Source organism: Micromonospora sp. DT229 (assembly GCF_049844505.1).
Lineage (GTDB): Bacteria > Actinomycetota > Actinomycetes > Mycobacteriales > Micromonosporaceae > Micromonospora.
This window is the reverse complement of the sequence record NZ_JBNCLD010000001.1, coordinates 449,827-506,194: the sequence shown is the minus strand read 5'-3', so window position 1 is coordinate 506,194 and position 56,368 is coordinate 449,827. Positions and strand designations below refer to the sequence as shown.

Sequence of the window (56,368 nt, the reverse complement as noted above, 5' to 3'; positions counted from 1 at the left end):
GTGGCACTCCGTCCGGGTCACCCTGCGCTTCGCGCTGATCGCCGTACCGCTGAAACTCGCCGCGGCGCTCGGGGTGGCCCTGCTGCTCAACCGGGCCTGGCGCGGGGTCGGGTTGTTCCGTGGTCTGTTCTACCTGCCCTCGCTGCTCGGCGGCAGCGTGGCGCTGGCCATCGTCTGGGTGAACATGTTCAACCGCGATGGCGCGTTCAACTCCTTCCTCGCCCTGTTCGGCATCGAGGGCAAGCCCTGGGTCAACGACCCGGACTGGGCCCTGGAAACCCTGATGGTGCTGGCCATCTGGCAGTTCGGCGCTCCGATGGTGATCTTCCTGGCCGGGCTCAAGCAGGTGCCGACCGAGCTGTACGAGGCCGCCGCGGTGGACGGGGCCGGCAAGTTCCGGCAGTTCGTCAGCGTCACCCTGCCGATGCTCTCCCCGGTGATCTTCTTCAACCTGGTGCTGGAGACCATCAACGGCTTCCAGGGCTTCACCGCCGCCTTCGTGCTCAGCAACGGCACCGGCGGGCCGATCGACTCGACCCTGATGTACACGCTGAACCTGTACATCGCCGGGTTCACCGATCTGGAGATGGGCTACGCCTCCGCGATGGCCTGGGTCTTCCTGATCGCCATCGCGCTCATCACGGCCGTCCTCTTCAGCACCGGCCGGTTCTGGGTGCACTACTCCGACGGGGAGGACCGCTGATGGTGGCGAACACCGTGGCCCCGCCCGTGGCGGCCCGCCCGCAGCGCTCGCGCAGCCGATCCTGGCTGCGGCTGATCATCCTGCTGGCCATCGTGGCGGTCGTGCTGTACCCGCTGATCTGGATGATCGGCACCTCGGTCAAGTCGCAGCAGGAGATCGTCAGCAACATCGGTCTGCTGCCCGAGCGCTTCACCCCGGGCAACTACACCGACGGGTGGGGCAACTTCGACGTCAGCTTCGGCCGGTTCTTCCTCAACAGCGCGATGGTCAGCCTGCTGACCGTCGTCGGCAACGCGGTGAGCTGCCTGCTGGCCGCGTACGCCTTCGCCCGGTTGAAGTTCCGGCTGCGGCGGCTGTGGTTCGCCATCATGATCGGCACCCTGCTGCTGCCGGCGCACGTGCTGATCGTGCCGCAGTACATCCTGTTCCGCACCCTCGGCCTGGTCGGCGGGGACTGGCCCTACCTTCCGCTGCTGATCCCGCAGTTCCTCGCCACGGAGGCCTTCTTCGTCTTCCTGATGGTGCAGTTCATGCGGGGCATCCCGCGCGAGTTGGACGAGGCCGCCCGGATCGACGGTGCCGGGGCCTTCGGCATCTTCCGGCACGTCATCCTGCCGCTGAGCCGACCCGCCCTGGTCACCACGGCGATCTTCTCGTTCATCTGGACCTGGAACGAGTTCTTCCGGCAACTGGTCTTCCTGTCCGAGTTGAGCGACTACACCGTGCCGGTGGCGTTGACCCTGTTCATCGACTCGACCAGCCAGAGCGCGATCGGCCCGATGTTCGCCATGGCGGTGCTGTCCCTGCTGCCGGTCTTCGTGTTCTTCGTAGCCTTCCAACGGATGCTCGTCGAGGGGATCAACACCAGTGGAATCAAGGGTTGACCAGCCGCCCGGCCGCGACTGGCGGGACACCGTACGCGACGGGGCCGATCTGGCCCTGGTGGGCATCCTGACCGTGCTCGCCTCGGCCCCGGTGCTGACCGCCGGTGCCGCGGTCGGCACGGCCAGCGCGGCCGTGCACGACTGGCTGGCCACCGGCAGTTGGCCCACCGCCCGGCGGACCCTGTCCCGGTTCGGTCGGGGACTGCTGCCCGGTCTGCCGGCCACCCTGCTCGGGCTCGGCGGTCTGGGGCTGCTCGCCACCAACCTGGTGGTACTGGCCACCGGCCGGGTGCCGGGCGGACCGGTGGGGATGGCCCTCACCACTCTGGTGGCGGCGGTCCTGCTCGGGTATCTCGCCGCGATCGTGGTCGAGGTGGGCCGTACCGGGGGCACCGGGTGGACCTCGGCGGCCTCCCGGGCCGCCCGGGTCTGCCTGGACCACCCGGCCACCTGCGCCGGGTTGGCCGGCACCAGCCTGGTCGCCGTGCTGCTAGGGGTGTTGGTCACCCCGGTGGCGGTGCCGATCCTCGCCGGGTACGCACTGGCCGCCGTGCACGCGGTGGCCCGCCGTCGGCCGGTCACCCGCCCGGAGCTGTCGTGAGCGCCGAGGTCGCCGATCAGGAGCTGCTGGTCGAGGGGGTCCCGGTGGCCCGGTACGTGCCGGCCCCCGACCTGGCGGCCAAGCACGGCCCCCGGCCCTACCTGCATCCGGTGCGGACCCTGGCCGGCACCCCGGTCACGGACGCCCTGCCCGCCGACCATGTCTGGCACCTCGGGGCCTCCCTGGCCGTGCAGGACGTCAACGGCACCAACCTGTGGGGCGGGCGCACCTATGTCCGAGACCAGGGCTACACCTGGCGTGCCGACCACGGCCGGATCGTGCACACCGGTTGGCAACACCGCTCGGCCGACCGGCTGGACCACCGGCTGCACTGGTGCGATCCGGCCGGCGAGGTCCTGCTGACCGAGCGGCGTACCCTCACCGCCGCAGCCGACGGGGCAGGCCGGTGGCGGCTGGAGATCGACAGCACCCTCACCGCCCCCGCCGACCGGGAGGTCGTGCTGGGCAGCCCGGCCACCAACGGTCGCCCCGGTGGCGCCGGCTACGGCGGGTTCTTCTGGCGGGGGGTGGCCGCCGAGACACCCCGGGTGTTCACCGCCTCGCGTACCGGCGAGGAGGCCGTCAACGGGTGTGCCGAGCCCTGGGTGGCGATGACCGGCCGGGCGCCGCAGGGCGGGGCGTACACCCTGGTCTTCAGTGGTCTGGCTGCGGGGGACCGGTGGTTCGTCCGTGCGGGCATGTATCCCGGGGTCTGTGTGGCCTTCGCCTTCGCGCAGACCGCCACCATCCCGGCCGGCCAGGCCCGCCGCAACCACTACCAGGTCGTCATCGCCGACGGCACCCACACTGCCTCGGAGATCCAGCGGTGGCAGGCTGACCGGTCGACCCGGGGTGCAGGCGGCAGCTGAGCTGCGCCACTCGATGAGGTCAGCCGGCGCCCAGGCAGACGAAGGCGGCGGCGGTGGCCGGGGCGGTGGAGTCGCCACCGGCGACGAAGGCCCGCTGGGCGTCGGCGAGGGCCTGCGCCGGGCCGACCCCGGCGTGCATCCGACGGTGCAGATCCAGCATGAGTGCGGTGGTGGGTGCCGCCGGCACCGGCAGCACGGTGGCGATCAGGCACCGGGTGCCCAAGGCCAGCAGCACGGCCGCGAAACCCATGATCTCGTCGCCGGGGCGTACCCCGGTCAGCCCTGATTCGCAGGCGGAGAGCACCACACAGCCGGGCGGTCGGGCGACGCCTTCCCACTCGTAGGCGAACAGCGGCCCGTCGGCCAACTCCAGGGTGGAGAACTGGGGGTTGTCCGCGCGGAAGGCGCCGTGCGCGGCGATGTGCACCATCGCGGCCCCGTCCAGGGCGGCGGTCAGGGCGGCGGCGGTGGCCTGCCCACCGGTGAGCAGCCGGGCGGCCGGCAGCACCTGGGCCAGCCGGTGGACCTCCACCGCACCGGCGGGCAGCCGGGGACCGGCGGCCAGCACCGGGCTGCCCCGGGGCGCGCCCTGCTGTTCGGCGGCCAGCCAGGCGGCGGCCGAGGGGGCCACCGTGACCGCCCGCCCGGTGCCGGTGGGCAGTCCGGCCCAACCGACCGAGTGCAGGGCCCCGACCGGCACGATCACCAGCGGCCGGTCGGCCAGGCGTCGGCGCAGCGGGTCGAACAGTTGGCGGTCCAGGGCCGCCGCGGCGTGCTCGACGGCGGCCCGGGCGGCGGCGGAGTCCCCGGTGACGATCAGCCGGCGCAGCCCGAACCGGTGCCATCGGGTCAACCGGGTCGCCTCGGCCAGACAGCCGAGGTCGTGCAGGCTGGCCCGACCGTCGCGGACCAGCACCGCCCCCAGCCGGTCCCCGTGCGCGAACAGTTCGACGAGCACCCGGGAACCGAGCCGGGCGGCCAGGCTGTTCACCCGGGGCGGGGTCAGGGTGTCCGGGCCGCCGGTCGCGTGCCGGGACAGGTCGCGGATGCGCTGCTCCAACCGGGCCTGCCTGCCCCGCAGGGCGCGTACCGGCCGACCGGTCAGGACCGCGTCCTCCAGCAGGCCGCTGACCAGCCGGAGTTCGGCCAGGGCCGCGACCAGGTCGGCGTCCTCCGGTGGCAGGGCCGGTCGGGTCCGTACCGCGTGGGCGCGCCACCGTTCCGCCCAGGCCAACACCCGCGTCGGTGCCCCGGCCCGGACGGCGATGTCCAGCCCCTCGGCCGCCAGTTCCTGACCGTACGCCCCGCTGTTGGCCCGCAGTTCGGTGGCGCCGAGGGAGGTGCGGTGCCGGTCGAGGACGGCCAGTCCCCGGCGCAGGGCCCGGGCGGCGGCAGGTTCCTCGCCGCGCAGCCGATGCCACAGGGCCTGGGCGTACCAACCCTGGGCCCGTCGTGGGGCGGTGCCCCGGCCCCGGGTACCCGCGGCGACGGCGAACAGCTGCGCGGCCCGGTCGGTGCGGCCCAGCGCCGCCGCCAGTTGGCCGGCGTCGATGCGGGTGAGCAGCGCGGGATCCGCCCAACCGGTGGCCTCCAGCCGGTCGGCGGTGCGCACCATCGCGGTGAACAAGGAGGCCGTACGGGTCCCCCGGCGGAACTCGGCCCGCAACTCGACATGCCGGGCGAAGGCGGCCCAGGTGCGGCGGCCCTGCCGCCGGAACCGGCTCCCGGCCGCGGCGGCGGCCTCGGTGGCGGTGTCCAGGTCACCGGCGAGCAGGGCGGCCCGAGCCTGGGCCAGCAGGGCCTCGGCCAGGTCGGAGGCCATGCCACGGCGGCGCAGTTCCCGGATGGCCGCCGCGGCCACCTCGGTGGCCTCCTCCACCAGGGGCACCGAGAGCAGCAACTCGAAGCGGTCCAGTAACAACGCCGGTCGAGGTACGGCCAGCCGCTGGTACTCCTGCCCGACGGCGGCGAACCGGCGCAGCGCCCCGGCGATGTCCCCGCGTCGACCGGCCGCGATTCCGCTGTTCCAACTGGCGTCGGCGGCGGCCAGGTCCAGCCCGAGATCGCGGAAGACCGCTGCCGCCCGGGCCAGGTCGTCGACATCGCCCGGGGCGCCCCGGTGGGCGTTGAGCAGCCCTCGGTTGTTGCGGGCGCGGGCCTCCAGCAGCAGGTCACCCTCGCGTTGGGCGATGTCGATGGCGAGGGTGTAGTCCCGGACCGCCTCGTCGTACCGGCCCCGGTAGTGCAGTACCACCCCCCGTTGCATCCGGGCCCGCCCGGCGTCGGCTCCGGTGAGTTCGGGCAGGGCGGCGGTCACCGCCCGCAGGGCCGCCGAGGTGCGGCCGACGTTGGCCAGGACGTACCCCAGACTCATCCGGGCCAGGGCCCGGGTCCGGGCCGTCTCGGCGGTCCGGACCGCCCGACGCAGGTGGCGCAGGGCACCGGGGAGGTCGTTGAGTTCCCGCAGCGCCAGGCCGATGGCGCGCTCCGCCGTGGAGCGTTCGTCGTCGTCGCCGTACCTGGTGGTGAGTACCCGCTGGGCGATCATGATCGCCTCACGGGGACGGCGCTGGACGGTGTCGAGCGCCCTCTGCGCGGTGCCGCCGGCACCGGCAGCGGTGCTGTCGGGCATGGATCAAGCGTTCCCCAACTATCGCGGAGCGTCAATGTCGGCAAATGGCCTGACGGATGGGTTCAGGGTGGGGCCAGCCGGCAAGCCCATTGACATCCGACGATTGATTGGAAGAATCGGTAAGGCCTGCGGAATTCGCCTCGCCGGCCATCCGTGGCCTGCCGATTCCCGGGCCATCTGGGAGGGCCCCGTGCTTCCTGACCACCCCCGACCAGGCGGCCGGTTGTCCCGACGGCGGCTGCTGGTCGCGTCCGTACTGGCTGCGGCGGCCACCCCACTGGGCGCCGGATGGCGTCCGGTCCCGGCCCTGGCCGACCAGGACGCCGACGACGCGGCCTATCAACAGGCCTTCGACCGGGTGGTGAATGCCGATCGCAATGTGCGCCGGCACACAGTCGCGGGTAGGGAAATTCTCTACCGCCCCCGGCAACTGCTCACCGCCGCCGACGACACCGGGCGAGTAGCCGCCTGGTTGCGAAAAAACGGACACCAGGTGCTCGTCGGCGACGGTTTCGCCGGGGTCACCCGGCTGCTGTTCTCCGCCGAGACCGACATCCCCGCGATCGTGACGCTGCTGCGCGACCCCCGGCAGTGGCCCGGTCAGCGGATTCCGCTGGTCCAACCGCACCATGTGCTGCTCGGCCTGGGCAACATCATGGGCAACCCGGGCGGACCACCCCGGGCGATCACCGCGCTGGCGCCACCGGATCCGGCCCGGGCGGCCGAGGGGGCCGGGGTGACCGTGGGGATCTGCGACACCGGCATCTGGCGGTACGCCGGCGGGCAGCACCCGGACTGGCTGGGTGGGGCCTACCTGCCGGAGCCGGACGACGAGGACCCCCTCTACCTGCACACCGACGTGCTCGCCCCGCAGGGCGGTCACGGCACCTTCGTCGCCGGGGTGGTGCGCCAGGCCGCCCCGGGGGTACGTGTCGATCCCGAGACGGCCCTGGAGCCCACCGGCATCGGCGACGAGTCGATGGTGGTGGCCGCCCTGAGCCGACTGGCCCCCCAGGTCAGCGTGGTCAACCTCTCCCTGGGCGGCTTCACCCTGGACGACCAGCCCTCGTTGCCCCTGGCCAACGCCGTGGCGGCGATGCCACCGACGACCGCGGTGGTGGCCGCGGCGGGCAACGCCGGCACCGGCCGACCGTTGTGGCCGGCCGCGCTGGACCGGGTCGTGGCCGTGGCGGCGGTCCGGACGGGTCCGGCCGGCCTGGTGCCGGCCGACTACAGCGGATTCGGGCCCTGGGTGGACGCCTGTGCCCTGGGTCAGCACGACAGCACCTTCGTCCAGGGCATTCTGCCGCTGCCCGGACGACCCAGCCGGGTCTTCCACCGCTACGCCCGCTGGTCCGGTACCTCCTTCGCCACCGCCCATGTCAGCGGTCGGCTGGCCGCCCTGATGACCGCCGGTGGCCTGAGCGCCGACGCCGCCCGGCTGGCCCTGCTGGCCATGCCACGCTGGCACCCCGACTACGGGGTGCTGGTCGGGTGAGCGTCGACGGCGGCGGTGCCGTGGTGGCCGGCCGCAGCACGAGTGATCTGGTAGCCGCCGCGGCCAACGGGGACGAGTCGGGATGGGTGGAACTGGTCCGCCGCTACACCCCGCTGGTGTACTCGGTGATCCGGGCCCACGACCTGACCGCCGCCGACGCCGCCGATGTCAACCAGACCGTGTGGCTGCGTCTGGTGGAGCGCCTGGACCAGGTACGCGAACCGGAGGCGTTGGCGACCTGGCTGGCGGTCACCACCCGACGCGAGTGTTACCGGATCTCGCGTCTGGGCCGGCGTACCCAACCCCTCGATCCCTCCGACGGGGCCCTTCAGGGGTGCCACGGGAGCTGGGCGGAGGCGGCCACCCCGGACGAGGACCTGCTCCGCGCCGAGCGACACCAGGCCCTGCGGGAGGGCTTCGCCGAGCTGCCGCCGCGCTGCCGGGAACTGCTGTCCCTGCTGACCGCCGATCCACCGCTGAGCTACCGGCAGATCGCCGAGCGGATGGGGAGGCCGGTCGGCAGCATCGGCCCCACCCAGGCCCGCTGCCTGCGTCGGCTGCGGGAGTCCGGGGCGCTGGCCGCGTACCTTGGAGGGCACCGATCCGCCGCCTCGACGGGAGGGGAGCGCGATGGAGCCGTGGCCGCCGGCCGATGACGACCGGCTGACCGCCGAGCTGGGTGCGGCGCTGCGAGACACCGGGGGAGTGCCCGAGGAACACCTGGTCGCGGCGCGGGCGGCGTTCGCCTGGCGGACGGTGGACGCCGAACTGACCCTAGCCGAATTGACCTTCGACTCGGCGTGCCAGGCGGAACCCGCGGGACTCACCCGCTCGACCGGTTCCGTGCGGACCCTGTCCTTCCGGGGCGGCCCGGTCCTGCTGGAGATCGAGGTCAGCCCGGCGGGAATCGTCGGGCAGCTCTGCCCCGCCGACGGTGGCCGGATCAGTGCCCGGACCGCCACCGGCACCTACGACGAGACAGCGGTCGACCCCGTGGGACTCTTCTCCCTCGGCGTACCGCCGCCCGGCCCGGTCCGACTGCGGGCCGAGGCCGGCGGGTTCACCGTGATCACCGACTGGGTCTGTCTGCGCTGACGGCACGGGGGCCGCGGGCCGGTCCGGCCCACGACCCCCGCTACACCCCCCGGAGTCAGCGCTTTGCGGCGCTGATCAGGTACTGCACCCCACCCAGGTCGGTCGACTTGGCTCCGCTGGTGTCCGGGCCGAACTGGGTCACGTTGAACGCGATCTCCCGGTCACTGGCCACCTCGGCCGAGAAGAGCAGCGAGAACTGCACCCGCTCACCGGGATTGAGCAGCAGGTTGCCCAGGCTGGCCCGGGTCGGCTCGACGATCTCCACCTGGGTCCGGCCGATCGGTCGTACGCCGTTGCCGACCGCGCCACCGGCGCGCCACCGCTCGAACAGGTCCGGGCCGAGGTCGACGACCACCCGGCCGCCGATGCCCTGCAACGGCTCAGTCGCGTTGAAGACCACCTCGTTGCGCGAGGGCACCCGCAACGAGTTGCCGATGGCGAAGGGCCGCACGGCCGGAGTCGTCTGACCCGCGCCGAGCTGCACCGAGTCGACATTGCGCCACGCGACGTTGTTGTTGTACCGGGTGTTGAGGCTGATGTCCGGACCATCGATGGTCATCGGGTCGGTGGCGGACACCCAGCGGGCCAGCAGGCAGAAGTGGCCCGGCCCGGGTACCCCGGTCCACGGGATGATGACCGTGGTGACACCCGGGTTCACGGTCACGTAGGCCGCCCCGATCTGGGTCCAGTGGGTCGGCCAGACCGCACCACCACCGGGGGTCGTCCGGTAGACCTGAAGCGTCCCGGTGCCCACCCCGGAGCCGTACGGCCCGGGGTTACGCAGCTTGACGAAGATGTAGTTGGTCACCCCGACGACGGGGTTCTGACTGACGGCACACTCGGTGGGGTTCGGGCAGACCTTGATGTCAGGGCTGGCCCACAACGGATTGAGGTTGTGCGGCTGGACCCCGACATCGGCGGCGACGTCCTTGATGTAGATGTCGGTGGTGCTGGTCAGCGCGGCGGGCGCGGTCGCCTCGACCGGCGCGGCGACCGCGCTGGCACCCAGCAGGCCGGTCAACGCCGCAGCGGTCAGCCCGACCATCGCGGCCCGGCGGACCCGTCTTCCTAGACTGCTCATGACAGGGTTTCTCCCATCGTCGGAGCGTGCGTCGACAAGCGCGTTGCGGCGTTGTGTCGGCGCCATGACGTCCTTCAAGAGCCGGTTACCGACCCGGAAATACGTCCCGTCAGATGGTGCGAGAATCGGCGAATCGCCCCCGTGCTCAGTCCGGCAGCGGTCGGCAGGAGGCGCGGACGACGAGCTCGGTGGGCAGCCGGATGTGGATGTCGCGCTCGACACCGGCGATCAGATCGACCAGCAGGCGCAGCGCCTCGGCGCCCATCCGTTGTATCGGCTGCATGATCGTGGTCAGCGGGGGGTTGACCAGGGCCGACTCCGGAACGTTGTCGAAGCCGATCACGGACAGGTCGTCGGGGACCGACAGGCCCATGCTGCGGGCGACGTCGATCGTGGAGATCGCGGACAGGTCGTTACCGGCGAAGACCGCGGTCGGCCGGTCCGGCAGGGCGAGCAGTTCGGCGGCCGTCCCGGCGGCGCTCTCGATGCGGAAGCCACCGACCCGCACCAGCCGCTCGTCCACAGTCACGCCCGCGTCGGCCATGGCCTGCCGGAAGCCCGCCTCACGCAGCCGGGACGACTCCAGATCGGCCCGTCCACTGATGTGCCCGATCCGGCGGTGACCGAGGGAGAGCAGGTAGTTGGTCGCCAGTACGGCCCCGGCGAAGTTGTCGGAGTCGACAGTGGGCAGACCCGAGGGGCCGGTGTGCGGGTCGACGGCCACGACATGGAAGCCCTGTTTGGTCTCCACCACCGTCGGGGTGACGATCACGGCCCCGTCGATCAGGGTTCCGGACAGCCGCGCCAGCGATCGCCGCTCCCAGCCGACGGCCGTGCCGGCGACATCGCCGCTGGAGTAGGCGAGCAACTGGTAGCCGGTGCCGGTCACCCCCGCCGAGGCACCCTTGAGCAGTTCGGTGGAGAAGGGTTCGAACTCCGCGACCAGGATGCCCAGGACGTTCGTCCGGTGGCTGCGCAGGCTCTGCGCGCCGAGGCTGGCCTCGTACCCGAGTTGGTGGATGACCTGCTGAACCCGCTCGACGGTAGCCCGCGCCACGCCGTACCTACCATTCACCACCTTGGATACGGTTGCCACGGAGACGCCGGCCGCGCGGGCCACGTCCGACATGTTGACACGCTGCGGGAACGCCACGCCGACGATGATAGAGGGCAGACGGGGTTCGATGAGTGGCGTATCGAAAACGTTATCGACACCGATTGACACTCGGTTACACGGCTGTAAAACTCCCCCGCAGGCCGAGCACCGCGACTGACTAGTCGAGGAGATACCGATGGCTATAAAGCGCCGCGTACGTACCGCCCTAGCGCTGTCCATCACCACCGCACTACTCGCCACCGGATGCAGCGGAGGCGAGTCCGACGAGCCCGCCGAGAGCGAGCTGTTCAAGAACCCGGTAACCCTGACCTGGTGGCACAACGCCAGCGAGGACGGGGTCGGAAAGGAGTACTGGCAGAAGGTTGCCAAGGACTTCAACGCCCTGCACCCCACGGTGACGATCGAGATCGAGGCGATCGAGACCAACCAACTCCAGCGCACCCGGCTGCCCGCCGCGCTGCTGAGCAACGACCCGCCGGACATCTTCCAGGCCTGGGGTGGCGGTGAGATGCGCGAGCAGGTCGAGGCCGACTACCTCAAGGACATCACCGACCAGGTCAAGGACGAGGTCGCCAACATCGGCAGCTCCGCCGAGATCTGGGCGGTGAACGGCAAGCAGTACGGGCTGCCGTACCGGATGGGTATCGAGGGCATCTGGTACAACAAGGACATGTTCGAGCGGGCTGGCATCGCGGCCCCGCCGACCACGTTCGAGGAGCTCAACGAGGCCGTCACCAAGCTCAAGGCGATCAACGTCGTACCGATCGCGGTCGGCGCCGGTGACAAGTGGCCGGCCGCCCACTGGTGGTACAACTTCGCGCTGCGGGCCTGCTCCGTCGACACGCTGAAGAAGGCCGCGAAGGACCTGGACTTCGAGGACCCCTGCTTCGTCAAGGCCGGCGAGGACCTGAAGTCCTTCATCGACACCAAGCCCTTCCAGAACAACTTCATCGCCACCCCGGGGCAGAACGACCCGACCAGCGCCAACGGCATGCTCGCCAACGGCAAGGCCGCGATGGAGCTGATGGGCGACTGGAACAAGGGCACCCTGGACAACGTCGCCGAGGACAAGGAGGCGTTGAACAAGTTCATCGGCTGGTTCCCGGTTCCGGCGATCAGTGGTTCGCCCGGTGACCCGAAGGCCGCCCTCGGTGGCGGTGACGGGTTCGCCTGCGCCAAGAACGCCCCGGCGGAGTGTGTCGAGTTCCTGAAGTACATCGTCAGCCCCGAGGTCCAGAAGGGCTACGCGGAGACCGGTACCGGTCTGCCCGTGGCCAAGGGCTCCGAGGCCGGCGTGACCGACCCGGCGCTGCGCTCCATCCTGGAGGCCACCACCAGCGCGACCTTCGTTCAGCTCTGGCTGGACACCGCCTTCGGTAGCACCGTCGGCAACGCGATGAACGACGGGATCGTCGCCATCTTCGCGGGCAGCGGGACGCCGCAGCAGGTCGTCGACGCGATGAAGTCGGCCGCTCGCAAGTGACGTCCACGAACCAGACCCTGAACCCCGCCGGTGGCGTGTCCGCGCCGCCGGCGGGGCTCCGGCCCGCCGGACGCAAGTCCAGCCGGGCCGCCGAGACGCGACGCAAGTGGTACGAGATCATTGGTCTCACCACCCCGGCGATCATCGTGTACGTGATGTTCGTCCTGGTGCCGATGGGCTTCGCCTTCTACTACAGCCTGTTCCGCTGGCGTGGAGTAGGTCCGCCCACGGAGTACATCGGCTTCGACAACTACGTCATGGCCTTCCAGGACCCGATCTTCCTCGACGCGCTGCGCAACAACGCGCTCATCGTGTTCGGTTCCCTGGTCATCCAGGGTCCCATCGCGTTGGGCGTGGCCCTGCTGCTCAACCGCACCTTCCGGGGCCGTACGGTGTTCCGCCTGCTGGCCTTCGTGCCGTACGTGCTGGCCGAGGTCACCGTCGGCATCATGTGGAAGCTGATCCTGACGGAGAACGGCACCTTCGACGCGCTGCTGCGCTCGCTCGGGTTGGGCGGTCTGGTCCAGGCCTGGCTTGCCGATCTCGATATCGTTATCTGGACCCTGCTGTTCGTCCTGACCTGGAAGTACGTCGGCTTCGCCATCATCCTGCTGTTGGCCGGTCTGTCCAATGTGCCGCAGGAGTTGAACGAGGCCGCCGAGATCGACGGCGCCAGCTGGTGGCAGATTCAGCGCCATGTCACCCTGCCGCTGCTGGGCCCGACCATCCGGATCTGGATGTTCCTGTCCATGATCGGCTCATTGCAGGTCTTCGACGTGATCTGGGTGACCTCGGTGCCGGCGGTACGCTCGCTCGGTGCATCGGCAACCATGGCCACCTACATGGTGGACAACGGCTTCTTCGCCCGACTCTGGGGCTACGGCAACGCGATCGCGGTGATCCTGTTCGTCATCTCGTTCGTGGCGGCGGTCGTGTTCCAGCGCTTCCTGCTCCGGCGAGACATCGAGGGCGCCATCACCACGAGAAGGGCAAAGTGACGTGACGACCGCGAACACCGCTCTGACGCCCGCCAAGCGCCGGCCGGTGTCCTGGGGTAACCCCCTGACCTACGCCTTGGCGCTGGCGGTCGCGGCTGTGTCGATCACGCCGGTGATCTACGTGGTGATCGGTGGTTTCCGGACCACCCCGCAGATCGTCGCGAACCCGGCCGGCATGCCCGACCCCTGGGTCATCGACAACTACGTGCGGGTGCTGACCCAGAGCAACTTCTGGCGTCAGGCCTTCAACAGCGCCGTGGTGTCCCTGGGCACCACCCTCGGGGTGGTGGCCCTGGGGGTCTCCGCCGCGTTCGTGCTGGCCAGGTACACCTTCCGGGGGCGTGAGGTGCTCTACACCTTCTTCACCCTGGGCCTGCTGTTCCCGGCCGGGGCGGCGATCCTGCCGCTGTACCTGATGCTGCGTGACCTCAACCTGATCAACTCGTACTACGCGGTGATCCTTCCGCAGGTCGCCTTCTCGCTGCCGTTGACGATCGTCATCCTGCGGCCCTTCCTTACGGCCATCCCGCGTGAGTTGGAGGACGCGGCGGCCATCGACGGCACCGGGCGGCTCGGTTTCCTCTGGCGCATCATGCTGCCGCTGTCGCGGCCGGCACTGGTCACCGTCGGGATTCTGGCGTTCGTCACCAGTTGGAACGCCTTCCTCCTGCCGCTGCTCGTCCTCGGTGACGCCAGCTTGCACACCCTGCCGCTTGGCGTGCAGCAGTTCTCCAGTCAGTACAGCTCCGACACGGCAGGCATCCTCGCCTTCACCTCGTTGGCGATGCTGCCCGCCCTCCTGTTCTTCACCTTCGCCGAAAAGCAGATCGTCGGAGGCCTGCAAGGTGCGGTCAAGGGCTGAGCGGCAGCCGCACGAGCACCAGAAACGGAAGGCACAGCATGACTGAGGTCCGTCAGGTGGAGGGCGCGTCGGCGCCTACTCAAACAGCTCCGCGCCACGATCGGCCGGACGGGCCGGACGGCGAGTCGCGCGTCCGTGAACTGCTCGGTCGGATGACGATCGAGGAGAAGGTCGCGCAGCTCGTCGGGTTCTGGGAGAAGGAGGACGGTGAGGCGGTCGCCCCCTTGCAGGGCGAGTTCGGCGAGGTCGGCAGGCTGGAGAGCTTCTCCCGGCATGGGTTGGGTCACCTCACCCGGGCCTACGGCACCCGTCCGGTCGACCCCGTCGCCCGCGCCTCCTGGTTGCGGAAGTTCCAGTCGGAACTGATCACCGGCACCCGGCTCGGCATTCCGGCGATCGTGCACGAGGAGTGCCTGACCGGGTTGTCGGCCTGGAAGGCGGCGACCTTCCCCACCCCCCTGGCCTGGGGTGCCGCCTTCGATCCCGACCTGGTCACCGAGATGGCCGAGGCGGTCGGGACGGTGATGCGTACCCTCGGCATCCATCAGGGCCTCTCCCCGGTGCTGGACGTGATCCGGGACGCGCGGTGGGGCCGGGTCGACGAGTGCATCGCCGAGGACCCGTACCTGGTCGGCACCATCGGCACTTCCTACGTGCGGGGTCTGCAGTCCCAGGGGGTGCACGCCACCCTGAAGCACTTCGTCGGCTACTCCGCCTCCCGGGCCGGGCGCAACTTCGCCCCGGTGCACGCCGGTCCCCGGGAGATCGCCGACGTGTTCCTCCCGCCGTTCGAGATGGCCGTCCTGGACGGCAACGTGCGGTCGGTCATGCACTCGTACGCCGAGATCGACGGTGTGCCGGTCGCCGCCGACCCCACCCTGCTCACCGAGCTGCTGCGGGACCGGTGGGGCTTCGACGGCACGGTGGTGGCCGACTACTACGGGGTGGCCTTCCTGAACCTGCTGCACCATGTCGCCCCGGACCACGCGGAGGCGGCCGTGCAGGCCCTCACCGCCGGGGTCGACGTCGAACTGCCCACCGGGGACGCCTACCTGACCCTGATCGAGTCGGTGCGGTCCGGCCGGATCGACGAGGCCCTGATCGACCGGTCGGTGCTGCGGGTGCTGCGGCAGAAGCTGGAACTCGGCCTGCTCGACGCCACCTTCGACGACGAGCCGGTCGGGCAGGTCGACCTCGACTCGCCGGAGCATCGGGCGATCGCCCGCCGGCTGGCGGAGAAGTCCATCGTCCTGGTCGCCAACCAGGGGGTGCTGCCGCTGCCGGCCGGGCGTCGGGTGGCGGTGATCGGTCCGAACGCCGACCGGGAGGCGGCCCTGTTCGGCTGCTACTCCTTCCTTAACCACGTCCTCGCCCAGCACCCGGGGGTGGAGACCGGCATCGAGGTGCCCACCGTGCTCCAGGCCCTGCGAGAGGAGCTCGGCGCCGAGCAGATCACCTCGGCGGTGGGCTGCGCGGTGGACACCGAGGACCGGTCCGGGTTCGCCGAGGCCGTGGCCGCGGCCACGGAGGCGGAGGTCGCCGTACTGGTCGTCGGTGACCACGCAGGCCTGTTCGGCCGCGGCACCGTCGGGGAGGGCTGTGACCGCGACGACCTGGAGCTGCCCGGGGTGCAGCGGGAACTCGTCGAGGCGGTGCTGGACACCGAGACCCCGGTGGTGCTGGTGCTGCTCACCGGACGGCCGTACGCCCTCGGGTGGGCGATGGACCGGTGCGCGGCGGTGGTGCAGGCCTTCTTCCCGGGCGAGGAGGGGGCGTCGGCGATCGCCGGGGTGCTCTCCGGGCGGGTCAACCCCTCGGGACGGCTGCCGGTGAGCATGCCGGGCTCGGCCGGGGCGCAGCCGTACTCGTACCTGCACCCCACCCTGGGGGAGGGCAACGAGGTGACGAGCCTGTCGGCGGCGCCGGTGGCCCCGTTCGGCCACGGTCTGTCGTACACCACCTTCGGGTACGCCGATCTGACCGTGTCCGACACGGTGCCCACCGACGGCACGATCCGGGCCAGCGTCCGGGTCACCAACACCGGCACGGTGGCCGGCGAGGAGGTCGTCCAGCTCTACGGCCACGACCTGGTGGCCTCGATCACCCGGCCGGTGGCGCAGCTGCTCGGGTACCGCCGGGTCCACCTGGAGCCGGGGGAGTCCGTCACGGTCGAGCTGTCCGTGCCCACCACCCGACTGGCGTTCTCCGACCGCACCCTTACCCGGGTCGTGGAGCCCGGCGAGGTCGACATCTGGGTCGGCAACAGCGCCCACCGTGCCGCCCAGGCCCGTACCACCCTGGTCGGTGACGTCGTCCCGGTGACCAACGCATCCCCTCGCTGGACCACCACCCGCCTGCACTGACCGCCCTTCGGAGCCTGGTGCGGCACCGTCCCCGTGAGGGGCGGGCCGCACCAGGCTCCGGCGTGTCAGCGGCGCTTGTTCGGCTTCCTCTCGGCACTCGCCGGCGGTGACCCGCCGGGAGTGGCGGGTGCCGTTTCGGTGGTGCCGTTGGCGGGCGGGGGTGGGTACCTGTGCAGGATCCAGGTCTGCTGACCCAGGGAGAACAGGTTCGTGGTGACCCAGTAGATGATCACCCCGATCGGGAAGATCAGCCCGGAGACGAGCAGCGAGGCCGGAATGCCGTAGAGCATCAACCGCTGCATCATCCGCTGCTGCGGCTCCTCGGCCCACCCGGTCCGCAGGATCATCTGCCGGCTGCTCAAATACGTGGTCACGACCATCATCGCGATCAGGATCAGAGCCACCAACCGGACGGTCACCCCGTCTGCCCCGAGTACGGCCAACTCCGCTCCGGTGGAGCGGAAGCTGGCCGCGACGGGCGCGCCGAACAGGGTCGCCGACGAGGCGCTGTCGAACTGGGTGACCGTCCAGCCGTACAGCGTCTTCAGGTGCTCCGGCATGGCGGGCTTGAGGTGCCGCAGCACGTGGAACAGCCCCAGGAAGACCGGGATCTGGACCAGCATGGGTAGGCAGCCCATCAGCGGGTTGGCCCGCTCGGTCCGGTAGAGCTCGACGAGCTCCTTCTGGAGGGTCTCCCGGTCGTCCCGGTGTTTGTCCTGAAGCGCCTTGATCTGGGGCTGGAGGGCCTGCATCGCCCGCTGTGCCTTGATCTGCTTGACGAAGATCGGGAAGAGGACCACCCGGACGGTGAGCACCAGGAAGACGATGCCGAGCACCCAGGACCAGTCGGTGCCCCACCGGGCTGTGTCGGCGAAGACCAACTGCCAGGCGCGGTGCCAGAACAGCAGGATGGCGGAGATGCCTGCGTAGATCAACGCCATCAGTGGGCTGAGAATGGCGCTCACCGGAGGGCTCCGGTGGTCAGGGGGCCGGAGAACCCGGCAAGGATCAGCGAAGTGGACATGGTGCACCTCTCGAACGACGACCGACGACTGAAGACGGACAGGAACCAGTCAGGTGCGGTCGCCGTCGAGCGGCAGAGGGTGAGGCTCAGGCGACCGCTGGGGTCGCCGTCGGGGCACGGGGGCGGGAGCGGCCGGCCGCGTCCGGATCACGATGCCGGGGTACGCCGGTGCGGCGGCAGCGTTCGCGCATCATCCGGCCGGTGACCCGCAGGTCGGCCGGGGTGACCACCCGCAGCAGCAGGTTCACCGCGGTGAGCACGACCGCCAGCAGTGCCCCGGTCGCCGCGGCGGTGCCGGTGACCATGCCACCGGCGCCCGCGTCGGCGAGCACACCGACGAGGTACCAGAGCATGGCGAACCCGATCACGTGACAACCATATCCGGCAGCCGCGACCGGGCAAGGGTGCCGCGGGCGCGCTGCTGAGATCGACCCGGCCGCCGTCACCGCCGACGGCTGCGGTGCCGACGTGCCGGCACCCGGGCTAGCGGTGCGGGTCGGTCTCGGCGCGCAGGGCGGCGGTGGCCCGGATCGCCTTGACGATCGCCGGGATCGCGCCGATCAGCAGCACCACCGCCCAGATGATCGCGATCACGGCGAAGACGAGGGCGCCGATGCTGTCGAGAATGCTGACCACGATCACCGGCACCAGCCGGTGCAGGAACTCCAACACCACCGGGCAGAGCAGGCTGGTCCCGATCAGCAGCACCAGGCCCTTGTTCTGAAGGAACTTGGGCTGGGCGAGCAGCAGCAGCCCGGCCCAGGTCAGTTTGAGCAGCAGCACCAGGCCGAGCAGGACGGCCGCGTCCCCCACCGGGAAGAAGCCCCACAGGGCCAGATAGGCCAGGGTGCCGAACGGTGGTGCCAGGAACAGGGAAACCATGATCGACAGCTCGACGAACGCGAGCACCAGGGCCAGGAACCCCACGATGATCAGGACGATCGAGAAGATCAGGGTGGCGATCCCCTGCACCCGCCCCTGGATCCGTTCGGGGAGCACCAGGCCCAGGCAGAACAGCCCGGTGGTCCACAGGGCCGTCGCGTCGACCAGGGCCAGGTAGCCGGTGCCCCGTCCCGAGGGCTCGCTGACCCCGCGTACCTCCCCGATCTCGACACCGAGGTCGGCGGCGCCGCCGGCCAGCGCCGGCCCGGCGTCCGAGCCGCCCACCAGCAACCCGGCGCCGACCTCGACGCCGACCGCCAGCACCAGGGCGAGCATGGCCAGCAGCAGGAACGGCCTGCGTAACGCGCCCATCAGGGTCCTCCTCAGGATTCACTGCCGGCTGACGGTGATCACGCAGCCGGTGGGGCAGCGCAGGGTCACGATGCTCGGGCGGTCCACCGCGATCCGAGCCACCGCGTCGGTGCCGTCCTCGGCCGGGGTGACCGTGTCGGCCAGGGTGAAGTCGGCGCCGCCGGGGGCCGGTGCCTCGACGGCGAACCCGGTGGGGCTGCGCAGGATCAGCAGCCGCAGCCCGCCCGGATCGGCGACCCGTACCGCGCAGTCGCCGACCACCGCCAGCCGACCGGGCGCCTCGGCGCACTCCGCCTCGACACTGTCGGGGTCGACCGCGCCCGCTCCGCCGCCGACCCGCCCCAGCAACTCCACAAGCGAATGCCGCCCCACCGGATCACCCCCCTCCTGCCGCCCGACCCCCACCACCCCCACGAACAACACCACCAGCAACACCCCGACCCCCACCACCAACACCTTCTGCCGTCCCCCCACCCCAACCCCCTCCTCTCACCCACCCGGCCCTCTCACCCCAACCCCACCCCTCCCCACCCCTCCCCACCCACCCACCCCGGCCCGCCCCGCCCTCGCCCTGTCGATCAAGAAGTTTGCGTCTGGGTGGCGTTGATTTCTGACGCAAACCTCTTGATCAACAGGAGCTGAGGGGGTGGGAGGGGTGGGGTCAGAGGGGGGATGGGGGGAGTTCGGTGAAGCGGATGGTGTCTATGCCGGCGAAGTAGCGGTCCGTGCTCTGGGTCTTGCCGATCACCACCAGGGTGATCTCGTGCGGGCCGGCGGCCAGGCGGACCTGGGCCACGTCGAGCCAGTCGGTGATCCGCACCTGCGGGGTGAACCCGATGAACGGGTCACCGACCTGCCGGCCGTCGATCAGGAACGCCACGTTGGCGTAGTCGGGCGCGGTGGTCAGTACGGCGGAGAACTGCCAGGTGGCCTCGGCGGGCAGCGCCACCCGTACGGTCACCCGGTCGTTGATCGCCCGGCCCAGGAAGAACAACTGGGCGTCCTGTGACCAGGTCACCTGGCAGCAGTTCCCCTGCACGACCACGCTCGCCGGGGAGTTCGACGGGGATTCCACCGCGGCGGTGGGCACCAGACTCTCCGCCTCGACGGTCACCACCCGTGGCGGCAGCGGCGGGGCATCCTCACCCCGGGTCACCAGGAACACCACCGTGGCCGAGACGACGAGCACCAGGGCCGCCGCAGCGGCGATCCAGGGCCAGGGCGTACGCTTCGGCGGCGCCACCGCCCGTACCTCGTAGGTGACCCGGCCGCTGGAGCGCGAACTCTCCTCCGGGGCGGTGTTCGCCGAGTAGGCGAACCCGGTCATGTCGTAGCGCCTAGGTGGAGTCCCGGCCGGCACCACCAGGCGTACCAGGAAGGACACCGAGCCCTGCGCGGGCACCACCCGCTGGGGTTCGGTGACCGTGAACCAGGCCCGCTGGGTCCCCTCGCCGGGGGCCACGTCGAACACCACCGTGTCCGGGGCGAGTCCCGGGTTGGAGACGGTGAAGGTCAACTCCCCGGCGTTGCGGGGGTCCAGGGTGAACTGCTCGGCAGCGGCGACGACGGTCCATTCGGTGGTCATGACGGCTCCTCCGGAGCGGGATCGACAAGGTCAGCGCCGCCCGGGTCAGCGCCGCCCGGGTCAGCGCCGCCCGGGTCAGCGTCGGCCGGGTCAGTGACGGCAGGGCCAGCGCCGCCCGGGCCAGCGTCGGCCGGGCTGGGTCCGACGGTGGCCCGGCCGATCGCCCGGCCGGGCGTGGTGGCGGCGACCACGATCTCGGCGGTGACCGCGGCCGGTTTCTCCGCCTCGACGATGCGGGCGATCAGGGCCAACTGCTCGGCGGCGGCCGCCGGCACCCGGACCACCACGTGAAAGGGCCGGTCGGCCGGCTCGTCGAGGACGAAACCGGTGACCCCGGTGGCCAGTTCCAGGGCGGTGCGCAGACCGTAGGGGGTACCCCGCCAGGCCGCCAGGCGGGCGCCGTGCGCCACCAGATCCCGCAGCCGGCTCAGTGGCAGCAGCAGGGGAGCGTCCCGCCGGGGGGCGGCGACCAGGTGGTCCATCGCCACCCACCGGGCCAGGTACGCCACCATCTCCCCGGGCGCCTGGTAGGGCGCGAACAGGGCCTCGACCTCGGCCAGTACGGCCTCGTCCGGGGCGTGCAGCCCCTCCATCACCTCCAGCAGCGCCCACAGCACGCTGCCCGGTACGCAGGCCCGCTGGTACGCCGCAGGCAGCAGCCGCTCAATGCCCGCTCGCCGCATCGTGGCGCACCACCTCTATGTCGTGCTCGCCGGAGCAGAGCAGCCAGGTGTCCGGCACGGTCACCACGTCGGCCGTGGCCTGGTTGGCGCTGGCCGACCAGTCCACCGCCTCGGTGCTGCGGAACACCCCCCGCTCCCCGCCGGCCAGCATCAGTCGCGGCGACCCGGAGGCGGCGGCCACCGCGTCGACCGGCACGAACCGGGTCCGGTCGCGCAGCGGCAGCCCGCAGTTGACCGACACGGACGCCCACTGCGGCTGCCCGGCCAGGGTGTCCAGCCGCAGCACCCCGCCGCTCTGGGTGGCCGCCAACGCCACACTGCCGCTGAAGGCCAGGTCCCGGCAGGTCCCGCCGATCCACCCGCCCTGCATCGCCTGCCACTTGACGTCGGACTCGAACAGCCGGGCCCGGAAACAGCCCTGTCCGGGCTTCTTGGGATCCGGCTCACCGGCGCCGCTCCACAGCAGGGTGGCCGGGCCGTCGTACTGCACGGCGAGCACCCGGTTGTCCACATTGGCCAACCCGACGTGGGTGAAGCTGCCCGGGCGGCCGGCGTTGCCCGACAGGTACACCCCGAACCCGGCCTGGGCCGCCACCGCCACCCCGGGGGCACCCCGTTCGGAGACGAAGGCCCGTACCGCGTAGAAGCCCCGGTCGGCGTCGGCCGGGTCGACCAGGATCTGCAACGGCACCGCGCCGGGCAGCAGGGACACCTCGTACAGGCCGGTGTCCGTGGCGACCAGCAGGGCACCGGCGCCGTCCCGGTCGATCCAGGCCAGGTCGCTGATCCGCGCCTCCAGGTCGGCCAGCAGGGACCAGGTTTCCCCCAGGTCGGTGCTCAGGTGCACCCGGGAACCACCGCCGGTGCGTACGGTGGCCACCGCCAGCGAGCCGGGGCGGGCGACGATGCCCGGTCGGACCGGGGCGGGGGCGGGGGCCACCCGCTGCACGTTCTCCCCGGTGAAGCGACCGACCGGCTCCCAGCCGGCACCGGCGTTGGTGGAGCGGAACAGCACCTCGGCACTGCCGGCGTACCAGGTGTTCGGCTGGTACTCGTCGGCGGCCAGGGTACGCACCTGGTTGTCCGGGGCCTCGTCCACCACGAACCGCACCGACTCGACGTAACGCACCCCCGGCTCGGCGTGCTCCAGCAGCCGGTACACATTGGAGGCCCGCAGCGGCTCGCCGAAGGCCCACCCGGTCGGGTTGAGGGCGGTGGGTAACGGGCTCAGGGTCTGGTGCAGCCGGTCGTGGATGCGTCGGCGGACCGCCTCGACGTCCTCCTCCCGGCGGACCACCACCCGGGCCCGGATCGACACCGCCTTGTACCTGGCCCAACTGGCCCGGCAGGTGGTGCCCAGGGAACGACGCCGCTCCAGATCCGCCTCGACCCGCAGCCAGGTCTCCTCCACCTCGTGTTCACGCAGCACCTGCACCGGCAGCCCACCGCCCGGCCGGGCCTGCGTCGGCACGTACGGCACCAGCACCGTCTCCACCTCACCCGGGCGGGCGAAGCTGTAGACGGCGGCCCGGGTGAAGGCCCGGGCCCGGGCCACCCCACCGGCCGCCGTGGCCAGCACCTCGAAATCGCGGGCGGTCACCGCCCGCTGCTGGGCGAAGAAGGCGTACGGCCCGCGCAGCAGCACCGACTCCATGGTCTCCATCTCCCGGCCGCCGACCGCCGGCAGCGGGTTGACCACCTTCACCCCGGGCAGCGGATCCCGCAGGCTGGTCAGGGTGCCGGCCGCCACGTTGCCGGTCGGTCCGCCACCGGCGCGATACCACAGCCGCACCTGCCGCCCGGCCGGTGGCACGGCCCCGACCGGGCCGTCGCCGAAGCGCAGCGACGCCGGTTCGGTGGTCCGCAGGTCCAGGGCGGGGGCGAAGGTGATCGTGCCGGAGCAGCGGTCGACCAGGTACGCCTTGTCCTGGGGGCCCAGACCGGCGAAGCTGTCCACCGGACGCCAGATCTCGAAGACGCGGCCCTGGTGTTCCCGGGCCGCCGCACCCAGCTCCACCGACCCGGCCGGCACCTCCACCCCGAGCAGCAGATCCCACGCCTCGGCGGTACGCGCCAGCGGTGCCCGCGCCGCACGCAACACCTGCCCCGGCGCCCCGGTGCCCATCCCCAGCAGTTCCGCCTCGATGAGTTCGCAGTGGTGCATCCGTACGGTCACCTCGTGCTCGCCGACCCCCAGCGACGCCGGTTCACAGGTGACGAAGACGACCGGGCGGGGGTCCGCACTTCGGGCGGCGGCCACCCGGGTACCGGCCGGGATCCGCAGCGGCGCCTCGGCCGATCCGGTCCGGGTGAAACGCGCCTCCGCCCAGGCCGCGCTCGGCGCGTGCCGGGTCACCCCGAGCAGGTTCAGAAAGGCCACGTACGCCTTCTCCGGCAACTGGTTGAGCCGGTAGATCATCACCTCGGTGAGGTGCGCGAACGCCTCCAGCAGGGCGATGCCGGGATCGTGCGCGGACAGATCGGTCCAGCCGGGACAGGACTGCTGGATCCGCTCCCGGGCCTCGATGACCAGGTCCAGGAAGCTGCGGTCGTCCAGGTGCGGCACGGGCAGGGTCATCACCCCTCCTCGGGGCCGGGTGCGGCGGAAGGTTCCTCGTCGACCGGCAGCAGGTCCACGGAGAAGACCAGGTGGCCGGGGGCCAGGCTGGCCCGAATCCGGTAGTCCAGCCGGATCACCAGCCGCCAGGCGTCGTCCGGGTCGGGACCGGCGTCGACATCGAGTACGTCGATGCGTGGCTCCCAGCGGGCGATGGCCGCCCGTACGTAGTGGATGGCCAGGCCGGCGGTGGTGTCGTCGTTCGGCGCGAAGACCAGCCGGTGCAGCCGTGAGCCGTAGCCGGGTCGCATCAGCCGCTCACCCGGGGTGGTGGACAGCAGCAGGAACAACGCCTGGCGTACGGTCTCATCGCCGTCGGTCATGGCCAACCCGCCGGCCGCGGTCAGCCCCAGACCGCCACCCCGGCCTGGGTCGAAGCCGGCACCGACGAACCTGATCGCCCTCATCGGTCGGCCCCCACGAACCGCTGCCGGGGATCGCGGACCCGGTAGGTGACCTGCCCCGGGGGACTGCCGTCGGTGAACCCTTGAAGGTGGGACAGCACGACGGGTCGACCGTCCACCCGGATCCAGTGGCTGTAGCCGACCGCCACCGGTTCGGTCTTCGTGCAGGGCTTCACGGTGGCGCCGTAGTTGGGACAGGCGGCGATCGCCCGGCCCAACGGATCGTCGGCCACCAGGACCGGGACCCCGGCGAGAGTCACCCACCGCTGCGAGGGCTGGTTGCGGACCCGGCCGTCGTGATCGCACCTGATCACGGAGTCGCGGTGTATCCAGCGCATCAGCGGCCTCCTTCGTGGTGGGCACGGGCGAGCGAGCGGGCCTGCTCGGCGGCGGTGTCCGGGTCCTCGACCGCCTCGGCGTGCAGGAAGTCGACACTGCGGGCCCGCACCACCATGGCCCGGCCCGGGGCGGAGAGCACCAGGTCGGTGGCGGCGTGCAGGGTGGCCAGTTCGGGGGTCAGCTCCAACCAACTGCCGGCCTCCGTGCTCAACCGCAGACTGCGGGCCACGTCGTCGATGACCACCTGCTGCCCACCGGCGGTCCGCAGCGACCACCGCCGGGCCCGACCCTCCTCGACCCCGGTGTCGTACGGCTCGACCGCCCCGAACAGCGATCCCAGGACGACACCGGAGGCCGGTTCGCCGCCGGGCAACGCCACCAGCACCCGGTCCTGCGGATCGGGCAGCGCCACCAGGCCCTTGCCCCGGCCCGCTCCCGGGCAGAGCACCCCCAGCCAGCCGGCGTCGGCCCCGCCGTAGGCGGGCAGCTCCACCCGTACCCGACCCAGTCCGGCGGGGTCGGCCACATCGGTGACCGTGCCCAGGGTGACCACCGCCGGTGCGGGCGGCCCGGCCGGTGGCGCCGGCGGGGGAACGGTGGAGAAGCGGGTCAGATGGCCGTCGGCGTCCAGGGTGTGCACCACCTCGGTGAGGACGTAGGTGCCCGCGACCGCCTCGGCGACCCCGGTCAGGAGCACCCGGCGGCCCGGCCGCAGGGCCGGATCACCCTCGGCCGTACCTTCGGCGGTGACCAGGGCGGCGGCCCGCAGGTCCAGGCGGGCCTGGGCGAGGGCGGCGATCTCGTCGTCGCTGCGCCCCGGCTGATCCAACGCGGTCCGGGCACCCTCCGCGCCGACCACCGCCGGATCCGGTTCGACCGGGGTACGGCGTCCGCAGCGCGGGCTGGCGGCGCTCTGCGCGATCGGTTCGGCCCGCTGAGGGTGCCAGCCCAGGGCGGTGCTCTCCCCGGCGGCGGCGTCGACGTTCATGGACAGCCGCAGACCGTGCACCCGGTGACCGAGGGTCAGCGGGACCGGCTCGCCCTGACCCCGCAGGGTCACCAGGTGCAGCACACCCTCGTGGACGGTCAGGTGCAGCCCGGCCCGGCCGGCCACCGCCAGCAGCAGGTCCAGATCGTTGGCGTGGTGGTGGGTCAATCGTTCCAGCCGGGGCCCCTCGGACTCCGCCTCGACCCGCAGCCCCAGGTCGGCGCAGAGTTCACCGGCCAGGTCGGCGGCGGTGACCGACTCGAAGACCCGCAACCGTTGCCGCTTGCGCAGCCGGTGCAGGAGGTCGTACCCCCGAACCCGCAGGATGGCGCCGCCGTCGGCGGCGTACTCCACCTCGACGGCGGTGACCTCGCCACCGAACAGCGTCTCCGGTTGACCATCCAGCCGGACCTGCAGGCTGGCCCCGAGGCGTACCGGGCCGGTCAGGGCCGCCGGACCAGGGGCAGTGGTCAACACCGCCTCGCACTGGGTGGGACGGTTCAGCCGGGCGGCCACCCGCAGGGTACGCAGTTGACCGGGCAACGCCTCGGACAACGCGACCCCGTCGATCAGCATGATCAGCGCCCGGGACGCCAGGTCGGTCATCGCCCGCCTCCGGCGACCGTGGTCTCGGGCAGCGGCGGCACGGCCAGGGGAGTGCCGGGGGGCAGGGTCAGGGGGTCGGTGATCCGGTTGTGTTCGGCCAGCAGCCGCCACCGCAGCGGCGACCCCAGCGCGTCGTGGGCGAGCAGATCGAAGCGTACGCCGGAGGAGTCGGCGGTGCCGCTGCCGTCACCGGCGGCGACCACGGTCGTGCCCGGCGCGACGGCCGGGGTCTGTGCGGCGGCCAACTCTTCGGCGAACCCCTCCCGGGCCCGGTCGGCGTCCTCGGTGACCCGGACCAGCTTGAGTCGCAGCCAGGATCGACGCGGTGATCCGGTGGCGGTGAAGGCGTCGAATCGTTCCGCTACGGCGACGATCACTCCCGGCACGTTCCAGGTCTTGCCCCAGACCAGCCGGACCAGCGGGGGCCGTACCCAGCCGTGCTCCACCGCCGAGTTCTCCGCCAGCAGCCACAACGGCCGGGTCAGTTCCCGCACGTCGGCGGGGCGTACCTGACCCTCGGCGAAATCGGTGTCGAACAGCAGATCAAGCACCAGTTCGGTACGCCCACCGCCGGTGAAGACCAACGGATCGTCGGCCCGACCGGCCCCGGCGAGCTGGGTGCCGGCGGTGCCCCGACGGCGTACCCCGGCGAGCCGGGTCACCTCGACACTCTCCGGGTTGAGCAGGCAGTCGATCCGCTCGCCGGTGGCGTCGATGAGGAAGGCCACCCGTTCCATCACTCACCCGCCTGTTCCCGGTCGAGCCGACCCCGGTGCGCGACCTCGTCCCCGGCCGGCTCGGGCACCGACCACAGCGGACCGTCGTCGGGCAGCCTCGGCCACGGCCCGACCACCCGCCGCCGCCGACCCGCCCGACCCGCCCGGTCGAGGTCCGGCCACGGCCCCCCGTCACCGGTCAACCGCTCGTCACCGGCTCCACGCTCCTCCCCGCCGCCCCACTCGTCCCTGTGGCCTGGTTCGCCCCTGTTGAAGCGCATGACATCGGCCCGCCGCATGACATCGGCCCACGGCGGGGTATCGGCCCGCCGCGTGACATCGGCCCACGGCGGGGTATCGGCCGGCCGCGTGACATCGGCCCGCCCGGTGGCACCGGCCTGCCGGGTTGCATCGGCCTGCCCTGCGACATCCGCCCGCCCGGTGACGTCGGCCTGCCCGGTGACGGCGGTTGTCCGTGCGGGGCCACCTGGTATCGCACCGCCCGGCCATAGCCCGTCCCCGACCACGACACGATCGCCTGGTCGGTCTCCGGTCACGGGCGGGTCGGCGGCCTGCTGCCTGTCCTCGGCGGTGTTCCGGCCATCGACCGCCCGAAGCCAGCGACCGGTCCGGGCCGGGTAGGTGCCCTCACCCCACTCGCCAGGTCCGCCGCGCCCGGTCGGCGCAACAGCTCCCGACCGAGGGTCGATCGCGGCACGCGACTGAGCCCGCGCCGACGGCAGTCGATCCGCCGTCCCCACCCGCCGCCTCGATACAGGCAGCCGTGGGATCGGAGGTGCCCCGCTGCCACCCAGCCCGCCGAGCGCCCGAGGTGGTTCCTCGTCGCTGCGGCCCGCCCCGCCGCCCCGCGCGGTCCGACCCTCCGAGGGGCTACCCGCTGCGGTGTCGCCCGCTGTGACGCTGTCTGTGCCGTGCCTCGGCACCGCTTCACCGTCCCGGGCCGTGGTCACGTCGCTGCCCTCTGGCCCCACCCGACCGGACTCGACCGGACTCACGGCAGCCCTCGCCGGCTCGTGCCGCCCCGCAGCGCCCCGAGCGACCCCGCCGACTCCTCGCACCCCCCTTTGCTCTGCTTCACTCCACGCAATGCCCGGTGTCCGGTATCCGGACAGTGACCGTTGCGTCGGTTGAAGCAGAGCAAAGGGGACGGTGGGAGTACGGCCGGGAACCGGGGGTGCGACCGGGGACCGACCCGGATCCGGACCCGAGACCGAGGCCGGGACCGGACCCGGGGCCGCGACCGAGGGCGGGGCCAGGACCGAGGGTGGGAGTGGGGGTGGGGCATGGTTCAGGGTGATCGGGTCGTGGGGTGCGGCGATGATGTCGCCGACGTTCGATCTGCCGTTCGCCGACACCGGTGTGGCCGGCGGCGGGCCGTCGAGGGCCAGGTCGCGCAGCAGGCCCGGGGCGTGTGCTTCGACCACCCGCAGCCAGTGCTCCGGTGGCCGGCCCGGACGGCGGTCCGTGACATCGGCTGCCGACCTGGCCGTAGCGGGGACAGGCCCGGCAATCGAGACAGAACCAACGGCCGGGGCGGGCCCAAGGGCCGGGGTCGGCCCGGCGACTGGGGCGGGGACGGCGGGGGAGGAGGGGCCGGCGGGGGAGGAGGGGACGGCGACGCGGTCCACGGCCTGTGCGGCGGACCGCAGCAACTCGGCCAGCCGGCTAAGCGGTCGTCGGCGCGGCACCGCCGGCCTCCAGTTCCAGGCTTTCGTAGCGCAGGGTCAGTGCCGCGATGGCGATCTCCTGGCTGAGGGTGTTCAGGTGGGCGCCGCGCCAGTTCGTCGGCCAGGCGTTGATCAGGTTCCAGCGCAGCACCTCCGCGGTGCCGGCGGCGTCGAGCAGCACCACGGAGACGTTGCGGCGGTTGACCGTGCCGCGGGCCACCGCGTGCACCCAGTCCCACAACTCCCGCGAGGAGGTGAGGCCGAAGTGCAGGGTGACCGGGCCGTACTCGACCTGGCCGGGGATCATCCGGATCCGGTCGTTGCCCTGCTCCCGGTACGCCACCGCCGCGATGTTCACCTCCAGGCCGCTGACCTCGGTGAAGTGGCCGTTGGTGACGCCGTTGACCAGCAGTTTGAAGTTGTAGGCGCGGTACGGGTCGACCGGGGCGCCCGGCTGGGGTGTGGCCGTGGTCGGCATGTCAGCCTCCAATCGTCTCGGTCTCGGTGCCACCGGCCCACTGGCTGAGCTTGAACACCACGAATTCGGCCGGCTTCACCACGGCGATGCCGATGTGGGCGACCACCATCCCGGCGTCGCGAACGTCGGCCGGGTTGGTCTCCTCGTCGCACTTGACGAAGAACGCCTCCTCCGGCGTACGGCCCAGCAGGGCTCCGTCGCGCCAGACCCGGGTCAGGAAGGCGCCGATGTCCCGACGGATCGAGCGCCACAGGGTGAAGTCGTTCGGTTCGAACACCATCCAGCGGGTGCCGTTGGCGATGGCCTGTTCGATGGCGATGGAGAGTCGGCGTACGTTCAGGTAACGCCACTCGCTGGCCTCGGCGGCGAGGGTACGCGCGCCCCAGACCCGGATGCCCTCGCCCGGGAAGTAGCGGATCACGTTGACCCCCTTGGGGTTGAGCACGTCGTGCTCGGCCCGGGTGACCAGGTGGCCCAGGTCGACCGCGCCGCGTACCGGCTCGTTGGCCGGTGCCTTGTGTACTCCGCGCAGGGCGTCCGTGCGGGCCCAGATGCCGGCCACGTGCCCGCTCGGCGGGGTGAGCACCAGCTCACCGGAGAGCGGATCGCGTACCCGCAGCCAGGGGTAGTAGAGGGCGCCGTAGTCCGACTGCCGAGGGCGATGCGACACCGGGCCACCACCGGAGCCGGCGGCCGGGATCTCCGGGTCGGCGGCGTCGCTCGGCTTGGCCGGGCGGGTGGAGCCGGGGGTGGCGACCCGGGTCAGGGTGGAGATGTCCTCGATGTCCGGCGGAGGGTCGCAGATGGCCACCATGGTGCGGGTGCGTTCGGCCAGGCTGAGCAGGGCCTCGTACGCGACCGGGTCGTGGAAGCCGGGGGTGGCCACGATGGAGACCTCGTCGACCGCCTCCAGCAGGTCCAGGCCGGCCCGTTTGCGGCCGGTGCCGGTGACCGCGCCGCCCTCCCCGACGTTGACCACCCAGCAGCGGGTACCGCCGTTGTCCAGGAAACCGAAGACGGCCCGGGCCAACGGGGTGCTCTCCAACTCGTCGCCGTCGGCGTACAGGCGCAGGAAGTCCGTCCAGTTGTTCACGGCGAGGGCCTCGCCGAGGTGTGCGGTGCGGTGCGGCGCGACACCGACGAAGGCGGCGGTGCTGGTACCGACCGGTCCGATCGGTCGCGCGGCACCGGGCACCTCCTCGACGTAGATGCCGGGTGAGAAGTAGGTGGGCATCGGTCCTCCCGGAAGCGGGTGTCGGTGGATCAGTGGGCCGGTGGGGCGCAGACGATGACGATGTCGGGTTCGGTCGGGTCGACCTCGGCGGTGAGCACCTGCCCCCGGCCGGTGAGCCGCAGCCGTACCGGGCCGGGGCTCTCGGGGGCGTGGGGTACCCCGACGATCCGGAACCGGCCGGCGGAGTCGGTGCGGGTCGCGTACGCCTGACCGACGACCTCGACCCGCATGGCCGCAAGTGGCTGCGCGGCCGGGCCGACCACCCGGCCGTCGAAGGCCAGCATGTCCAGTTGGCGCAGCCGCAGCGGGTGCAGTACCGGCGCGGCCGGCCGGCGCTCCGGGGTGACCTGGACCGGCACGTCGATCAGCAGCGCGGGCCGGGGCGGCGTACCGAATGCCGTCCACAGTGCCGGGTCACCGGCCTCCAGGGTCAGGGTGTGGCCGCTCGTGGTGGCCGCCACCAGCACTCGGTCCAGCGCCGCCAGGGCCGCCGGCCCGCCTGCGGCGAGCAGGTAGCGGACGGTGAACCGGTAGGGCTCCGATCCGCCGGTGCCCCGGGTCTGCCGGGCCGGTCGTAGCTCCAGCGGCCAGAGGGTCAGCCCGGCGGGGTCGCTGTCCAGCCCGGGCGGGCCGACCGGAACGGCGGCGCCCGCCGCCCCGGTCAGCCACCCCGCCAGGTCGGCCGTGGCGCCCTCGATCGGCCCGGGGTCGCTCATCGCGGTGGTGTCCCCTGGATGCGGTACGCGATGGCCTCGTTCCACACGTGCGGGTAGACCCCGATCTCGAAGTACCGGGTGAACCGGTTGATCGGTGCGCCCGCGTGGTCGTGGTAGAGCAGCCACACCGGGGCGATGGTGAACAGCACGTAGTTGGCCACGACCAGCGGGATGTAGAGCGGCCCGAGCAGGCGGGCCTGGAAGACGTGCACGTCCTCGTGCCGCTGGATGCCCGGCCCGGATCCGGCACAGACCGTGCCGAGGGTGGTGGCGTACCGGGGGGAGACCCCCTCCAGGACGTTCACCCGGCAGCTGTGCGCGGAGGTGGTGCGGTCCAGGGAATGACCGAACAGCAGGTGTACGGCGAGGTAGAGCGCGCCGACCAGGGTGTTCAGCAGGCTCCAGGTGTGGTCGACCACGAACAGGAACACCCCTCGCGGGTCGGGTCCGTAGACCCGGGCCGACGCGATCGCCCAGCCGAAGACCCCACCGACCAGCAGGCCCAGGGTGCCGCCGACGAGCAGCCCGACGATGCCGCCGACGAGTTGACCGAACACCGCCCCGGCGGCGACGTGCCCGGCGGCGCTGATGATGCCGAAGACCATGACCCTGCTCCGTTCAGGCCCAGGAGCGGATGAAGCGTGGCTCGTTGCCCTGCGCCAGTTGGGTCGGCGTCGCCTGCCGGTTGCCGGGGGGCAACTGGTTGATGCCGAGGGCGGCGGCGAAGATGACCAGCCCGTTGAAGAACGCGATGATCCACTTCTCCGGGCCTGCGTCGGTGGCGAAGGCCGCGGTGAGGTACGACAGCGCGAGCGCGATGCCCAGCGCTATCCACTTGCGCGCCGTGTCGGCGCTGGGGCCGATCAGGCCCCCGATGACGTTCGTGGTGAGCAGGGTCGCGGCGCTGGCGCCGGTGAGGCTGCCCAGCGCGGCCCAGGTGAAGAGATCGTTCATAGCCGATCTCCCTTCGATCGGGTGGTGCGGGGTGGGGAGGAGAGTGTCGTCCGTCCGTCCGTTCGGGCGGGCGGCAGCCGGTCAGGTCAGCCGGCACCCGGCGGGCCGGGAATCGTGGTGCGCGGCGCGGCCGGAGTGGCTGCGGGCGCACCGTCAGTGGGTTCGACGGCCGTGGTGGCGTCACCGGCCCCACCGCCGTCGGTGGCCGTGGTCACTTCGCCGGCCCCACTGCGGTCGGTGGCGGTGGCCGTGGTCGAGTCGCCGGTTGCGCGACGTCGGCGCAGCAGCAGTACGACAAGCAGGGCGCCGAGCAGCAGCACCACCGCGCCGGCGGCGATGAGCAGCCACGGCAGCCCGCCGGTGGCGTCGGTGTCCGCGGCGGCGGACGGTCGGGGTGGCGCCTCGGCCACGGCACGTAGTTCGGCCGGCTTGGGCTCGTTGGGGTTGACCCGCCAGGTCACCGTCCGGTCGTTGACCTGGCCGCCGGCGTTGACGTCGAGAACGCGGCCGGGGAAGGTCACGGCGATCTCGAAAGACATCAACGACATGAATCTGGCTTGATTCTCCGGGTCCTGCTCGGCCACTTTCCCGCCGTACTTATTTGGATCAAGCGGCAGGGTGAAGACGTATCGGTCGTTCGCCCGGACGATGCGCAGGCTTTCGCTGTCGAATTGATCGAGCGGCACATTCCGGTAGTTGATCTGAAAACCGAAGTGGGTGTCGGTCGCGTACGGCGTTTCGGGGCCGGGCGGCAGCGCGGGGATGTTCTGCCGAAGGTCGGCGAAGCCCTGCTCGACGGTCTGGTTGTTCCAGGTCAGGATCTTGCGCTCGGCGGTCAGCAGGAGTTGCCCGCTGACCGTGTCGTCCGCCTTGACGGTGAGCCCGATGTTGAGTTGCATGCAGCCGGAAAGGGCCGCCAGCAGGACCAGGCACGCGACACCGTGGAGTGTCCTGCTGCGCCCGCTCCCACTTCTCATGGGCACAGTGTGTGCGCTTTCCGGCCGAGCCATCAGTCAGCGATCAGTCATAAGCAAGTCGCCGATCTTACCGATGGTCAGTCACATTCAGCCGAGGATAAAAGGCGCATGAATCGATATTCTGAAGGGTTCGGGCTCAGGTGATCGCCGGAGGTCGCTCGCCGTGGTCAGGGCGGTCACCGAGGCCAGCGGGATGTCGCCCGTCCTGTGCCGTCGTGCGGGCGTATCGAGCGCAGCATGCCTCGCCGCAGGGTCGTTCGGTAAGGACCGGGGAGGACTGCGCTGGTAGCGCTCCCAGGTGTGGGATCGTGGCGAAGGTCAGCACCAGGAGAGGAACGCGTACACGTGGATCCCAGCGCCATCCCCACGGCCCCACCGGCCGGTTCCGGTCCGTCCCGTAGCGTGTTGGCCGCCCGTAACGGCGTGGCGGTGGTGTTCGCCCTCAACGGGCTGGCCGTGGCCACCTGGTTCGCCCGGGTGCCGGCGGTCCGCGACGGCCTGGACCTGACCCCCGGGCGCCTGGGGTTGCTCCTGCTGGCCATGTCCGCCGGCTCCATCGTGGCCATGCCCACCGCCGGCCTGGTCACCCAGCGCCTCGGCACGGCCCGCGCGGTGATGCTGTCCACTCTGATCCTGACGGTCGGGTTGACCGTCGCCGGGGTGTCGGCCAGCGTGCTCGGTTCGTTGGCCGGAGTGGCCGTGGGCCTGTTCGGCCTCGGGTACGGCTCCGGCAGCTGCGATGTGGCGATGAACATCGAGGGCGCGGCGGTGGAACGGCGGCTGGGGCGTACGGTGCTGCCCCGCTTCCACGCCGCCTGGAGCCTGGGTGGGGTGGCCGGTGCCGGGATCGGGGCGCTGGCGGCCCGGCTGGGGGTGCCGATCGGGGCACACCTCAGCGTCCTGGCAGCCCTGGTGCTCGTCGGCACCCTGTTCGGGGCGCGGGCCTTCCTGGCGGTCGAGCCGGAGGCGCAGCCCAGCACCCCGGCGGACCGTCGCCGACGCCTGTTCGCCGCCTGGCGGGAGCCCCGCACCCTGCTCATCGGTCTGCTGGTGCTGGCGGTGGCCTTCGCCGAGGGCAGCGCCAACGACTGGCTGGCGGTGGCCTTCATCGACGGGTACGGCTTCAGCGAGGCGGCCGGCGCGGCGGTCTTCGGCCTCTTCGTGGTCGGCATGACGGTGGGTCGCACCCTCGGCACGGTGGCCCTGGACCGGTGGGGGAGAGGGCCGGTGCTGACCGTGACCATCGTGCTCGCCATCGTCGGGGCCGCCCTGGCGGTGCTGGCCGGTTCCGGCCCGATCGCGGTGTTCGGTGTGCTGCTGTGGGGCCTGGGAGCCTCGCTCGGCTTCCCGGTCGGCATGAGCGCCGCCGCCGACGAGGAGGAACACGCCCATGTCCGGGTCAGTGTCGTGGCGGTGATCGGCTACACCGCCTTCCTGGCCGGCCCGCCCCTGCTCGGCCTGCTCGGCGACCGGGTGGGCACCCTGCACGCCCTGCTGGTCGTCCCGATCCTCCTCCTGCCCACCCTGGCCCTGGTCCCCGCCGCCCGCCCGCCACGCTGAGTCGGTCGGTCACCGGACGGCGACCACGGCGGCGTCGGTGCCGGCCCGCCAGAGGGTGCCGACCTCGGTGAAGTCGGCGGCGTACCGGGCCGCGCGGCGTTGTCGTGCCCGGGCCAGCAGACGCGCGAGGAACCTGTCCGGAGTTGTTGCCAATGAATTGCAATAGAGAGAGAATGGCAGGGCGATGATCCTGGGGCCGTCGGCGGATGCCGGCGGCCCCTGCTACCGGCGATAACATGGCCGTCCCAGGGCGGGGCCCGCCCGACCGCACGGCCTCAGGAGTCAGGTGGAACCGCAGCGCACCGCCGCGCACGAGATGTTCGACGCCGACGTGGCCTCGAACCGGCTCGGCATCGAGTTGATCACGGCTGCGGACGGTGCCGCGGTGGCCCGGATGCGGATCACCCCCGAGATGGTCAACGGACATCGCATCGCCCACGGCGGCTTCGTCTTCCTGCTCGCCGACACCGCCTTCGCCCTGGCCTGCAACAGCCACGGACCGGTGACCGTGGCCGCCGGTGGCGAGATCACCTTCGTCCGCCCGGCGCACGAGGGTGATCTGCTGCTGGCCCTTGCCACCGAACGCACCCGGTACGGGCGTAGCGGGATCTACGACGTCACGGTGACCCGCGAGGACGGGCAGGTGGTGGCCGAGTTCCGGGGCCACAGCCGAGCCCTGCGCCCGGCTGTGGTCGGCGACGACGCGCCCGTGCCGAGGCAGGACAGCGCCGGGGCGGTCGCCGGTCACCCAGGCTGATCCACCCGGTGCGGCACCGGCTGCGCGCGGACCGCCGACGGACCGCCACCGCCGGGCGGGGGTGGCGACCGAGGAGGGTGCCGTCCGGTACCCCTCCTCCGGCTGGTCCACGGCGGCCGTGGCGGCCCGGCGGGCGAAGGTGGCCCGCAGCCTGCGGGTCAGCCGGGCGGCGGCGACCTCGCCCAGCACCGGATCGGCCAACCGGTAACCCCCGGTCGGCAGCGCCACGAGCAGACCCGCCACGGTCAGCGCACACAGCGCCCACTGGGCCCGCCGCACCGACCAACCCACCGTGTGCGCCAACCGCACCGCCGAGCGGTGGGTCGAGACGGTGACGGCCAGCAGGGCCACCCGCAGCGGATCGTCGAGCCGGTCCAGGCGGGCGTCGACCACCCTCCGCACGCTCTCCGGTACGGCAGGGGCCGAGGTGTCGGAGTCCAGGGCGTCCACATACGCGACCGCGTGTCCGGGGTTGCCGCCGACCAGGGGGATCAGGTGCGGGACCAGGGTGATCGGCCGCCCCGCCCGCCGCAGCAGCCGACGCAGCAACCGGCCGGTGGTCACCGGGTCCAGGGCACGCAACCGCACCCGGGCCCACCCGGTGACCTGCTCGGCGCCGGTGGCCACCAGCGCCAACGGCAGGCCCCCGGCCGTGGCCTGGTCGAGCAGCAGGTCCAGTTGGTGTCGCAGGGCCGGTGCGGCCCGGTCGAGATCGTCAACGGCCACCACCACGGGTTGTCGTCGGGCCAGGTCCAGCAGCACCTCCCGCCAGCAGGCCGCAGCCCGGGCCCCGGTGCTGCCGGGGGCACCGGTCACCGCCTCCGCCGTCGCCGCCAGGCGCTGCGGCGACACCTGACCCTTCAGGGCGGTGGACAGACGGTGGCGAACCGTCGCGGCGTCGTCGGTTTCCCGGACCCCGGCGAGCCCGCGCAGCAGGTCCACCACCGGGGTCAGGGGACCGTCCGGGTGCGGCGGGCAGGCCGTCACACACCAGCGGATCGGCCTGCCGTCCACCGTGCTGACCCGGCGGACCAGCTCACCCAGCAACCGGCTGCGGCCGGACCCGCGCGCACCGGTCAACAGCAGGCCTCGGGGGCCGTGTCCGCGTACCGCCCGGGTCAGGTGGTCCTGGGCGGTGGCCAGCTCCCGGACCCGGCCGAGCAGGGGGATCTCGGCCGGGGTGGAGGTGGGAGGGAGGGTGCCGATGGCGTGCCAGATCTCGATCGGGGCAGCCCTGCCGGCCACGGTCACCGCCGGTGCCGGCTGCTGGGCGATCAGGCCGTGGACCGCCCGGTGGGTGGCCGGGCAGAGCGCCACCCCGCCGGGTGGCGCGTACCCCTGCAACCGTGCGGCCAGGGTGGTCACCGCGCCACTTGCCACCCCGTGCCCACCGTCGTGCCGGCTCCCCAGGTCCACCACCGCCTCGCCGGTGGCCACCCCGACCCGCACCCGCAGCCCGGGGGCCAGGGTGGAGCTACGGCGGTCCATGGCCCGCTGGATCTCCAGGCCGGCCCGCACCGCCCGGTACGCCTGCCACCCGTCCCCGTGTCGCGCGCCGAACAGGGCCATCACGGCGTCGCCGACGTACTTCTCCACCGCGCCGTCCCAGCGGCGCAGTACCCGGGCGACCGTGCCGAAGTAGACCCGTTGCAGGGTGCGGACCTCCTCCGGATCAAGCCGGCCGACCAGTTCGGTGGAGCCGACGATGTCGACGAAGAGCACGGTGACGATCCGCCGCTCCTCGGTCATCGACCAGTGCCTTCGGCTGGTCGATCCGCCTGGTCGGACGATGGTGGACATGGGCATCGAGACGCACCCGCCTCTCCTGCGATGTGGGTCGACCCTGCCGGGAGACTGCCACCGCGGGTCTGACCGGCGGATCGGCAGAACGACGTATGTCCGACCTGCGCAAACCGGTCGGTCGCAATGTGGGGCGGGGCGGTGAGCAGGCTCCGGCGGTGGTAGAGGGCAACGGGCGGCTGTGACTAGGCTGCGAGCCATGGCCAGCGACGTGGACAGCACACCGCTCGTCGGTCGGGCCGACCTGATGGCGGCGATGCGGGCCGCGCTGCTCGACGATGTGCCGCCGGCCGGCACGGCCGCCCTCTTCCTCACCGGCGAGAGCGGGGTGGGCAAGACCCGGTTGCTGCGCGAACTCGGCCGACGGCTGGGCGAGGCGGGTGCGCTGGTGCTCATCGGCTCCTGTCTGGACATCGGCGACGCCTCGCCCCTGCACCCGCTCCGGCAGGCGTTGCGCCGCCTCGACGCCGACCTGCCCCCGGCCGCCGCCGCCTCGGTCCGGGCGCTGCTGGCGATGTTCGCCGACGAGGCGGCGGGCCCGGACGGTGCGGGGGCCCTGCTGGAGCGGGTCGCCCGAGGGCTCAGCGTGATCGCCGACGGCCGACCCGTGGTGCTGGTCCTCGACGACCTACAATGGGTCGACCGGACCACCCGGCAGTTGCTGCTGTACCTGCTGGCCGGCCTCGGTGACCTTCAGCTGTCGGTCCTGGCGGCGGTGCGTTCGGAGTCCCTGCAGGGCGCACATCCGCTGCGTCGGGTGCTCACCGAGCTGCGTCGGCTGCGGTCAGTGCAGGTGCTGGACCTGGCCCCGCTGGACCGGGTCGCCGCCGAGCAACTGGCCGCTGCGGTGGTGGGTCGTCCGCTGCCGCCCGAGGCGGTCGAGCGGTTGTGTCGACGCAGCGGCGGCAACCCCTTCGTCATCGAGGAACTGGCCCGGGATCTGCGCGACGGCCGCGACCGGCTCTCCGACACCCTGCGGGAGGTCTTCCTGGCCCGGGTGGACGCGCTGCCGAAGCCGGCGCACCGGGTCGTGCACGCGGTGTCCGTCGGGGTGGAACCGGTCGAGCACTGGCTGCTGGCCCAGGTGCTCGGACTGCCCGAAGAGGAGCTGTTGGAGGCGGTCCGGGCCACCGTGGCCCACCGGTTGGTGGTCGGCTCCCAGGACGGCTACCGTCTGCGGCACCGCCTCGTGGCCGAGGTGCTGGAGGACGAGTTGCTGCCCGCCGAGCGGGCCGTGCTGCACCGCCGCTACGCCGAGGCCCTGACCGGGGCGCCGGGGGAGTTGCACCAGGCCCGGCTGGCCCATCACTGGCGGTTGGCCGGCGAGCCGCAGCGGGCCCTGCCGGCGGCGATGGCCGCGGCCCAGGAGGCGGAGCGGCTGTACGGCTACGCGGAGGCGCACCGGCACTGGTCGGTCGCGGTGGAACTGTCCCAGGACCTACCCGATGCCGAGCGGGCGGCGTTGCTGGGGCACGCGGCGGAAGCGGCCCACCACTGCGGTGAGTACGCCCGCGCACTGACCCTGCTCGAAGAACTGGCCAAGATCGACACCGACCGTCCGGTGTGTGAGCTGCACATCCGCCGGGCCCGTTACCTGGCTGCGGCGGGCCGCTCGGCGTTGGCCGAGGCGGAGTACCAGCGCGCCCTGGACGCCGCCGACTGTAGCCCCCGGCAGCGGGCCACGGCCGCCGCGCGCCTGGCCGAGCTGCTGCTGCAACTGGGCCGGTACGCCGACGCCGGCCAGTGGGCCAAGGAGGCGCTGAGCCTGGCCGAGCACGCCGGTCAGGCCACCACCGAGCTGGTGCTGGCCAGCATGGCGCTGGGTTTCTCCGAGGCGTACCGCCAGGACCCCGACGCCGGGTTGGCGGTGCTGCGCCGTGCCCTGGCCACCGCCGAAACCGCCGGCCGTCCGGAGGACGTCGCCCTGGCCTACCTGCACCTGGCGGAGTTGCTCACCGGGCCGCTGAACCGCCTGGAGGAGGGGGTGGTGGTGGCCCGCCGGGGCGCCGAGCGGGTGGCCGAGCTGGGGTTGGGGCGCAGTTACGCGACTCGGCTGCTGGCGATCGCCACCAACGGGCTGTTCCGGGTGGGGCAGTGGGCCGAGGCGGCGGAGGTGGTCGCCGCGGCCCTGCGGCACCGCCCCAGCGGGACCGACGCGGTGGAGCTGCTGCTGGCCCGCTGCCGCCTCTCGGTCGGCTACGGCGACATCGAGGCGGCCGACCGGGACCTCGACGCGGTGGCCACCATGCTGGCCGGCGGGGGCGCCCGACACGTCCTTCCGCTGCTCACCCTGCGGGCCGGGCTGGCCATGTGGCAACGCCGCCATGACGTCGCCCGGCACGCGGTGCAGCGGGGGTTGACCGAGACCCGCTCCGACGACCTGGTCATCCTCGTCGTGCTGGTCTGGCACGGCCTGCGTGCCGAGGCGGAGGCCAAGGCCGACCGGGTGCCGGTCGACGACGACGCGGTGCGCCGGTTGCGGCAGATCGCCGACCGGGTGGCCGAGAAGAGCGAGCGCGCGGCCCAGCAGGTACGCGACGTGATCTCCGGTTACCTGGTGCTCTGCGCCGCCGAGATCAGCCGGCTGGAGGTGGCCGATCCGGAGTTGTGGGCCCGGGCCGCGGCGGAGTGGGACCAGCGCAGTCATCCCTACCCGGCGGCGTACGCCCGACTGCGTCAGGCGGAGGCGTTGCTGACCCGTCGGCGGCGCACCGCCACCGCGGGCAAGCTGCTGCGGCAGGCGTACCAGACGGCCCAGGGGCTCGGCGCGGTGCCGTTGACCGAGGAGATCCGTACCCTGGCCGGTCGGGCCCGGGTGACCCTTGAGGATCCTGGCCCGTCGCCGACCGGGCCGGGCGACGCGGCCCTGGCCGCCTTGACCGCCCGCGAGCTCGATGTGCTGGCCGCGGTGGCCGAGGGGTTGACCAACCGGGAGATCGGCCAGCGGTTGTACATCAGCGAACGCACCATCGGGGTGCACGTCTCGCACATCTTCGACAAGCTTCAGGTCCGTACCCGGGTGCAGGCGAGCACCATCTACCTACGTAGTCGCGTGCAGGTCTCGGATACGTAGTTCTACTGATGTGACCGGGGTGATCCGCCTGAAAGGCTGAGCCTGGCGCCGCACGGCACCAGGGCGGCGAGCAGGGCGGAGGGGACATGAGTGAGCGGGTCTGGGGGCCGGTGCACGGGGACATCGTGGACCTGCTCGCCGACCACCCGGCGGACGTGCCGGCGGTGGTCGACCACCTGACCAAGTTGCAGGACCTGCTGGTCCGGTTGCCTCCGCTGTTGGACAGTTGCCCGCTGGCCGACTTCAACAAGCTGTACCTGACCATCACCTCCAGCGTGCTGGACGGCCTGTACGCCGACCGGTTCGTCGACCCGGCCTTCCTGGCCCGGCTGGACGTGGAGTTCGCCGCCCGGTACTTCGACGCGCTGCGGCTGTGGACCGAGTCCAGTCCCGGTACGCCCAAAGCCTGGTCCTGCCTGTTCGAGCGGATGCAGGGCCCGGACGCCCGGCCGCTGCCCTCGGCGGCGGCCGGAGTCAACGCCCACATCAATTTCGACCTGCCGTTCGCGCTGGTCACGACCTTCGACCACCTGGAGTCCGAGCCGGTCGACGGTAGCGACCAGCACCGCGACTACCTGGAGATCAACAAGATCTTCGCGGACAAGATCCCCGGGCTGCGTCGGGGCTATCTGGAGCGCTGGCAACTGCTCATCGACATGCTCAACGGCGAGATCGACGACTGGTACCAGGGCGAACTGATCGGCTACACCCGGGACGTCGCCTGGCGCAACGCGCAGCGGATCTGGCGGTGCCGCCACGATCCGCGCCAACACGAACGCGAGCGCAAGCGGCTCGACGAGACGGCCGCCGCGCTCGGCCGGTTGCTGCTGTCGCCCCTGGGGGCGTTTCTGCAGTAGCCGGGGGACGGGGGTCCCCGCGCCCGCCCGGTGGGCGGAGCGCGGGGGCGGTCCGCTCACCGGGACCACCGGGGGCGTGCGGGGTCGACCGGCCCGTGGGGGGTGTCGGTCGGCCCCTCACGGGTACGCCGCGACCATGACCTCTGCTTCCCGGCGCCGTCCCGCGACCCGGCCCAGGCCCCGCCCTGCCGCCCCGACCCGTCCCGCCCGCCCGGGGGACCGAGTCGGCCGGGGAGTGCGCGGATGACCGGGCAGCGCTTCGGCTTCCGTTTCGATCCGTTGTGGCGACCCCTGCTGGCGCTGCTCGGGGTCCGACCGTCGACCGCCTGGGTGCAGGTCGACGCGGAGAGCCTCACGGTGCGGTTCGGTCCCTGGCGGCTGCGGACCAGCCGGGACAACGTGTGGGGGGTCGGGACGACCGGCCCGTACCGCTGGTGGCGGGCCATCGGCCCGCACCTGTCGGCCGCCGACATCGGGGTCACCTTCGGCAGCAGCACCGCCCAGGGGGTCTGCGTACGGTTCGGGCGTCCGGTGCCGGCCCTGCTGCCGGGCCGATGGCCGCGTCACCCGGCGGTGACGGTGACCGTCGCGGATCCGCAGGCCCTGGCGCGGGCCCTCACCCCGGTACCCGACGGGGGTGCCGACCCGCTTTGACCGTTCCGCCGAGGTGGTGGTCGACGACCGCCTACGGTCGGGGCAGCGAGTGGGGAGAGGGCGGTCGGGGCCATGGGGGGCGGGAGCAGAGGGCGAGGTGGCCGGGGACGTCGGGGCAGGGCCTCCGGCACGCCTGAGCCCGCCCTGCGGGCCGCCCGCGACCCGACCCGACCGGGCGAGCCGGCCGGGCGGCGGGTAGCCGTGCCCGAGCAGGTGGCGGTACGTCAGCCCGGTTCCGCCGTGCCGGAGAGCCGGCTGCGTCGGTGGCTGCTCGTGCACCGGGTGCAGCCGGTCGGCCCGGAGACCGCCGAGGGGCAGGCCCGGGCGCACTCCTGGTGGCGGGTGATGTGTCTGACCGGGGTCGACTACTTCTCCACCCTGTCGTATCTGCCCGGTATCGCCGTGCTGGCCGCCGGGGCGCTTTCCCCGGTGGCGACCCTGCTGATCGTGGCGTTGACCCTGTTCGGCATGCTGCCGATGTACCGCCGGGTGGCGGGGGACAGCCCGCACGGCCAGGGCTCGGTGGCCATGCTGGAACGGTTGCTGCCGTTCTGGCGGGGCAAGATCTTCGTACTGGTCCTGCTCGGCTTCGTGGCCACCTCGTGGATCATCACCATCACCCTCTCCTCGGCCGACGCCACCGTGCACATGCTCCAGAACCCGTACCTGCCGGAGGCCTTCGGCGGCACCACGGTCGCGGTCGTGGTGACCGTGGTGCTGCTGCTGATCCTGGGTGGGGTGTTCCTGCTCGGCTTCCGGGAGGCGGTGGCGGTAGCCGTACCTCTGGTCGCCGTCTTCCTGGCCCTGAACGCGGTGATCGTGGTGGTCTGCCTGGGCGAGATCGCCGGTGATCCGCAGGTGCTGACCGACTGGACCGGGGCGTTGACCGCCGGCGGCGGACCGGGCCAGATGCTGGTGACCGCGGCGTTGGCGTTTCCGCTGCTGGTGCTGGGACTCTCCGGCTTCGAGACCGGGGTGAGCATGATGCCCCTGGTCGCCGGGGAGGGGCCGGACGCGGCGGCCCGGCTGGCCGCCCGGATCCGCAACACCCGACGCCTGCTCACCGCCGCCGCCCTGATCATGTCGGGGTATCTGCTGTCGACCACCTTCGTCACCACCCTGCTGATCCCACCCGAGGAGTTCGCGCCGGGCGGGGCCGCCAACGGGCGGGCCTTGGCCTACCTGGCCCACGAGCGCGTCGGGGAGGCCTTCGGCACGGTGTACGACCTCAGCAGCGTGCTGATCCTGTGGTTCGCCGGGGCCTCGGCGATGGCCGGGCTGATCAACATCGTGCCGCGCTATCTGCCGTCGTACGGCATGGCTCCGGACTGGGCCCGGGCGGTCCGGCCGGTGGTCATCGTCTACACCCTGATCTGCATCGGCCTGACGGTCGTCTTCCGGGCCGACGTGGACGCCCAGGCGGGGGCGTACGCCACCGGGATCCTGGCCATGATGGTCTCCGCCGCGGTGGCGGTGGCGATCGCCGCCCTCGGTCGCCGACAGCGGGCCGCCGCCGTCGGCTTCACCCTGCTCACTCTGGTCCTGCTGTACGCGTTGACCGAGAACGTGCTGACCAAGCCGGACGGGATCGCCATCTCGGGTCTGTTCATCCTCGGCATCATCGCGGTGTCCCTGGTGTCGCGGGTCAGCCGGACCACGGAACTGCGGGCGGAGCGGGTGGAGTTCGACGAGGCGGCGCGGCGGTTCATCGCCGACTCGGTGGCCAACGACGGTCGGCTGCACGTGATCGCCCACAAGCGGCGCAGCGGGGCGGTCAAGGAGTACACCATCAAGGAGCGGGCGCAGCGGGGGCAGAACCCGGTGCCGGGCGCCACCGACGTGCTGTTTCTGGAGATCGACGTGGTGGACCCCTCCGATTTTCGGCACGTACTGCGGGTGCGGGGGGTCGAGGTGGGTGGTTACCGGGTGCTGCGCGCCAGCAGCCCGGCGGTGCCCAACGCCATCGCCGCGATCCTGCTGGCGCTGCGCGACGCCACCGGGGTACGCCCGCACGCGCACTTCGAGTGGTCCGAGGGCAACCCGATCGCCCACCTGCTGCGATACCTGATCCTGGGGCGCGGGGACACCCCGCCGGTGGTCCGGGAGATCCTGCGTAAGTCCGAGCCGGACCCGGCTCGCCGCCCCGGCATCCATGTCGGCGGCTGACCGACCGGGGCTGGGTCGGGTCGGCGGGCGGCCCGGTCCGATGATGGCAGATGTGAAGACGAAAGAGGTACTTATTCACCTATGCCGGATTTTGACCCTTTGATGGTCGTACGTTGCCTCTGGTGGCTGCCGCGAGGTCAGCCGCTCCGCGCCCGATTCGGTGCGGCTTCTGTTTCGCACACACGAGAGGCAGGAACCTCATGTCCACGTACCTTGGGGGCCGACAACCGGCCCGCCGCAGGCGGCGATCGCACTGGTATCTGGCCGGTGGGCTGGCGGCCGGCAGCCTGGTGGCCGCGGTGGCGGGCTTCAGTGGCGCCGCCGCCTCGACCCCCGACCGCGCCCTACCGGCCCCGGTCCCGGCTCGACCGGCCGCCCTGTCGGCCGACGAGGGGCCGCACCGGGACACCGAACCGGCCGACCAGGGGCCGCACCGGGACGCCGAACCGGCCGACCGGCCGGGCCGGTGGCAGCGCCCGGACGACGCACCACCCGGGGGCCGAAACGAGGACCCGAGGGGTCGGCCGCCCACGGCCAACGGACGGCCCTCGCAGCACAAGCCGGTGCAGGTGCCCTGTGACTCCGCCCGACTGATCGCCGCCCTGGTCCGGGTCAACGCCGAGGGGGGCGGCCTGCTGCGGTTGGCCGAGAGGTGCACGTACACCCTGACCCACGCCTTCGCGCAGCCCGACGAGTACGACGGGGGGATCCGGGACGCCCGCGAGGCGGCCGACGCCGCCGAGAACCCGGGCGACGCCGAGGCCCCGCCGCGCAACCCGGCCCACGACACCGCCGGACTGCCGGTGATCTACCACGCGATCACCATCGAGGGCTCCGGGGCGACCATCACCCGGGGGGCCCAGGCGCCGGACTTCCGCTTCTTCACCGTCCGCGACGGCGGCGAACTCACCCTGCGCGAGGTGACCCTGCTGGGCGGCCGGTCCAAGGCGGAGGGCGGCGCCATCCACATCGTGCACGGTGCGACCGCCGTGGTCGAAGGGGTCACCGTCGCCAACAGCACCTCCCTGTCGGCCGAGGGTGGGGGCGGGGGCATCTTCAACGACGGCAACCTGCGCATCAGCGACAGCACCCTGATCGGCAACCGGGCCGCCGGCACCCAGGGCAAGGGCGGGGGCCTGCTCAACGGTGGGGTGATGACCATGCACCGGACCGAGTTCCGGCACAACAGCGCGGTCAGCTACGGCGGAGGACTGGCCAACTTCCGGGCCGCCGGAGAGGTCTACTCCTCCACCTTCGTCCGCAACAACGCCAGCCAGGGTGGCGGGCTGGCCAGCTTCTCGGCGCGTACCAAGGTCTTCGACAGCCTGGTCGCCGGCAACAGCGCCGAGACCGGCGGCGGCCTGGCCAACTCCGACGCGGTGCTGGTGCTCGGGCAACTGACCGTGCGGGACAACCTGGCCACCGTCGCCGGGGGCGGCATCTCCACCGTGCAGGGGCTGCTGCCGATCGACGACAGCCTGATCACCGGCAACACCTCGCGTGGCAACGGCGGCGGGGTCTACGCCGCCAAGTCCAACCTGCTGGTGCGCGGCACGGAGGTCAAGGGCAACGAGGCGGTCGGCAAGAAGTCGCAGGGTGCCGGCCTCTTCATCACGGCCGGTTCCGGCTCGGTGTACCGCAGCCTGGTGATCGGCAACCGGTCCACCGTCAAGGCCGGTGGTATCCAGGCCGAGCTGGCCCGGATCAAGATCGACGATGACAGTGTCATCGTCGAGAACAGCCCCACCAACTGCCTGGGCAGCAAGGTTCCCGTGGCGCACTGCTTCCGCTGAGCGCCACCCACGACGACGCTGCGCCCGGCCTCCGCCGCCCCGATCCGTGACGATCGGGGGGTTACGAGGCCGGACGCGGCGTCGTCGTATCCGGTCACTGCGAGGGCTCGGGCAACTCGCAGTCGACCTTCGGGTTGGCGCCGACGTAGTTCAGCGGACCGGCGGCGATGGTCACCAGGATGGTGCCTACCTCGGCGCAGTTGGTCTCCTCGTCGCTGTAGTAGCCGCGCTGACCGGCCGCGATCGCACCGATGATGAGCCAGATCACCACGAGGACTCCGAATATCGACGTGCCGCGCATGACTTCCTCCAGGGTCGGGGGTGATGGCCAGGATGTCGGCCCATGTACCCAACCGCGCTCTCCGGCTAACGACGGCGGGACGCGACCAGCACCTCGGCGTCATCGCCGGTACGCGAAACCGCCGGTGCGGCGGCGCCGTCGTTCAGCGCCGCCGCACCGGCGGTGTGGCTTCTCTCCCCGGACGGACTGCCGGACAGCGGGTGCCCTCAGGCGGTCGGCTCGGACTGACCGGCCAGGATCTTCGCCTGCTGGGGCCAGGTGGGCAGGCTGGCGGTGGCCCGCAGCCCGGCGCCCTTGATGGTGTTCCGCAGCGTGTCCTCGTCCAACTCCGCCAGTTGCCGGTAGGTCCGGATGCCCGCGCCGTGCAGGGCGGCGGCCATCTTCGGCCCGACCCCCTGGATCCGCCGGAAGTCGTCCCCGGCCACCGGCGCCGCGGCCGCGGGGCTCGGGCTGCTGGCCTTGGTGGCGGCCTTGCGCCGCTGCGGCGGGGCGGCCACGGCGGTGCTGACCGACGGTTCGGCCTCCTCGACCCCCTGCGCCGCCGGAGCGTCGGGGACGGAGACCGCCGGGCTGTCGGGGGCGGAGACCGCCGAGTCGCCAGGGGCGGAGATCGCCGGTGCCGAATCGCTGCCGGTCGCCGGGTCGGCCGACTCCGTGCCGTCCGTGGTGGCGAGAGCCGGTTCGGCAGTGGCCGTGGTGAGGGCCGGCTCGGAGGTGTCCGTGGCGGGGGCCGGCTCCGTGGCGGGGGCCGGCTCCGGGGTGTCCGTGACAGCGACCGGTCCGGGGGTGTCCTCGGTGGCGGCGGACTCCGGGGCATCCGTCGTTGCGCGGGGGGCCGGGATGTCGATCGTGGCGGTCGGCTCGGGAGCGTCGATCGTGGCGGTCGACTCGGCGAGGGTGGCCGTGGTGTCGACCGGTGCGACGGCCGGGGCGGCCTTCGGGTCCTCGCTGGTCGCGGGGGAGGTGTCGGTGAGGTCCGGGGTGGTCGCCACCGGCTCGGCGGACACGCTGGGTGGTGGCTCCGACGACGCGAGCTGTCCGCTCGGGCTGGACTGCCCGGTCGCGGCAGGCTGGCCGGAGGTCGGGTCGGTCGTGGGGTTCGCCGAGGGTGGTTCGTCACGCCGGTTCCGCAGCACCACCCAACCCGCTGCCAGGCCGACCAGCAGCACCACGAGCAGTATCAGCCACCTGCCGAAGGAGTCGATCACGGCAAACCTCCCTGAAGTTCATGTCCGGATCGTCGCGAGAAAAACTCGCCGAAGCTTCGCATACCAACGGCGCGGGCGACAGGCAGGTCAGGTAACAGTCCGTATACCGGTCCACAGTGGGCTACCGGGGGTGCCGAGGGAGAAACTGAGGGTGGGAACGCAGTCGACCCCCGGTGCCCGTCCTCGGGCACCGGGGGTACGTGTCGATGTGTGCTGCGGCCTCAGTCCTCCTCACCGCGATAGCTGTAGAAGTCGTCGACGAACTTGCGCCGCAGCCGGGGCACCCGGCTGGTGACCCGGAAGTATCCCCGCGCGCCGAGCAGGGCCACCCGACCGAAGACCGGCTTGTACATCCGGTCGTCGCCGCTGGTGCCGCTGCGGGCCAGCGAGTCGGCCACCCGGGCGAAGCCGTACGGCACCATCACCGCCTCGTAGTCGGCCACCGCCTGGGTCAGGGACTTCTCCCCGGCGGCGACCAGCAGCAGTTGACGGCGCAGCAGGTTGGCGTCCCGCAGCGCGGTGTTGGCCCCCACCCCCCGGCCCGGGGTCATGGTGTGGATGGCATCGCCGAGCAGGGTCACCGTGCTGCTCTGCCAGGGCGGCACCGGCTCCGAGGTGGACACCCGGATCGGCAGAGCGCTGTCCGGGTCGGCCCGACTGAACAACTCGCGCAGGTGGGGATGCCAGTTGGTGGTCAGGTCCAGGGCCACCTGGATCAACTCCGACCCTCGACGATCCAGCACGTCCTCCGGGAAGCGTCGGGCCGTGCTCCAGATCACCAGGTTGATGTTGTCGCGGGTGCTGTCGTGCCGCAGGCCGGGCCAGTCGGCGAGCAGCGCCGCGTCGGCCCGGTCGATCTCCGGCTTGAGTCGGCCCTCGGCGTCCCACTTGAACTCCATCACGTGCAGTACGCCCATCACCCCACCGGAGCCGAAGATCAGGGTGATGCCCCGCTGGACCGCCGGGGACAGCAGGGCCCGGGTGTCGTCGGTGAGCGGGATCCGGGTGGCGATGTTGATGGTGCCGGCGTCCCGGATCACCGCGTGCGGCAGGTACTGGCGGCGTACCGCGGAGTGGGTGCCGTCCGCGGCCACCAACAGGTCACCGGTGGCGCTGCCGCCGTCGGCGAAGTGGGCGGTGACCCTGCCGTCGTCGTGCTGCTCGTACCGGGTGAAGGTGCGGTCGAAACGCACCACGTCCTCCAGCCCGGTCAGCAGCACCTGGCGCAGGGTCATCCGCGCCACGGACCGTTCCGTGTCGACCGGATGGGTGTCCGGGCGCAGCGGGAACGAGGCCGTGGGCCGCAACCGCTGGTCCACCACGTTGAAGTAGCGCGGGGACCGGGCGCAGGTGGCCAGGTAGACGGCGAACAGCTCCGGGGGCAGGCAGTCGCGGAGCGCGCGGCTGCCGGTAGGGCCGATCCCCACCCGGTAGCCGAGCAGCCCGTCCGCCCGGGTGCGGTGGCGCTCGTACACCTCGACGCTGATGCCGGCTCGACGAAGCCCGTGCGCCAGGCAGAGCCCGCCGGTGCCCGCACCGATGATCAGGACATGCGGTGTCCGGTTGGTCATGGCGGCGCCCGGTCAGCTGGCCGGGCGGGGGGCCGGGACCTCCACGCTGTCCCAGCGGTAGAAGCAGTTGGCGATGGCGTCGCGGGGTGAGCGCCAGGTCGGCAGGTACGGCGAGGTGTGCGCGGACAGCCGCTCGTTGACCTGACGGAAGAGGGGGTGGTTGCGGGCCGCGGCCAGGGCGTCGGCCCCCACGTCGTCGGTCTCCATCAGGTGTACGCACAGGTCGTGCAGGCAGTACAGGGACCGATGGCGTATACCGGTCAGGCCGGGCAGTTCGGTCGCGTCGGACTCGGTGAAGATCTGGGCCACCCGCCCCTCCGCGCCCGGGATTATCCTGTTGACGATAACGAGTCGACTGCTCATCGGTCCCCTCTCACCGGTGGTCGCGCACCGGCCGCCTGGCCGGGCACAGCTGCCACCGTGCCGGTGGGACTGTCACCTGGCCGTCAACGCCGACGGTCGATCCGGTGACGTCGGGCCACCTGATCAGCCACCCCGGCGTACCGGTCGGATGGCCGGGTGCCGGCAGGGGCCCGACGCCGCCTGACTGGCCCGCCGGATCGGCTCCAGGGTCTCGTCGAGCAGGGCGCTCATCGCCGGGGAGGGCTCCAGCCGCAGTTCGCGCAGCAGCAGGTCCCGGTAGACGTAGTAGGCGTGCACCGCCTCGAAGGCGTTGCCCTCGGCCAGGTGGATCCGTACGACGAGTCGGTGCGGGGTCTCCCGCAGCGGCTCCGCGGCCATCGCCTCCAGGGCCGCGTCCAGCGCCTCACCGTGCCGTCCGGCGCGCAGGTGGTGGCCGGCTACCTGCTCCAGCATGTGCAGTCTGAGTTGGCGCAACCGTTCCCGGTCGGTCGACACCCAGTCGTCGTACCAGCCGGGCAGCAGGTCGTGCCGGCCGGCGGCGAGACTGTCGGCGGCGTCGGTCGGGGTCTGTCCGTCGCGTACCTGGGCGGCGACGTCGACGAGTCTGTCGACATCGACCTGTACGGCCGGATCGAGTCGCACCGTGTCCGCGCTCGTGGTCAACGGGCAGTACGGGTCCTGGCGCAGCCGCCACAGCGCGGTGCGCAACGACGACAGCGCCCGCTCCTCCGTGGTCTCCGGCCACAGCAGACCGGCCAGGTGGGTGCGGGTCGTCGCGGGGCGCAGCCCGATCAGCGCGATGACCCGTTGCAGGCCACGCGGCACCACCACCGGGGCCCCGTCGTGGGTCAGCCGGAAACCGCCGAGCAGATGCAGTCGGATCTGCGCGTTCCGGGGCTTCCCGGTGGTCGGCGTGGGCGATTCGGCCACGGGCACCCCCTACGCAACGGGTGGTCTGCGGATCTGGCCGGGCCCCGGCGTGGCCGCCGTGACGCCACTGTCGACTGCGAGCATCGCGCCACGGGCCTGCGCGAAGCCGGGTCGGACCGTCGTGAAGGCTATCAATAGCGGTTACTATGGGTCAATGTATATGTCGGCTACGCAACTCATGGGTCATCTCTGAGAGTGCCTCTGAACTGGCAAATCGCAGAGATCTTCGGGTTTGCGGCTGCACAGCTAGATCACAGGCTGCGTCAACGCAGCGTCACGAAGGTCGGAGTCGGTGGGGGGTGTCGGTGACGCCTGGGTGACGGCCTGATCCGCAAGGTGTGGCCAGTCGACCGGGGCACCGGGCGGGGAGGAGCCGACATGGACCGAACGCTGATCGTGGCGAAGGTGGTCCCGACCGCCGAGAAGCTGGTCGCCGAGATCTTCGCCGAATCCGACACGACCGAGCTGCCACACCTCGTCGGGGTGTCACACCGGTCGCTGTACCGGCTGCACGACCTGTACGTGCACCTGTTGGAGACCGACACGCCGGGCGACGGCGCGGTCGAGGCGGCCCGGGAGCATCCGGAGTTCCTAAGGATCAGCACCCGACTGCGTCCGTACGTCACGCCGTACCTGCCCGACTGGCGTTCGCCTCGGGACGCGATGGCCCGCTGCTTCTACCGCTTCGACGCCGAACCGAGGAGGGATCATGACCGTCACTGATGGCGGCTCGCTGACCGAGGAGATCACCGACATCCTGGTGACCAACTGCGGGCTGGACCCGGCCGCGGCCGCCCGTGAGCCGGCCGCCTCCCTGGAGGAACTGGGGATGGACTCCCTCGCCTTGCTGGAACTGACCGCTGTCGTCGCCGACCGGTGGCGGGTACGCATCCCCGAGCAGGCCGCCCGGCTGAGCATCCCGGCCGTGGCCGACCTGGTCTCCCGGGGCACCGCCCCGCCCGGGCACACCGAGAACAGCATCGTCATCGCCGCACCCCTGGAGCTGGTCTGGTCCGTCACCAACGACGTGGCCGGCTGGCCCGACCTGTTCACCGAGTACGCCCGGGCCGAGATCCTCGCCTCCGACGGCGACACCGTGCGGTTCCGGCTGACCATGCACCCCGACGAGAACGGGGTGGCCTGGAGTTGGGTCAGCGAACGCACCTGCGACCGGGCCACCCGGCAGGTGCGGGCCCGTCGGGTGGAGACCGGTCCGTTCGAGTACATGCGCATCCACTGGACCTACACCGAGGAACCGGAGGGGGTACGGATGACCTGGGTGCAGGACTTCGCGATGAAGCGGACCGCGCCGCTGGACAACGCCGGGATGACCGAGCGGATCAACGCCAACAGCCAGGTGCAGCTCGCCGTCATCAAGGAGCGGATCGAACGGCTGGCCGAGGCCCGGCCCGCCGGGGCGGCCACCGGAGGCGACGATGCGTGACCTGGCCCTGGTGGCCGCGCGGGACGTGCCCGTCGACCGCCGTCGCGGTGGCGAACTGCGGGTGCTGCTCGGCCCCCGTACGGTCGGGGCCACCTCCGGTTTCATGGGGGTGGCGAGCATGGCGCCGGGAGAGCGGATCGCGGAGCACTACCACCCGTACAGCGAGGAGTTCCTCTATGTCGTCCGGGGTGCGATCACCGTGGACCTCGACGACGAGCCGGTCGCGCTGACCGCCGGTGAGGCCCTGTTCGTCGCCCGCAACGTCCGCCACCGGCTCCGCAACACCGGTGACCTCCCCGCCGAGGTGGTCTTCCACCTGGGCCCGTTGGCCCCCCGCCCGGAACTCGGCCATGTCGACACCGAGCTGGTCGAGCAGCGGGACGGATCGTGACCGGCCGGCAGACCGTGGTGACCGGGATCGGGGTGGTGGCCCCCGGCGGGGTGACCCGGGACCGGTTCTGGAAGACCATCACCGAGGGACGCACCGCCACCCGCCGGATCAGCTTCTTCGACCCGACGCCCTTCCGCTCCCAGATCGCCGCCGAATGCGACTTCGACCCGGACGCCGCCGGACTCACCCTGGCCCAGCGGCGACGCGCCGACCGGTACGTACAGTTCGCGCTGGCCTGCGCCGCCGAGGCGGTCGCCGACAGCGGCCTGACCCTCACCGACGCCGAGCGGGACCGGGCCGGGGTGGTGCTCGGCACCGCCGTCGGCGGCACCATGGCCCTGGAACAGGAGTACGTGACGGTCAGCGACAGCGGGCGACGCTGGCTGGTCGACGCCGCGCTCGGCGGCCCGTACCTGTACCAGGCCCTGGTGCCCAGCAGCCTGGCCGCCGACGTGGCCTGCGCGCACGGCCTGCACGGCCCGGCCCAGGTGGTCTCCACCGGCTGCACCTCCGGCATCGACGCGATCGGCTACGCCCACCAGCTCATCGTCGACGGTGAGGCGGACATCGTGCTGGCCGGGGCCGCCGACTCGCCCATCTCCCCGGTCACCGTGGCCTCCTTCGACGCCATCGGGGCCACCAGCCCGGACAACGACGACCCGGCGCACGCCTCCCGGCCCTTCGACGCCGACCGGCACGGCTTCGTGCTGGCCGAGGGGGCGGCGGTGCTGGTGTTGGAGGAGGCCGGGCACGCCCGGCGACGCGGCGCGCACATCTACTGCGAGGTGGCCGGCTACGCCAGCCGCAGCAACGGTTACCACATGACCGGGCTGCGCCCCGACGGGGTGGAGATGGCGCTGGCCATCGGCGACACGTTGCGTCAGGCCGCGATCGCCCCCCAGCAGGTCTCCTACATCAGCGCGCACGGCTCCGGCACCCGGCAGAACGACCGGCACGAGACGGCCGCCTTCAAACTGGCGCTCGGGTCGGCGGCGTACCGGGTGCCGATCAGCTCCATCAAGTCGATGGTCGGGCACTCCCTGGGCGCGATCGGATCCATCGAGATGGCCGCCTGCGCCCTGGCCATCGAGTACGGGGTGGTGCCCCCCACCGCCAACTGGACCACCCGGGATCCGGAGTGCGACCTGGACTATGTGCCCAACGAGGCGCGGGAGGTGCCGGTGGAGGTGGCCCTGTCGGTCGGTAGCGGCTTCGGCGGGTTCCAGTCGGCGATGCTGTTCCGTCGACTGGCCCGGCAGGGGGTCCGGTGAGCGAGCAGCGCCGCCGGGCGGTGGTGACCGGCATCGGGGTGGTCGCCCCCAGCGGGGTCGGCAAGCAGGCCCACTGGCGTACGGTGCTGTCCGGTCAGCGGCGTACCGGCCCGATCACCCTGTTCGACGCCGCCGGGTACCCGACCCGACTGGCAGGTGAGGTGCCGGACTTCGAACCGGCCCGCTACATCGACAACCGGGTGCTGGTGCAGACCGACCGCTGGACCCACCTGGGGTTCGTGGCCACCCGACTGGCCCTGGCGGACGCCGGCCTGCCCGAACGCCCGCTCGACCCGTACGGCTGGGCGGTCACTCTGGCCAGTTCCTCCGGCGGGAACCTGTTCGGCCAGCGGGAGTTGCAACGGCTCTGGTCCTCGCCGAGCCGCACGGTCGGGGCGTACCAGTCGATCGCCTGGTTCTACGCGGCCAGCGTCGGGCAACTGTCCATCGCGCACCAGGCCAAGGGTCCCTGCGGGGTGCTGGTGACCGAGTCGGCCGGTGGCCTGGACAGCCTGGCCCAGGCCGTACGCACCATCCGCCGGGGTGCCCGGGTGGTGCTGGCCGGGGCGACCGAATGCCCGCTGAGCCCGTACGCGCTGGCCTGCCAACTGCGCTCCGGCCTGCTCAGCGGGTCGGACGACCCGCAGCGGGCCTACCTGCCCTTCGACGCCGCTACCAGCGGCTACCTGCCCGCCGAGGGGGGCGCCGTCTTCGTCGTCGAGGAGTACGAGCACGCCCGGGCACGGGGGGCGCGCGGCTACGGCGAGGTGACCGGCTGGGGCGCCACCCACGACGCGGCGCACACCACCGCCGACAGCTCCGGTGACCCCTACCAGTACGCCCGCGCGATGCGGCTGGCCCTCGGTCGGGCCGGGGTCGAGCCGCACGAGGTGGACCTGGTGGTGCCGGACGCCCTGGGGGTGGCCCGCTACGACCGGGCCGAGGCCGCCGCGCTGCGCGCGGTCTTCGCCGGTACGGCACCGCCGGTCAGCACCCACAAGACCCTCACCGGACGGGCGCACCAGGGCGGATCGGCCCTGGACGTGGCCACCCTCCTGCTCGCCTTCGCCCAGGACACCCTGCCCCCCTCGGCCGGCCCGGAGCAGGTGGCCGAGGGCTGCGAACTGGACTTCCTGCGTGAGCCGCGCCGTCCCCGTACCCGGGTGGGCCTGGTCTGCGCGCGGGGCTTCGACGGTTTCAACAGTGCGCTGGTGCTGCGCGGCACCGCCCCGGTCGGAGAGGACCAACCATGACACGAGGACGGGTCGTCTTCCTCGTCCGGGTGCCCACCGAGCGCACCGAGGACTTCCTGCGGGCCTACGAGGCGGTCCGGCACCTGGTCGCCGACGGGGTGCCGGGGCACCTGGTCGACCAGGTGTGCCGCTCGGCCACCGACCCGGAGCAGTGGCTGATCACCAGCGAGTGGGCCAGCCTGGCCGACTTCGAAGCCTGGGAACGCAGCCCGGAACACCGGGATCTGGTCCTGCCGATGCGTGAGTGCTTCACCGACGCCCGGTCGCTGCGGTTCCACGTCCACGCCCAGACCCCGGTCCCGACCGGAGGGTGAGCGGACGGATCGGGAGCATGGCGATGACGTCGACCGACCGTGCCGCGATACTGCTCTGGATCGACTCCCGGTGAGAGCGCGGACACCGCGCTGACGAACTGCGCGATGCGTTGGCCCTGGCTGGTTGCGCCGATCCCAGGGTGGCCCGGCAGCGGCGTACCGTACCGATGACCGGATTCTCACCGGAGGTCTGACGTAGCGCGTTCACCCGTTCGCAACCTGTGACGGCCCCCGTGTTCTTGTCCTGGATGGACGGTCATAATGGATCGCATGGTTGCCTGGGAGTACGCCTTGTTGGTCCGCCGCTATCAGGGGCAGGGCCGGAACTTTCACGTCACGTTCGTCTGGTACGGCCCCGACGGGTCGCGCAAGGATGTCACCGCCTACGGTGACACCGCGGTCGCGCATCTCAACCGGGTCGGCCGGGAGGGCTGGGAACTCGTCACGGCCGCCGAGGACGTGAACAACGTGCAGGGCAGCACCGAGGTCCACCGCTACCACCTCAAGCGCCCGCTGAACTGAGGCGGCAGCGCAGAGCGGCCGGTCCGGCGCCGCAGGGCGCCGGACCGGCCGGAAGATGCTTCGGTCAGCCCAGGTCGACGTTCGGGTACAGCGGGAAGCCGGCGAGCAGGTCGGTGGCCTGCCGGCTGATCTTGTCGGCCAGGGCGGGGTCGAGGTTGTACTTCGCCTTGCTGGCGGCGCCGTCCGGACCGGTACCGGGGGTGGTCTGGCTGAGCACGGCGTGGATCAACTCGGCGGTGGCGTCCATCTCCGCGGTGCCCAGCCCACGGGTGGTCAGGGCCGGGGTGCCGATCCGGATGCCGGAGGTGTACCAGGCGCCGTTGGGGTCCTGCGGCACCGCGTTGCGGTTGGTGACGATGCCCGAGTCCAGCAGCGCCTGCTCGGCCTGCCGGCCGGTCAGGCCGTACCCGGTGACGTCGATCAGCACCAGGTGGTTGTCCGTCCCCCCGGTGACCAGCTTCGCGCCCCGGCGCAGCAGACCCTCGGCCAGGGCCTTGGCGTTGTCGACGATGCGCTGGGCGTAGTCGGCGAAGTCGGGGCGCCGGGCCTCGGCCAGCGCGACCGCCTTGGCGGCCATCACGTGCGGCAGGGGGCCGCCGAGCACCATCGGGCAGCCCCGGTCCACCTGCTCGGCCAGTTCCGGGCCGCAGAGCACCATGCCACCGCGCGGGCCTCGCAGCGACTTGTGGGTGGTGGTGGTGACGATGTGCGCGTGCGGCACCGGGTCGAAGTCACCGGTGAAGACCTTGCCCGCCACCAGGCCGGCGAAGTGGGCCATGTCGACCATGAAGGTGGCCCCGACGGAGTCGGCGATCTCCCGCATGATCCGGAAGTTGACCTTCCGGGGGTACGCCGAGTAGCCGGCCACCAGCACCAACGGCCGGAACTCGCGGGCGACCTCGGCGACCTTGTCGTAGTCGACCAGGCCGGTCGCCGGGTCGGTGCCGTAGCTGCGCTGGTCGAACATCTTGCCGGAGATGTTCGGGCGGAAGCCGTGGGTGAGGTGCCCACCGGCGTCCAGGGACATGCCGAGCATCCGCTGGTCGCCCAGCTCCCGGCGCAGGGCGAACCAGTCCGCCTCGGTGAGGTCGTTGACGTGCCGGGCCTGCGCCCGCTTCAGCGCCGGGGCCTCCACCCGGTCGGCCAGGATCGCCCAGAATGCCACCAGGTTGGCGTCGATGCCCGAATGCGGCTGCACGTAGGCGTGCGCCGCGCCGAACAGCTCCCGGGCGTGCTCGGCGGCCAGCGCCTCGACCGTGTCGACGTTCTGGCAGCCGGCGTAGAACCGGCGGCCCACCGTGCCCTCGGCGTACTTGTCGCTGAACCAGTTGCCCATCGCCAGCAGGGTGGCCGGCGAGGCGTAGTTCTCGCTGGCGATCAGCTTGAGCGACTCACGCTGGTCGGCCAGCTCCGCACCGATCGCGTCGGCGACGCGCGGCTCCACGGAGCGGATGACCTCCAGGGCGCTACGGAAGGCGGTGGACTCGGCGTTGGGCGACATGCGACCTCCTGAGGATGGTGCGGAAGGCCCAGGCGCTCGGCGTGCGTCGTTGTGACGGGACCGCTTCCCGATGGTGCTCCATCCCCACGCGCCAGTCACGGCCCGCGCCGATCCTACCCGGTGCGGTGTCGGCCCTCGGTGGGGTCCGGTCCCGGGTGCGGTAGCCCGCCGGGAGTCACCGCACCGCCCG

52 protein-coding genes, 2 pseudogenes and 1 riboswitch (2 of these 55 running past the window's edge) are annotated in these 56,368 nt (G+C 72.1%); of the genes and pseudogenes, 25 read left to right on the top strand and 29 right to left on the bottom strand.

The genetic code is table 11. The features are described from left to right. The 4 genes in view from ACLQ2T_RS02425 to ACLQ2T_RS02410 are tightly spaced (each overlapping or abutting the next) and all read left to right on the top strand, a layout consistent with a single transcriptional unit that may run on beyond the window. On the top strand, positions 1-703 hold the 3' portion of the coding sequence (locus tag ACLQ2T_RS02425; protein WP_425764336.1) for a carbohydrate ABC transporter permease. 281 nt of this gene lie to the left of the window's left edge; the window shows 703 of its 984 coding nt (coding positions 282-984); its start codon lies beyond the left edge, outside the window; it ends in the stop codon at positions 701-703. After that, positions 703-1,587 carry a carbohydrate ABC transporter permease gene (locus tag ACLQ2T_RS02420; RefSeq protein WP_425764335.1) on the top strand — a complete coding sequence of 295 codons (885 nt, stop codon included), beginning with the start codon at positions 703-705 and terminating at the stop codon, positions 1,585-1,587. Before ACLQ2T_RS02425 ends, ACLQ2T_RS02420 begins: the two co-directional genes overlap by 1 nt. Next, positions 1,571-2,188, top strand: coding sequence for a hypothetical protein (locus tag ACLQ2T_RS02415; protein WP_425764334.1), 618 nt, complete (start codon positions 1,571-1,573; stop codon positions 2,186-2,188). Before ACLQ2T_RS02420 ends, ACLQ2T_RS02415 begins: the two co-directional genes overlap by 17 nt. Continuing rightward, positions 2,185-3,057, top strand: a complete 873-nt coding sequence (locus ACLQ2T_RS02410; protein ID WP_425764333.1) for a PmoA family protein — start codon at positions 2,185-2,187, stop codon at positions 3,055-3,057. The genes ACLQ2T_RS02415 and ACLQ2T_RS02410 overlap by 4 nt, the downstream gene beginning before the upstream one ends. Positions 3,058-3,076: 19 nt before the next feature. Here the strand turns inward: ACLQ2T_RS02410 and ACLQ2T_RS02405 are convergent, their stop codons facing one another. After that, entirely contained in the window at positions 3,077-5,689 is a 2,613-nt protein-coding gene (locus ACLQ2T_RS02405; protein WP_425764332.1) for a CHAT domain-containing protein, read from the bottom strand. A gap of 190 nt (positions 5,690-5,879) precedes the next feature. Here ACLQ2T_RS02405 and ACLQ2T_RS02400 point away from each other — a divergent pair, with 190 nt between their 5' ends. Genes ACLQ2T_RS02400 through ACLQ2T_RS02390 form a run of 3 tightly spaced genes read left to right on the top strand, consistent with a single transcriptional unit; the run spans position 5,880 to position 8,282 of the window. Next, positions 5,880-7,187 (top strand): S8/S53 family peptidase, encoded by a 1,308-nt coding sequence (locus tag ACLQ2T_RS02400; protein WP_425764331.1) that lies wholly within the window; start codon positions 5,880-5,882, stop codon positions 7,185-7,187. Further along, on the top strand, positions 7,184-7,843 hold the full coding sequence (locus ACLQ2T_RS02395; protein WP_425764330.1) for an RNA polymerase sigma factor: 660 nt from the start codon (positions 7,184-7,186) through the stop codon (positions 7,841-7,843). Before ACLQ2T_RS02400 ends, ACLQ2T_RS02395 begins: the two co-directional genes overlap by 4 nt. Continuing rightward, positions 7,818-8,282: a hypothetical protein gene (locus ACLQ2T_RS02390; RefSeq protein ID WP_425764329.1), complete on the top strand. Its 465-nt coding sequence runs from the start codon at positions 7,818-7,820 to the stop codon at positions 8,280-8,282. Before ACLQ2T_RS02395 ends, ACLQ2T_RS02390 begins: the two co-directional genes overlap by 26 nt. Positions 8,283-8,337: 55 nt before the next feature. On the opposite strand, the gene ACLQ2T_RS02385 is transcribed toward ACLQ2T_RS02390, so the two are convergent. After that, entirely contained in the window at positions 8,338-9,363 is a 1,026-nt protein-coding gene (locus ACLQ2T_RS02385; RefSeq protein WP_425764328.1) for a hypothetical protein, read from the bottom strand. 145 nt (positions 9,364-9,508) lie between these two features. Further along, positions 9,509-10,516, bottom strand: coding sequence for a LacI family DNA-binding transcriptional regulator (locus ACLQ2T_RS02380; RefSeq protein ID WP_425764327.1), 1,008 nt, complete (start codon positions 10,514-10,516; stop codon positions 9,509-9,511). 139 nt (positions 10,517-10,655) lie between these two features. Between ACLQ2T_RS02380 and ACLQ2T_RS02375 the strand changes: the two genes are divergently transcribed. The 4 genes from ACLQ2T_RS02375 to ACLQ2T_RS02360 are packed head-to-tail and all read left to right on the top strand — an operon-like array spanning position 10,656 to position 16,186. Next, positions 10,656-11,963 carry an ABC transporter substrate-binding protein gene (locus ACLQ2T_RS02375; protein ID WP_425764326.1) on the top strand — a complete coding sequence of 436 codons (1,308 nt, stop codon included), beginning with the start codon at positions 10,656-10,658 and terminating at the stop codon, positions 11,961-11,963. Next, entirely contained in the window at positions 11,960-12,961 is a 1,002-nt protein-coding gene (locus ACLQ2T_RS02370) for a carbohydrate ABC transporter permease (protein ID WP_425764325.1), read from the top strand. The genes ACLQ2T_RS02375 and ACLQ2T_RS02370 overlap by 4 nt, the downstream gene beginning before the upstream one ends. 1 nt (position 12,962) lies before the next feature. Next, complete coding sequence (locus ACLQ2T_RS02365; RefSeq protein WP_425764324.1) at positions 12,963-13,823, top strand: carbohydrate ABC transporter permease; 861 nt, start codon at positions 12,963-12,965, stop codon at positions 13,821-13,823. A gap of 38 nt (positions 13,824-13,861) precedes the next feature. Next, the gene (locus ACLQ2T_RS02360; RefSeq protein WP_425764323.1) at positions 13,862-16,186 is read left to right on the top strand and encodes a beta-glucosidase; all 2,325 of its coding nucleotides are present in this window, start codon (positions 13,862-13,864) and stop codon (positions 16,184-16,186) included. Positions 16,187-16,251: 65 nt separating this feature from the next. On the opposite strand, the gene yidC is transcribed toward ACLQ2T_RS02360, so the two are convergent. The 18 genes from yidC to ACLQ2T_RS02270 form a co-directional block, all read right to left on the bottom strand. Beyond that, on the bottom strand, positions 16,252-17,127 hold the full coding sequence (yidC, locus tag ACLQ2T_RS02355) for a membrane protein insertase YidC (RefSeq protein ID WP_425764416.1): 876 nt from the start codon (positions 17,125-17,127) through the stop codon (positions 16,252-16,254). Positions 17,128-17,296: 169 nt separating this feature from the next. Further along, positions 17,297-17,578, bottom strand: coding sequence for a DUF6412 domain-containing protein (locus ACLQ2T_RS02350; protein ID WP_425764322.1), 282 nt, complete (start codon positions 17,576-17,578; stop codon positions 17,297-17,299). A gap of 115 nt (positions 17,579-17,693) precedes the next feature. Next, positions 17,694-18,464 (bottom strand): hypothetical protein, encoded by a 771-nt coding sequence (locus ACLQ2T_RS02345; RefSeq protein ID WP_425764321.1) that lies wholly within the window; start codon positions 18,462-18,464, stop codon positions 17,694-17,696. Positions 18,465-18,482: 18 nt separating this feature from the next. Beyond that, the gene (locus tag ACLQ2T_RS02340) at positions 18,483-18,938 is read right to left on the bottom strand and encodes a hypothetical protein (protein WP_425764320.1); all 456 of its coding nucleotides are present in this window, start codon (positions 18,936-18,938) and stop codon (positions 18,483-18,485) included. A 187-nt stretch (positions 18,939-19,125) separates the two neighbouring features. Further along, positions 19,126-20,049, bottom strand: coding sequence for a hypothetical protein (locus tag ACLQ2T_RS02335; RefSeq protein WP_425764319.1), 924 nt, complete (start codon positions 20,047-20,049; stop codon positions 19,126-19,128). Beyond that, positions 20,046-20,732 carry a phage tail protein gene (locus ACLQ2T_RS02330; protein ID WP_425764318.1) on the bottom strand — a complete coding sequence of 229 codons (687 nt, stop codon included), beginning with the start codon at positions 20,730-20,732 and terminating at the stop codon, positions 20,046-20,048. The genes ACLQ2T_RS02335 and ACLQ2T_RS02330 overlap by 4 nt, the downstream gene beginning before the upstream one ends. Then, the gene (locus tag ACLQ2T_RS02325) at positions 20,713-23,310 is read right to left on the bottom strand and encodes a putative baseplate assembly protein (protein ID WP_425764317.1); all 2,598 of its coding nucleotides are present in this window, start codon (positions 23,308-23,310) and stop codon (positions 20,713-20,715) included. Before ACLQ2T_RS02325 ends, ACLQ2T_RS02330 begins: the two co-directional genes overlap by 20 nt. Next, positions 23,310-23,756 (bottom strand): GPW/gp25 family protein, encoded by a 447-nt coding sequence (locus ACLQ2T_RS02320; protein ID WP_425764316.1) that lies wholly within the window; start codon positions 23,754-23,756, stop codon positions 23,310-23,312. Before ACLQ2T_RS02320 ends, ACLQ2T_RS02325 begins: the two co-directional genes overlap by 1 nt. Then, complete coding sequence (locus tag ACLQ2T_RS02315; RefSeq protein WP_425764315.1) at positions 23,753-24,091, bottom strand: hypothetical protein; 339 nt, start codon at positions 24,089-24,091, stop codon at positions 23,753-23,755. Before ACLQ2T_RS02315 ends, ACLQ2T_RS02320 begins: the two co-directional genes overlap by 4 nt. Continuing rightward, the gene (locus ACLQ2T_RS02310; protein ID WP_425764314.1) at positions 24,091-25,686 is read right to left on the bottom strand and encodes a phage baseplate assembly protein V; all 1,596 of its coding nucleotides are present in this window, start codon (positions 25,684-25,686) and stop codon (positions 24,091-24,093) included. The genes ACLQ2T_RS02315 and ACLQ2T_RS02310 overlap by 1 nt, the downstream gene beginning before the upstream one ends. Beyond that, entirely contained in the window at positions 25,683-26,423 is a 741-nt protein-coding gene (locus ACLQ2T_RS02305) for a hypothetical protein (protein ID WP_425764313.1), read from the bottom strand. The genes ACLQ2T_RS02310 and ACLQ2T_RS02305 overlap by 4 nt, the downstream gene beginning before the upstream one ends. Then, complete coding sequence (locus ACLQ2T_RS02300) at positions 26,423-26,605, bottom strand: hypothetical protein (protein WP_425764312.1); 183 nt, start codon at positions 26,603-26,605, stop codon at positions 26,423-26,425. Before ACLQ2T_RS02300 ends, ACLQ2T_RS02305 begins: the two co-directional genes overlap by 1 nt. 1,483 nt (positions 26,606-28,088) lie before the next feature. Continuing rightward, a complete protein-coding gene (locus tag ACLQ2T_RS02295) occupies positions 28,089-28,568 on the bottom strand; it encodes a phage tail protein (protein WP_425764311.1) in 480 nt (159 codons plus the stop codon). A gap of 1 nt (position 28,569) precedes the next feature. Further along, complete coding sequence (locus ACLQ2T_RS02290) at positions 28,570-29,802, bottom strand: phage tail sheath family protein (protein ID WP_425764310.1); 1,233 nt, start codon at positions 29,800-29,802, stop codon at positions 28,570-28,572. A 29-nt stretch (positions 29,803-29,831) separates the two neighbouring features. After that, positions 29,832-30,518, bottom strand: coding sequence for a carboxypeptidase-like regulatory domain-containing protein (locus ACLQ2T_RS02285; protein WP_425764309.1), 687 nt, complete (start codon positions 30,516-30,518; stop codon positions 29,832-29,834). Beyond that, entirely contained in the window at positions 30,515-31,123 is a 609-nt protein-coding gene (locus tag ACLQ2T_RS02280; protein WP_425764307.1) for a glycine zipper family protein, read from the bottom strand. The genes ACLQ2T_RS02285 and ACLQ2T_RS02280 overlap by 4 nt, the downstream gene beginning before the upstream one ends. 13 nt (positions 31,124-31,136) lie before the next feature. Next, positions 31,137-31,472: a hypothetical protein gene (locus ACLQ2T_RS02275; RefSeq protein WP_425764306.1), complete on the bottom strand. Its 336-nt coding sequence runs from the start codon at positions 31,470-31,472 to the stop codon at positions 31,137-31,139. 86 nt (positions 31,473-31,558) lie between these two features. After that, entirely contained in the window at positions 31,559-32,449 is an 891-nt protein-coding gene (locus tag ACLQ2T_RS02270) for an LppM family (lipo)protein (protein ID WP_425764305.1), read from the bottom strand. A 345-nt stretch (positions 32,450-32,794) separates the two neighbouring features. On the opposite strand from ACLQ2T_RS02270, the gene ACLQ2T_RS02265 reads away from it, so the two are divergent. Together ACLQ2T_RS02265 and paaI are read left to right on the top strand one after the other, a co-directional pair. Next, positions 32,795-34,009 (top strand): MFS transporter, encoded by a 1,215-nt coding sequence (locus tag ACLQ2T_RS02265; RefSeq protein WP_425764304.1) that lies wholly within the window; start codon positions 32,795-32,797, stop codon positions 34,007-34,009. A gap of 316 nt (positions 34,010-34,325) precedes the next feature. Continuing rightward, positions 34,326-34,697 (top strand): annotated as a pseudogene (paaI, locus tag ACLQ2T_RS02260) (hydroxyphenylacetyl-CoA thioesterase PaaI); the annotation flags it as partial. A 708-nt stretch (positions 34,698-35,405) separates the two neighbouring features. On the opposite strand, the pseudogene ACLQ2T_RS02255 reads toward paaI, so the two are convergent. Next, positions 35,406-36,515: pseudogene (locus ACLQ2T_RS02255) on the bottom strand (adenylate/guanylate cyclase domain-containing protein); the annotation flags it as partial. Between the two features lie 250 nt (positions 36,516-36,765). Here ACLQ2T_RS02255 and ACLQ2T_RS02250 point away from each other — a divergent pair. The 5 genes from ACLQ2T_RS02250 to ACLQ2T_RS02230 all read left to right on the top strand — a co-directional run bounded on the left by ACLQ2T_RS02250 (position 36,766) and on the right by ACLQ2T_RS02230 (position 45,109). Next, complete coding sequence (locus ACLQ2T_RS02250) at positions 36,766-39,639, top strand: ATP-binding protein (protein WP_425764303.1); 2,874 nt, start codon at positions 36,766-36,768, stop codon at positions 39,637-39,639. An 86-nt stretch (positions 39,640-39,725) separates the two neighbouring features. Beyond that, a complete protein-coding gene (locus tag ACLQ2T_RS02245; RefSeq protein ID WP_425764302.1) occupies positions 39,726-40,496 on the top strand; it encodes a DUF5995 family protein in 771 nt (256 codons plus the stop codon). A 243-nt stretch (positions 40,497-40,739) separates the two neighbouring features. Then, positions 40,740-41,150, top strand: coding sequence for a hypothetical protein (locus ACLQ2T_RS02240; protein WP_425764301.1), 411 nt, complete (start codon positions 40,740-40,742; stop codon positions 41,148-41,150). 72 nt (positions 41,151-41,222) lie between these two features. Then, a complete protein-coding gene (locus ACLQ2T_RS02235; protein ID WP_425764300.1) occupies positions 41,223-43,316 on the top strand; it encodes an amino acid transporter in 2,094 nt (697 codons plus the stop codon). Between the two features lie 200 nt (positions 43,317-43,516). Next, on the top strand, positions 43,517-45,109 hold the full coding sequence (locus ACLQ2T_RS02230; protein WP_425764299.1) for a hypothetical protein: 1,593 nt from the start codon (positions 43,517-43,519) through the stop codon (positions 45,107-45,109). A 94-nt stretch (positions 45,110-45,203) separates the two neighbouring features. Here the strand turns inward: ACLQ2T_RS02230 and ACLQ2T_RS02225 are convergent, their stop codons facing one another. The 5 genes from ACLQ2T_RS02225 to ACLQ2T_RS02205 all read right to left on the bottom strand — a co-directional run bounded on the left by ACLQ2T_RS02225 (position 45,204) and on the right by ACLQ2T_RS02205 (position 49,482). Further along, on the bottom strand, positions 45,204-45,410 hold the full coding sequence (locus tag ACLQ2T_RS02225) for a hypothetical protein (protein WP_425764298.1): 207 nt from the start codon (positions 45,408-45,410) through the stop codon (positions 45,204-45,206). Between the two features lie 206 nt (positions 45,411-45,616). Beyond that, on the bottom strand, positions 45,617-46,618 hold the full coding sequence (locus ACLQ2T_RS02220; protein WP_425764297.1) for a helix-hairpin-helix domain-containing protein: 1,002 nt from the start codon (positions 46,616-46,618) through the stop codon (positions 45,617-45,619). A gap of 221 nt (positions 46,619-46,839) precedes the next feature. Then, on the bottom strand, positions 46,840-48,189 hold the full coding sequence (locus tag ACLQ2T_RS02215; RefSeq protein WP_425764296.1) for an FAD-dependent oxidoreductase: 1,350 nt from the start codon (positions 48,187-48,189) through the stop codon (positions 46,840-46,842). Positions 48,190-48,201: 12 nt separating this feature from the next. Next, positions 48,202-48,552 carry a TcmI family type II polyketide cyclase gene (locus ACLQ2T_RS02210; protein WP_425764295.1) on the bottom strand — a complete coding sequence of 117 codons (351 nt, stop codon included), beginning with the start codon at positions 48,550-48,552 and terminating at the stop codon, positions 48,202-48,204. Positions 48,553-48,675: 123 nt separating this feature from the next. Continuing rightward, positions 48,676-49,482 (bottom strand): AfsR/SARP family transcriptional regulator, encoded by an 807-nt coding sequence (locus ACLQ2T_RS02205; RefSeq protein ID WP_425764294.1) that lies wholly within the window; start codon positions 49,480-49,482, stop codon positions 48,676-48,678. A 378-nt stretch (positions 49,483-49,860) separates the two neighbouring features. Here ACLQ2T_RS02205 and ACLQ2T_RS02200 point away from each other — a divergent pair, with 378 nt between their 5' ends. From ACLQ2T_RS02200 to ACLQ2T_RS02170, 7 genes are all read left to right on the top strand, one after another. Beyond that, positions 49,861-50,205 (top strand): TcmI family type II polyketide cyclase, encoded by a 345-nt coding sequence (locus tag ACLQ2T_RS02200; protein ID WP_327025396.1) that lies wholly within the window; start codon positions 49,861-49,863, stop codon positions 50,203-50,205. Then, entirely contained in the window at positions 50,192-50,926 is a 735-nt protein-coding gene (locus ACLQ2T_RS02195) for an SRPBCC family protein (RefSeq protein ID WP_425764293.1), read from the top strand. The genes ACLQ2T_RS02200 and ACLQ2T_RS02195 overlap by 14 nt, the downstream gene beginning before the upstream one ends. Further along, positions 50,919-51,317 carry a cupin domain-containing protein gene (locus ACLQ2T_RS02190; RefSeq protein WP_425764292.1) on the top strand — a complete coding sequence of 133 codons (399 nt, stop codon included), beginning with the start codon at positions 50,919-50,921 and terminating at the stop codon, positions 51,315-51,317. The genes ACLQ2T_RS02195 and ACLQ2T_RS02190 overlap by 8 nt, the downstream gene beginning before the upstream one ends. Next, a complete protein-coding gene (locus ACLQ2T_RS02185; RefSeq protein WP_425764291.1) occupies positions 51,314-52,588 on the top strand; it encodes a beta-ketoacyl-[acyl-carrier-protein] synthase family protein in 1,275 nt (424 codons plus the stop codon). Before ACLQ2T_RS02190 ends, ACLQ2T_RS02185 begins: the two co-directional genes overlap by 4 nt. Beyond that, positions 52,585-53,841 (top strand): beta-ketoacyl synthase N-terminal-like domain-containing protein, encoded by a 1,257-nt coding sequence (locus ACLQ2T_RS02180; protein WP_425764290.1) that lies wholly within the window; start codon positions 52,585-52,587, stop codon positions 53,839-53,841. The genes ACLQ2T_RS02185 and ACLQ2T_RS02180 overlap by 4 nt, the downstream gene beginning before the upstream one ends. After that, entirely contained in the window at positions 53,838-54,155 is a 318-nt protein-coding gene (locus ACLQ2T_RS02175) for an antibiotic biosynthesis monooxygenase family protein (protein WP_425764289.1), read from the top strand. Before ACLQ2T_RS02180 ends, ACLQ2T_RS02175 begins: the two co-directional genes overlap by 4 nt. Positions 54,156-54,416: 261 nt before the next feature. Further along, a complete protein-coding gene (locus tag ACLQ2T_RS02170; protein ID WP_013734497.1) occupies positions 54,417-54,677 on the top strand; it encodes a hypothetical protein in 261 nt (86 codons plus the stop codon). Between the two features lie 64 nt (positions 54,678-54,741). Here the strand turns inward: ACLQ2T_RS02170 and ACLQ2T_RS02165 are convergent, their stop codons facing one another. Together ACLQ2T_RS02165 and ACLQ2T_RS02160 are read right to left on the bottom strand one after the other, a co-directional pair. Next, positions 54,742-56,178 carry a glycine hydroxymethyltransferase gene (locus ACLQ2T_RS02165; protein WP_425764288.1) on the bottom strand — a complete coding sequence of 479 codons (1,437 nt, stop codon included), beginning with the start codon at positions 56,176-56,178 and terminating at the stop codon, positions 54,742-54,744. 19 nt (positions 56,179-56,197) lie between these two features. Then, positions 56,198-56,287: riboswitch (ZMP/ZTP riboswitch) on the bottom strand. 66 nt (positions 56,288-56,353) lie between these two features. Continuing rightward, a protein-coding gene (locus tag ACLQ2T_RS02160; RefSeq protein ID WP_425764287.1) for a S8 family peptidase crosses the window boundary here: on the bottom strand, positions 56,354-56,368 show its end. The gene runs 1,461 nt beyond the window's last position; 15 of the gene's 1,476 nt are visible here — the last part of the coding sequence; its start codon lies beyond the right edge, outside the window — the gene reads right to left on this strand; the stop codon is at positions 56,354-56,356.

Bases quoted from the DNA above. Each gene is read 5' to 3' on its own strand.
- ACLQ2T_RS02420 (WP_425764335.1), top strand. From the start codon at position 703: ATGGTGGCGAACACCGTGGCCCCGCCCGTGGCGGCCCGCCCGCAGCGC.
- ACLQ2T_RS02405 (WP_425764332.1), bottom strand. From the start codon at position 5,689: ATGCCCGACAGCACCGCTGCCGGTGCCGGCGGCACCGCGCAGAGGGCG.
- ACLQ2T_RS02390 (WP_425764329.1), top strand. From the start codon at position 7,818: ATGGAGCCGTGGCCGCCGGCCGATGACGACCGGCTGACCGCCGAGCTG.
- ACLQ2T_RS02385 (WP_425764328.1), bottom strand. From the start codon at position 9,363: ATGAGCAGTCTAGGAAGACGGGTCCGCCGGGCCGCGATGGTCGGGCTG.
- ACLQ2T_RS02375 (WP_425764326.1), top strand. From the start codon at position 10,656: ATGGCTATAAAGCGCCGCGTACGTACCGCCCTAGCGCTGTCCATCACC.
- ACLQ2T_RS02360 (WP_425764323.1), top strand. From the start codon at position 13,862: ATGACTGAGGTCCGTCAGGTGGAGGGCGCGTCGGCGCCTACTCAAACA.
- yidC (WP_425764416.1), bottom strand. From the start codon at position 17,127: ATGGCGTTGATCTACGCAGGCATCTCCGCCATCCTGCTGTTCTGGCAC.
- ACLQ2T_RS02345 (WP_425764321.1), bottom strand. From the start codon at position 18,464: ATGGGCGCGTTACGCAGGCCGTTCCTGCTGCTGGCCATGCTCGCCCTG.
- ACLQ2T_RS02335 (WP_425764319.1), bottom strand. From the start codon at position 20,049: ATGACCACCGAATGGACCGTCGTCGCCGCTGCCGAGCAGTTCACCCTG.
- ACLQ2T_RS02330 (WP_425764318.1), bottom strand. From the start codon at position 20,732: ATGCGGCGAGCGGGCATTGAGCGGCTGCTGCCTGCGGCGTACCAGCGG.
- ACLQ2T_RS02325 (WP_425764317.1), bottom strand. From the start codon at position 23,310: ATGACCCTGCCCGTGCCGCACCTGGACGACCGCAGCTTCCTGGACCTG.
- ACLQ2T_RS02320 (WP_425764316.1), bottom strand. From the start codon at position 23,756: ATGAGGGCGATCAGGTTCGTCGGTGCCGGCTTCGACCCAGGCCGGGGT.
- ACLQ2T_RS02315 (WP_425764315.1), bottom strand. From the start codon at position 24,091: ATGCGCTGGATACACCGCGACTCCGTGATCAGGTGCGATCACGACGGC.
- ACLQ2T_RS02310 (WP_425764314.1), bottom strand. From the start codon at position 25,686: ATGACCGACCTGGCGTCCCGGGCGCTGATCATGCTGATCGACGGGGTC.
- ACLQ2T_RS02305 (WP_425764313.1), bottom strand. From the start codon at position 26,423: ATGGAACGGGTGGCCTTCCTCATCGACGCCACCGGCGAGCGGATCGAC.
- ACLQ2T_RS02295 (WP_425764311.1), bottom strand. From the start codon at position 28,568: ATGCCGACCACGGCCACACCCCAGCCGGGCGCCCCGGTCGACCCGTAC.
- ACLQ2T_RS02290 (WP_425764310.1), bottom strand. From the start codon at position 29,802: ATGCCCACCTACTTCTCACCCGGCATCTACGTCGAGGAGGTGCCCGGT.
- ACLQ2T_RS02285 (WP_425764309.1), bottom strand. From the start codon at position 30,518: ATGAGCGACCCCGGGCCGATCGAGGGCGCCACGGCCGACCTGGCGGGG.
- ACLQ2T_RS02280 (WP_425764307.1), bottom strand. From the start codon at position 31,123: ATGGTCTTCGGCATCATCAGCGCCGCCGGGCACGTCGCCGCCGGGGCG.
- ACLQ2T_RS02275 (WP_425764306.1), bottom strand. From the start codon at position 31,472: ATGAACGATCTCTTCACCTGGGCCGCGCTGGGCAGCCTCACCGGCGCC.
- ACLQ2T_RS02270 (WP_425764305.1), bottom strand. From the start codon at position 32,449: ATGAGAAGTGGGAGCGGGCGCAGCAGGACACTCCACGGTGTCGCGTGC.
- ACLQ2T_RS02250 (WP_425764303.1), top strand. From the start codon at position 36,766: ATGGCCAGCGACGTGGACAGCACACCGCTCGTCGGTCGGGCCGACCTG.
- ACLQ2T_RS02245 (WP_425764302.1), top strand. From the start codon at position 39,726: ATGAGTGAGCGGGTCTGGGGGCCGGTGCACGGGGACATCGTGGACCTG.
- ACLQ2T_RS02240 (WP_425764301.1), top strand. From the start codon at position 40,740: ATGACCGGGCAGCGCTTCGGCTTCCGTTTCGATCCGTTGTGGCGACCC.
- ACLQ2T_RS02235 (WP_425764300.1), top strand. From the start codon at position 41,223: ATGGGGGGCGGGAGCAGAGGGCGAGGTGGCCGGGGACGTCGGGGCAGG.
- ACLQ2T_RS02230 (WP_425764299.1), top strand. From the start codon at position 43,517: ATGTCCACGTACCTTGGGGGCCGACAACCGGCCCGCCGCAGGCGGCGA.
- ACLQ2T_RS02225 (WP_425764298.1), bottom strand. From the start codon at position 45,410: ATGCGCGGCACGTCGATATTCGGAGTCCTCGTGGTGATCTGGCTCATC.
- ACLQ2T_RS02215 (WP_425764296.1), bottom strand. From the start codon at position 48,189: ATGACCAACCGGACACCGCATGTCCTGATCATCGGTGCGGGCACCGGC.
- ACLQ2T_RS02210 (WP_425764295.1), bottom strand. From the start codon at position 48,552: ATGAGCAGTCGACTCGTTATCGTCAACAGGATAATCCCGGGCGCGGAG.
- ACLQ2T_RS02200 (WP_327025396.1), top strand. From the start codon at position 49,861: ATGGACCGAACGCTGATCGTGGCGAAGGTGGTCCCGACCGCCGAGAAG.
- ACLQ2T_RS02195 (WP_425764293.1), top strand. From the start codon at position 50,192: ATGACCGTCACTGATGGCGGCTCGCTGACCGAGGAGATCACCGACATC.
- ACLQ2T_RS02190 (WP_425764292.1), top strand. From the start codon at position 50,919: ATGCGTGACCTGGCCCTGGTGGCCGCGCGGGACGTGCCCGTCGACCGC.
- ACLQ2T_RS02175 (WP_425764289.1), top strand. From the start codon at position 53,838: ATGACACGAGGACGGGTCGTCTTCCTCGTCCGGGTGCCCACCGAGCGC.
- ACLQ2T_RS02170 (WP_013734497.1), top strand. From the start codon at position 54,417: ATGGATCGCATGGTTGCCTGGGAGTACGCCTTGTTGGTCCGCCGCTAT.
- ACLQ2T_RS02165 (WP_425764288.1), bottom strand. From the start codon at position 56,178: ATGTCGCCCAACGCCGAGTCCACCGCCTTCCGTAGCGCCCTGGAGGTC.